Annotated in this window: 49 protein-coding genes (1 of these 49 running past the window's edge); 13 read left to right on the top strand and 36 right to left on the bottom strand. The window is 63.9% G+C overall.

Annotation, left to right across the window (positions count from 1 at the left end):
- The 3 genes in view from HZB53_08945 to HZB53_08935 are tightly spaced (at most 57 nt apart) and all read right to left on the bottom strand, a layout consistent with a single transcriptional unit that may run on beyond the window.
- On the bottom strand, positions 1-225 hold the 5' portion of the coding sequence (locus HZB53_08945) for an aminopeptidase P family protein (GenBank protein MBI5877764.1). Its footprint begins 879 nt before the window's first position; only the first 225 of its 1,104 coding nucleotides appear in the window; the start codon lies at positions 223-225; its stop codon lies off the left edge, out of view.
- Positions 226-228: 3 nt separating this feature from the next.
- Positions 229-741 carry a DUF1684 domain-containing protein gene (locus HZB53_08940; GenBank protein ID MBI5877763.1) on the bottom strand — a complete coding sequence of 171 codons (513 nt, stop codon included), beginning with the start codon at positions 739-741 and terminating at the stop codon, positions 229-231.
- A gap of 57 nt (positions 742-798) precedes the next feature.
- On the bottom strand, positions 799-984 hold the full coding sequence (locus tag HZB53_08935; GenBank protein ID MBI5877762.1) for a hypothetical protein: 186 nt from the start codon (positions 982-984) through the stop codon (positions 799-801).
- A gap of 409 nt (positions 985-1,393) precedes the next feature.
- Here HZB53_08935 and HZB53_08930 point away from each other — a divergent pair, with 409 nt between their 5' ends.
- The 4 genes from HZB53_08930 to HZB53_08915 all read left to right on the top strand — a co-directional run bounded on the left by HZB53_08930 (position 1,394) and on the right by HZB53_08915 (position 7,049).
- Complete coding sequence (locus HZB53_08930) at positions 1,394-3,091, top strand: long-chain fatty acid--CoA ligase (protein ID MBI5877761.1); 1,698 nt, start codon at positions 1,394-1,396, stop codon at positions 3,089-3,091.
- Between the two features lie 223 nt (positions 3,092-3,314).
- Positions 3,315-4,154 carry an FTR1 family protein gene (locus HZB53_08925; protein ID MBI5877760.1) on the top strand — a complete coding sequence of 280 codons (840 nt, stop codon included), beginning with the start codon at positions 3,315-3,317 and terminating at the stop codon, positions 4,152-4,154.
- A 140-nt stretch (positions 4,155-4,294) separates the two neighbouring features.
- Complete coding sequence (locus HZB53_08920; GenBank protein MBI5877759.1) at positions 4,295-5,065, top strand: enoyl-CoA hydratase/isomerase family protein; 771 nt, start codon at positions 4,295-4,297, stop codon at positions 5,063-5,065.
- Between the two features lie 142 nt (positions 5,066-5,207).
- Positions 5,208-7,049 (top strand): S9 family peptidase, encoded by a 1,842-nt coding sequence (locus HZB53_08915; protein ID MBI5877758.1) that lies wholly within the window; start codon positions 5,208-5,210, stop codon positions 7,047-7,049.
- A 46-nt stretch (positions 7,050-7,095) separates the two neighbouring features.
- On the opposite strand, the gene HZB53_08910 is transcribed toward HZB53_08915, so the two are convergent.
- From HZB53_08910 to HZB53_08850, 13 genes are all read right to left on the bottom strand, one after another.
- On the bottom strand, positions 7,096-8,295 hold the full coding sequence (locus tag HZB53_08910) for an ATPase (GenBank protein MBI5877757.1): 1,200 nt from the start codon (positions 8,293-8,295) through the stop codon (positions 7,096-7,098).
- A 201-nt stretch (positions 8,296-8,496) separates the two neighbouring features.
- Entirely contained in the window at positions 8,497-8,868 is a 372-nt protein-coding gene (locus tag HZB53_08905; protein MBI5877756.1) for a VOC family protein, read from the bottom strand.
- Between the two features lie 517 nt (positions 8,869-9,385).
- On the bottom strand, positions 9,386-10,639 hold the full coding sequence (gene glgD / locus HZB53_08900; protein MBI5877755.1) for a glucose-1-phosphate adenylyltransferase subunit GlgD: 1,254 nt from the start codon (positions 10,637-10,639) through the stop codon (positions 9,386-9,388).
- A gap of 9 nt (positions 10,640-10,648) precedes the next feature.
- Positions 10,649-11,911, bottom strand: a complete 1,263-nt coding sequence (locus HZB53_08895; protein MBI5877754.1) for a glucose-1-phosphate adenylyltransferase — start codon at positions 11,909-11,911, stop codon at positions 10,649-10,651.
- A 71-nt stretch (positions 11,912-11,982) separates the two neighbouring features.
- Entirely contained in the window at positions 11,983-12,360 is a 378-nt protein-coding gene (locus HZB53_08890; GenBank protein ID MBI5877753.1) for a GxxExxY protein, read from the bottom strand.
- 51 nt (positions 12,361-12,411) lie between these two features.
- Positions 12,412-14,208 (bottom strand): hypothetical protein, encoded by a 1,797-nt coding sequence (locus HZB53_08885; GenBank protein ID MBI5877752.1) that lies wholly within the window; start codon positions 14,206-14,208, stop codon positions 12,412-12,414.
- Between the two features lie 3 nt (positions 14,209-14,211).
- Positions 14,212-15,327: a carboxylate-amine ligase gene (locus tag HZB53_08880; protein MBI5877751.1), complete on the bottom strand. Its 1,116-nt coding sequence runs from the start codon at positions 15,325-15,327 to the stop codon at positions 14,212-14,214.
- 164 nt (positions 15,328-15,491) lie between these two features.
- Positions 15,492-16,847, bottom strand: a complete 1,356-nt coding sequence (locus HZB53_08875; protein MBI5877750.1) for a hypothetical protein — start codon at positions 16,845-16,847, stop codon at positions 15,492-15,494.
- A 42-nt stretch (positions 16,848-16,889) separates the two neighbouring features.
- Positions 16,890-17,738 carry a hypothetical protein gene (locus HZB53_08870; protein MBI5877749.1) on the bottom strand — a complete coding sequence of 283 codons (849 nt, stop codon included), beginning with the start codon at positions 17,736-17,738 and terminating at the stop codon, positions 16,890-16,892.
- Positions 17,739-17,798: 60 nt separating this feature from the next.
- Complete coding sequence (locus HZB53_08865; protein MBI5877748.1) at positions 17,799-18,830, bottom strand: hypothetical protein; 1,032 nt, start codon at positions 18,828-18,830, stop codon at positions 17,799-17,801.
- 44 nt (positions 18,831-18,874) lie between these two features.
- On the bottom strand, positions 18,875-19,606 hold the full coding sequence (locus tag HZB53_08860) for an esterase (GenBank protein ID MBI5877747.1): 732 nt from the start codon (positions 19,604-19,606) through the stop codon (positions 18,875-18,877).
- 20 nt (positions 19,607-19,626) lie between these two features.
- A complete protein-coding gene (locus tag HZB53_08855) occupies positions 19,627-21,381 on the bottom strand; it encodes a S8 family serine peptidase (GenBank protein ID MBI5877746.1) in 1,755 nt (584 codons plus the stop codon).
- A gap of 51 nt (positions 21,382-21,432) precedes the next feature.
- Entirely contained in the window at positions 21,433-21,912 is a 480-nt protein-coding gene (locus HZB53_08850; protein ID MBI5877745.1) for an NUDIX domain-containing protein, read from the bottom strand.
- A gap of 110 nt (positions 21,913-22,022) precedes the next feature.
- Between HZB53_08850 and ybaK the strand changes: the two genes are divergently transcribed.
- Positions 22,023-22,511, top strand: a complete 489-nt coding sequence (ybaK, locus tag HZB53_08845) for a Cys-tRNA(Pro) deacylase (GenBank protein ID MBI5877744.1) — start codon at positions 22,023-22,025, stop codon at positions 22,509-22,511.
- On the opposite strand, the gene HZB53_08840 is transcribed toward ybaK, so the two are convergent.
- The 19 genes from HZB53_08840 to udk all read right to left on the bottom strand — a co-directional run bounded on the left by HZB53_08840 (position 22,508) and on the right by udk (position 46,910).
- Positions 22,508-23,632, bottom strand: a complete 1,125-nt coding sequence (locus tag HZB53_08840) for a glycosyltransferase family 4 protein (protein MBI5877743.1) — start codon at positions 23,630-23,632, stop codon at positions 22,508-22,510. The two genes, ybaK and HZB53_08840, sit on opposite strands and share 4 nt — an antisense overlap.
- Entirely contained in the window at positions 23,629-25,203 is a 1,575-nt protein-coding gene (locus HZB53_08835) for a hypothetical protein (protein MBI5877742.1), read from the bottom strand. The genes HZB53_08840 and HZB53_08835 overlap by 4 nt, the downstream gene beginning before the upstream one ends.
- A complete protein-coding gene (locus HZB53_08830) occupies positions 25,200-26,720 on the bottom strand; it encodes a DUF2723 domain-containing protein (protein MBI5877741.1) in 1,521 nt (506 codons plus the stop codon). Before HZB53_08830 ends, HZB53_08835 begins: the two co-directional genes overlap by 4 nt.
- Positions 26,717-27,931: a DUF2029 domain-containing protein gene (locus HZB53_08825; GenBank protein ID MBI5877740.1), complete on the bottom strand. Its 1,215-nt coding sequence runs from the start codon at positions 27,929-27,931 to the stop codon at positions 26,717-26,719. Before HZB53_08825 ends, HZB53_08830 begins: the two co-directional genes overlap by 4 nt.
- Positions 27,924-29,036, bottom strand: a complete 1,113-nt coding sequence (locus HZB53_08820) for a DUF2029 domain-containing protein (protein MBI5877739.1) — start codon at positions 29,034-29,036, stop codon at positions 27,924-27,926. The genes HZB53_08825 and HZB53_08820 overlap by 8 nt, the downstream gene beginning before the upstream one ends.
- A complete protein-coding gene (locus tag HZB53_08815) occupies positions 29,033-30,202 on the bottom strand; it encodes a glycosyltransferase family 4 protein (GenBank protein MBI5877738.1) in 1,170 nt (389 codons plus the stop codon). The genes HZB53_08820 and HZB53_08815 overlap by 4 nt, the downstream gene beginning before the upstream one ends.
- Positions 30,169-32,010 (bottom strand): asparagine synthase (glutamine-hydrolyzing), encoded by a 1,842-nt coding sequence (asnB, locus tag HZB53_08810; GenBank protein MBI5877737.1) that lies wholly within the window; start codon positions 32,008-32,010, stop codon positions 30,169-30,171. The genes HZB53_08815 and asnB overlap by 34 nt, the downstream gene beginning before the upstream one ends.
- A 4-nt stretch (positions 32,011-32,014) precedes the next feature.
- Entirely contained in the window at positions 32,015-34,468 is a 2,454-nt protein-coding gene (locus HZB53_08805) for a YfhO family protein (GenBank protein MBI5877736.1), read from the bottom strand.
- Positions 34,465-35,289, bottom strand: coding sequence for an FkbM family methyltransferase (locus HZB53_08800; protein ID MBI5877735.1), 825 nt, complete (start codon positions 35,287-35,289; stop codon positions 34,465-34,467). The genes HZB53_08805 and HZB53_08800 overlap by 4 nt, the downstream gene beginning before the upstream one ends.
- A complete protein-coding gene (locus HZB53_08795) occupies positions 35,286-36,386 on the bottom strand; it encodes a glycosyltransferase family 4 protein (GenBank protein MBI5877734.1) in 1,101 nt (366 codons plus the stop codon). The genes HZB53_08800 and HZB53_08795 overlap by 4 nt, the downstream gene beginning before the upstream one ends.
- Positions 36,383-37,270 carry a glycosyltransferase gene (locus HZB53_08790; protein MBI5877733.1) on the bottom strand — a complete coding sequence of 296 codons (888 nt, stop codon included), beginning with the start codon at positions 37,268-37,270 and terminating at the stop codon, positions 36,383-36,385. The genes HZB53_08795 and HZB53_08790 overlap by 4 nt, the downstream gene beginning before the upstream one ends.
- Entirely contained in the window at positions 37,267-38,364 is a 1,098-nt protein-coding gene (locus tag HZB53_08785; protein ID MBI5877732.1) for a glycosyltransferase, read from the bottom strand. Before HZB53_08785 ends, HZB53_08790 begins: the two co-directional genes overlap by 4 nt.
- On the bottom strand, positions 38,361-39,479 hold the full coding sequence (gene wecB, locus HZB53_08780; protein MBI5877731.1) for a UDP-N-acetylglucosamine 2-epimerase (non-hydrolyzing): 1,119 nt from the start codon (positions 39,477-39,479) through the stop codon (positions 38,361-38,363). The genes HZB53_08785 and wecB overlap by 4 nt, the downstream gene beginning before the upstream one ends.
- A 4-nt stretch (positions 39,480-39,483) precedes the next feature.
- A complete protein-coding gene (locus HZB53_08775) occupies positions 39,484-40,917 on the bottom strand; it encodes an oligosaccharide flippase family protein (GenBank protein ID MBI5877730.1) in 1,434 nt (477 codons plus the stop codon).
- 72 nt (positions 40,918-40,989) lie between these two features.
- Positions 40,990-42,570: a hypothetical protein gene (locus HZB53_08770; GenBank protein MBI5877729.1), complete on the bottom strand. Its 1,581-nt coding sequence runs from the start codon at positions 42,568-42,570 to the stop codon at positions 40,990-40,992.
- A gap of 393 nt (positions 42,571-42,963) precedes the next feature.
- Positions 42,964-44,673, bottom strand: coding sequence for a PD40 domain-containing protein (locus tag HZB53_08765; GenBank protein ID MBI5877728.1), 1,710 nt, complete (start codon positions 44,671-44,673; stop codon positions 42,964-42,966).
- Positions 44,674-44,765: 92 nt separating this feature from the next.
- Complete coding sequence (locus HZB53_08760; protein ID MBI5877727.1) at positions 44,766-44,984, bottom strand: methyltransferase domain-containing protein; 219 nt, start codon at positions 44,982-44,984, stop codon at positions 44,766-44,768.
- A 120-nt stretch (positions 44,985-45,104) separates the two neighbouring features.
- The gene (locus tag HZB53_08755) at positions 45,105-46,277 is read right to left on the bottom strand and encodes a glycosyltransferase family 4 protein (GenBank protein MBI5877726.1); all 1,173 of its coding nucleotides are present in this window, start codon (positions 46,275-46,277) and stop codon (positions 45,105-45,107) included.
- Positions 46,278-46,280: 3 nt separating this feature from the next.
- Positions 46,281-46,910 carry a uridine kinase gene (udk, locus tag HZB53_08750; GenBank protein ID MBI5877725.1) on the bottom strand — a complete coding sequence of 210 codons (630 nt, stop codon included), beginning with the start codon at positions 46,908-46,910 and terminating at the stop codon, positions 46,281-46,283.
- A gap of 98 nt (positions 46,911-47,008) precedes the next feature.
- On the opposite strand from udk, the gene HZB53_08745 reads away from it, so the two are divergent.
- From HZB53_08745 to HZB53_08710, 8 genes are all read left to right on the top strand, one after another.
- Positions 47,009-48,229, top strand: coding sequence for an MFS transporter (locus tag HZB53_08745; protein ID MBI5877724.1), 1,221 nt, complete (start codon positions 47,009-47,011; stop codon positions 48,227-48,229).
- A gap of 29 nt (positions 48,230-48,258) precedes the next feature.
- Positions 48,259-49,953, top strand: coding sequence for an acyl--CoA ligase (locus tag HZB53_08740; GenBank protein MBI5877723.1), 1,695 nt, complete (start codon positions 48,259-48,261; stop codon positions 49,951-49,953).
- A complete protein-coding gene (locus tag HZB53_08735; protein MBI5877722.1) occupies positions 49,950-51,335 on the top strand; it encodes an aminopeptidase P family N-terminal domain-containing protein in 1,386 nt (461 codons plus the stop codon). Before HZB53_08740 ends, HZB53_08735 begins: the two co-directional genes overlap by 4 nt.
- A gap of 16 nt (positions 51,336-51,351) precedes the next feature.
- On the top strand, positions 51,352-52,491 hold the full coding sequence (locus HZB53_08730; GenBank protein MBI5877721.1) for a glycosyltransferase family 4 protein: 1,140 nt from the start codon (positions 51,352-51,354) through the stop codon (positions 52,489-52,491).
- 16 nt (positions 52,492-52,507) lie between these two features.
- On the top strand, positions 52,508-53,227 hold the full coding sequence (locus HZB53_08725; GenBank protein ID MBI5877720.1) for a rhomboid family intramembrane serine protease: 720 nt from the start codon (positions 52,508-52,510) through the stop codon (positions 53,225-53,227).
- A 20-nt stretch (positions 53,228-53,247) separates the two neighbouring features.
- Entirely contained in the window at positions 53,248-53,919 is a 672-nt protein-coding gene (locus HZB53_08720; GenBank protein MBI5877719.1) for a hypothetical protein, read from the top strand.
- On the top strand, positions 53,912-54,322 hold the full coding sequence (locus HZB53_08715) for a ribonuclease HI family protein (protein MBI5877718.1): 411 nt from the start codon (positions 53,912-53,914) through the stop codon (positions 54,320-54,322). The genes HZB53_08720 and HZB53_08715 overlap by 8 nt, the downstream gene beginning before the upstream one ends.
- Positions 54,323-54,589: 267 nt before the next feature.
- Positions 54,590-55,828: an LCP family protein gene (locus tag HZB53_08710; protein ID MBI5877717.1), complete on the top strand. Its 1,239-nt coding sequence runs from the start codon at positions 54,590-54,592 to the stop codon at positions 55,826-55,828.
- 5 nt (positions 55,829-55,833) lie between these two features.
- Here the strand turns inward: HZB53_08710 and HZB53_08705 are convergent, their stop codons facing one another.
- Positions 55,834-57,201: an FAD-binding oxidoreductase gene (locus HZB53_08705; GenBank protein MBI5877716.1), complete on the bottom strand. Its 1,368-nt coding sequence runs from the start codon at positions 57,199-57,201 to the stop codon at positions 55,834-55,836.
- Positions 57,202-57,671 lie beyond the last annotated feature (470 nt).

Raw genomic sequence — 57,671 nt, 5'->3', positions numbered from 1 at the left:
GAAGCTCTTCTGCGCGGCATCCAGTCGCGACGCCTCGAACTGCGGCATGACGATGGACGGCTGGCCCTCCGGCGGGATGAACAGCATCGTCATCCGTTCAGAGGGATGGAAATGATAGCCGATCAGGTAGAGCAGGTCGGATGGCGCTGAGATCATGAGCGCATCGATCTGCTGCGCGCGCATGGTCTGCTGGGCTTGCTGCAGGCGGCGAATGGTGTCGGGCATGGGTTACTCCTCGCGATATTTCATCTCACCCGCGTCGATCCGAACTTTCAAGCGGTTCTCGGCCGGGGGGATCGGGCACGTCCACTGGTCGTTGTAGGCACAGTAGGGACTGTAGGCCAGGTTGAAGTCGAGCACGATGGCGCCATCCGGCTCCGGCGCCGGATCAAGGTAGCGGCCGGCGCCGTAACTCTCGACGCCGCTGGTGGCGTCGGCAAACGGCAGAAACAGCGCGTCGTGGTCTTCCGATTTGTAGATCGTCAGTGTCTGCGGCTCGCCGTTCACGTCGAACTCCACATGGCCATAGCGCAGGTAGCTCGCCAGGTGGCCGGTGCTGGTCTGCATCTGAACGGTCTGCACCTTTAACAGCCGGTTGATGCGCACGCGGAAGCGCAGGGCCGAGTTCTCTGCGAAGTAGCGCAGTCCGGCGAACGTTTTGTGCTGTTCCGGCGTCAGCGGTGAGCGTGGCGTGCGAAAGTATGCATCCTTGCGCTCGCGGAACTCGGCTAGTGAGGTCATGGGTTTTTTGTGAAACGCCGTAGACCCTTGGGGTCTTCAAAGACCCGAACGGTCTGCTTAGATCATGAAACGCAATCGGGCCAACGAATCGCCGATTTTCGTTAGATGCTGCGCGGCGTCAACTTTGCCATCCTTCCGCAGCTTCGCTACCACGTCGTTGACGACCATGAAGAATGTCGCATCAACTTTGTCGACCGCCTCACCGAACTTGATCTGTAGATCGTCCTTTGATTTGGCGGCCATAAGTTCCTTTATCAGTACCACGGATTCCTGATGGGTCATGCGCCCATGATAACGTTAATGCGGCGCATTGGCAAAGCCTGCGCGGTGAAGGGGCAGACTGACGTGCTCGGGCGCAGCCAACACGGCGTTAGGATGTGGCAATTCGTCATGCCCGCGAAAGCGGGCATCCAGCGGTGTTGCCCCTGGACTCCCGCTTCCGCGGGAGTGACGGCTTGTTCTCTCACAGATTCCGCTTCGTCCCCATGTCCAATTGCGCCCCGGTGAACTACTCTGCATGCGCAACAGGGCGTTACCAAAGAAACCCAACATTGTGCGATGGTCGGATTTGACCGGCGGGCCGATGAGCCTAGAATCAAGTGAAGCGCAGTTTCGCCATCGGTGCCCGTCGTCTAGCCGAAAGGAGCTCCCCATGGACAAGCCGTGGTTGAACGCGTACGAGCCGGGTGTGCCCACGACCATCGCCTACCCGGAGCAGCCGCTGTACGCTTTCCTCGATCGTGCGGCTGATCTGTTTCCCGATCATGTCGCGATTCATTTCTATGGCGCGCGCATGCGCTACCGCTTCCTGGGCGACGCCGTCAACCGCTTTGCCAATGCCCTGATCGCGCTCGGCGTGCAGAAGGGCGACCGCGTCGCGCTGCACCTGCCGAATACGCCGCAGTTCGTGATCGCCTACTACGGCGCGCTGAAAGCCGGCGCGGTGGTGGTGACCCATTCACCGCTGTACACCGAGCCGGAGCTGGCGCAGCAGTTGAACGACTGCGGCGCGGAGACGATCGTCACGCTGACGATGACCTATGCGCGCGTGCAGGCGGTGCGATCCAAGACCCCGCTGCGGAATGTGATCGTCGCCAATATCAAAGACTACTTCCCGCCGCATCTCAATCTGCTCTTCACGCTCGCCAAAGAGAAGAAGGAAGGGCACCGCGCACAGATTGCGCCCGGCGACCATTCGTTCGTTGGGTTGCTGCGGGCCGCGCCGTCGCGGGCGCCGGGCGTGGACGTGCGGCCCGACGATCTGGCGTTGCTGCAGTACACCGGCGGCACGACCGGTACGCCCAAAGCGGCGATGCTGACGCACCGCATCATGGTGACCAATGTGCTGCAGGGCGTGGCGTGGAACACGATCGCGCACCCGGGGCAGGAGACGTTCCTGTGTGTGCTGCCGTTCTTCCACATCTACGGCCAGCAGGTCGGCATGAACCAGGCGGTGCATCTGGCGTCGGCGATGATCCTGTTCCCGCGCTTCGAGCGCGGCCCGACACTGGCGGCGATCGACCATTACCATCCCAGCGTGTTTCCCGGTGTCGCGACATTGTATATCAACCTGCTGCAGGACCCCGAGCTGGCGAAGCACGATCTGCGTTCGATCAAGGTTTGCGTCAGCGGGGCGATGGCGCTGCCGGCGGAGGTGCAGGAGCGCTTCGAGCGCGTGACCGGCGGACGACTTGTCGAGGGCTACGGCATGACCGAGACGGCGCCGCTGACGCACTGCAACCCGATTCACGGGCGGCGCACGACCGGCAGCATCGGCCTGCCGGTGCCGGATACCGAGGCCGCGATCATCAGCCTGGATGACGGCGATACGCTGCTGCCGACCGGCGAGATCGGGGAGATCTGCGTGCGCGGCCCGCAGATTATGCGCGGCTACTGGAACCGGCCGGATGAGACGCAGCGCATGATCCGCAACGGCTGGCTGCACACGGGCGACATCGGCCGCATGGACGAGGCCGGCTTCTTCTATGTCGTGGATCGCATCAAGGACATGATCATTGCGGGCGGGTTCAAGATCTTCCCGCGCGACGTCGAAGAGGTGCTGTACCGCCATCCGAAGATCAAAGAGGCGGCGCTCGTTGCCGTGAAGGATCCGTATCACGGCGAACTGCCCAAGGCGCATATCGTGCTGAAAGACGGCGAGACGGCGACGCCGGAGGAGATCATCGCGTACTGCCGCGAGCACCTGTCGCCGTACAAAGTGCCGAAGCAGGTGGAGTTTCATAGCGATCTACCGAAGACACTGGTCGGAAAGATACTCAAACGCAAATTGTCGGAGGCGGACAAGGCGTCTGCGGTAGCCGCGCCAACCGAAGAGATCGCAACGCCGTAGGCTCGCTTCTACGCATCGCTATGCTCAGGACTTCCGGGGTCTTTGCCCCGGAAGTCCTTTGTTTATGGGTCGAAAGCGATCCATCCCTGTTTTTATTAATTCTCTCATACATATTGACAAAACAGATGCGTTAGCGTATACTAACGCCATTGGTTCGTATGGGCTTACGCCATAGCGAGGCCAAATTGAAGCGTTTCAACACTTACTGTCAGGGAGAGTCGTCATGTTTTCAGCGGTTCTGCTCGCGTTTCGCGAAGGGCTTGAGGCGGCGCTTGTGGTCGGGCTCCTGTTGGGTGCATTGGCCCAGATGGGCGACAGCCGGGGGCGTCGTTCGCTGGTTTGGGGCGGCGTGGCCGCTGCCGTCGCGGCCTCGATCGCCGTTGCCGTTGCGCTGACCGCCATCGGAATCGAGTTGGAAGGCGCGGCTGAGCAGATCTTCGAGGGCACGACATTTATGCTTGCGGCCATTGTGCTGACGTGGATGATCTTCTGGATGCGTTTCCAGGGCGCGCAGATGAAGGGCAAGTTTGAGCGCGAGGTGCGCCAGGCGATTACCGGCACTGGCGCCGGGTGGGGCCTGTTCAGCCTGGCGTTTCTGGCGGTCTTCCGTGAAGGCGTCGAAACGGCGCTGCTGCTGAGCGCCAATGCCTTCAGTTCGTCGGCGCAGGAAACGCTGACCGGCACGGCGATCGGGCTGGCCTGCGCTGTGGCGGTCGGCTATCTCATCTTCGCCACGACGGTGAAGCTCAGCACGCGCGAGTTCTTCCGCGTGACGAGCGTCATCCTGATTCTGTTCGCCGCCGGCCTGGTCGGACGGGGTGTGCATGAGTTCAACGAGGCCGCGATCGTGCCCGAGGTAATCGAACATGCCTGGGATACCAGCGCCATTCTGCCAACCGATACCCTGCTTGGCGCGCTGGTTCGCACGCTGTTTGGCTACAACCCGCGGCCGTCGCTGACCGAACTCATCGCCTATGCGGGCTACTACCTGATCGTGCTGGTCGGTAGCTGGCGCTTTGACCGGATAATCGCCCGTCGACCGGTCCCGGCACGCATCACCTGAGCGCGACTCGACGTACAGGCTGATGCAGCCATCCGCGCCCGATCGGGCGCGGATGGCTGTTTTTGTGCGCCGCAATGCGTGTATAATGTGAGCACCCACAGAGTGGTCGCGCCCGGTTTGGCGTTCGACCACCCACGACTATGACCTACACAAACCTGACGTATGCCAAGGCCGACGGTGTGGCGACGATCACGCTGGTGCACCCGCCGACTAACGCGATCAGCCGCGCCATGCTGATCGAACTCGATCAGGTGCTGGCCGCTATCGAGCAGGATGCGGCCACGCGCGCGGTGCTCGTCACCGGCAGCGGCGAACGCGCCTTCAGCGCCGGCGCCGATTTCCGCGAGTATGCCAGCGAAGAGGTCGAGGATTTCATGCGGCGCGGCGGGGAACTGTTCACGCGCATTGAGCACTTTCCGAAACCGGTGCTGGCGGCGATTAACGGGCACGCCTTTGGCGGCGGCCTCGAACTGGCGCTGGCGTGCCACCTGCGCTTCATGGTGGATTCGGCCGAACTGGCGTTCACCGAAGTGACGCTGGGTATCATGCCGGGCTGGGGCGGCACGCAGCGCCTGCCGCTGCTGGTGGGCCGCGCCCGCGCGCTGGAATACCTGTTGACCGGGGACCGCTGGAACGCGCAGGACGCGCTGATTGCCGGGCTGGTGAACCGTGTATACCGCGGTCCGGAGCTGATGGAGTCTTCACGCGCGTTCGCGCAGCGGCTGGCGGCCGGCGCGCCGCTGGCGCTGAGCGCGATCCTGGATGCCGTCGTACGCGGCGGCGAGCTCGGCATCGCCGATGGCTTGCACCTGGAAGCGGCGCATGCGCTGGAACTCGGCGAGAGCGAGGACGCCGTGATTGGCGTGTCGGCGATTGTCGAGGGCCGCTTGCCCCGTTTCATCGGGCGCTGAGCGCAGCCGAGAACGAGCAGGAAACGACTCAAGCGTGCGTGCGTTTGGCACGCTGCCGGACGAGTTGACCGCACGAAGTTAGCTGCCGGGCATTTGCCCGTGACGTTGCACCAATTTAGCCCGTAATTCTCGTGGAGTGACTATGCCGATTCTGTTCGAGAACTACCTCAATATCCGCCAGTCGTACGATCCCAAATTCACAGCCGACGGCAGCGCGCTGCTCTTCCTCAGCAATATCACCGGCTACCCGCAGTTGTGGCGCATGGAGGTCAACGGCGGCTGGCCGCACCAGTTGACGTTCGGGCGCGACCGCGTGACCGGTGCATGGCCGTCGCCCGCCGACGGTCGTATCATCTTCGCGCGCGATTCGGACGGTGACGAGAACGCGCAGTTGTTCATGATCAATGGCGACGGTAGCGAGGAGCGCCGGCTGACGAACGATGGCGGCACCATGCACGTGTTCGGCAGTTGGTCGGACGACGGCACGCAGATCGTCTTTGCCGCCAATCGCCGGCGGCCCGATCGCTACGATCTCTACGTGCAGGCGTTGAGCGCCGACGAGGCGACGTTGGTCTGGCAGAACGATGAGCCGGGCTTCCTGCGGCCGCTGGCGCTGGCGCCGGGCGGCGCGCGCGTGCTGGTGCAACTGGCGCGCAGCTCGATGAACCACGACCTGTACGAGTTCTCACTGCTTGACAAATCGGTGCACCTGCTGACGGCGCACGAAGGCGAAGTGCGCTACCATCATGCCGTCTACTCCGGCGACGGCCGCTCGCTCTTTTGCCTGTCGGACAGCGAGCGCGAGTTTTCAGGCGTCGTGCGTATCCGCCTGTCGGACCTGAAGAATCATTGGGTGGCGACGCCCGATGCCGAAGTGGAGATGCTGTCGGCTTCGCACGACGGGCGCATGCTGGCCTGGGGTGTCAACGCCGACGGTAAGATCGAACTGATGGTGCATGACCTGCTGACCGGCTCGACGCGGCTGGCGCCGGGCGTGCCGACCGGCGTGGTCAGCCCGGTGCAAGCCGACGCGCCGGAGTTCTCGCCGGACGACCGGTTGCTGGCTTTTGCGTTCTCGACGCCGACGCGCACCGCCGATCTGTGGGTCTGGGACGTGCAGAACGACCAGGCGCGTCAGGTCACGCACAGCGGCCATGCGGGCATCCCGCGGGCGTCGTTTGTGGAGCCCGAACTAGTGCACTACCCGACGTTTGACGGTCGACGCGTTCCGGCCTGGTACTATCGCGCCCAGCGCGAAGGGCGCAAGCCGGTAATCGTGCATGTGCACGGCGGCCCGGAGGGCCAGACACAGCCGATGCTGTTCCCGATCTTGCAATACTTCGTACAGTGCGGCTATTCGGTGCTGTCGCCCAATGTGCGCGGTTCGACCGGCTATGGCAAATCGTATGTGCACCTGGACGATGTGGATAAGCGCATGGACGCCGTGGCCGATCTGGCGCACGCGGCGCTCTGGCTGAAGCAGCAACCCGACGTGGACCCGGGCCGAATCGCCGTGTACGGCGGCAGTTACGGCGGCTTCATGGTGCTGGCGGCGCTGACGAACTTCCCGGATTTGTGGGCGGCCGGCGTCGATATCGTCGGCATCAGCAACCTGCTGACATTCCTGCAGAATACCAGTTCGTACCGCCGGGAGCACCGCGAGGCCGAATACGGCTCGCTGGAGCGCGACCGCGCATTCCTGGAGCGCATCTCGCCGATCCGCTACGTGGACCGCATCCGCGCGCCGCTGTTTATCGTGCACGGCGCTAACGACCCGCGCGTGCCGCTCTCCGAGGCGCAGCAGATTGCGGACGCGCTGCGCGCGCGCAACGTGCCGGTGGAGATGCTCGTCTATTCCGACGAAGGGCACGGGTTGGTCAGGCTGGCGAACAAGCTCGACGCCTACCCGCGCATCGCACGGTTCCTCGCCGCGGCGTTCGCGGAAGAGCCGAGCAAGATCCCACCGCCGACGCTGGCGCGATAAGGACATCCAGACCTAACAGGTCTTCAACCCGCGAGGTCTGTGTATGTTACAGCGGCTTGTCGATCGGCGGCAGGACGGCCAGGAACTCCTGCGTGAAGCGCTCCGCGTATGACCCCAGCAGGCGCTCGATGCGCTCGGCGTCCGGGCCGGCGACGATCAGCCCGGCGAAGTAAGGGCGCGTCGTGCGCCATGCGACCTCGGGGTCGCTGAACTGCATCAGGTCCGGATGCTCCTGCCGCGCGAGGCAGTTCAGGATGCCGGCGTAGCCTTCCCTGATGGCCGGAAGCTCGTAGCGCTCGCCGCGGGCATGCGCCAACTCGACGCGCGGCCACTCGCGCCAGAGGTTGACGCCGGTTGCATAGGTCACCATGTCGGCGAGGTTCGCGCCGCCAACGCGCGCCGCCGCTTCAAGGAAGTACAGCTTCCCATCGGCGTCGGCCTGGATGAACTCGATGTGGTTGACGCCGCGCACCATGCCGAGTGTCTTGATCACGTTCCGGTTGAGGCCGCTCAGCGCCCGCGCCAGCGGATCGTCGCGGCGCATGATACGCGAGGTGAAGACGCCACCGCCGTGCGACACGGTCAGTGGCGGCCGCCCGTAGGCCGATACCACGCTGAACTGTACTTCGCCATCCCACACGATCGCGTCGGCATGAAAGACGTTGCCCGGCACGAACTGCTCCAGCAGGTAGTGCGACTGCTCGTCGCCGAGCCGGTTGAGCCAGTCCCAGAGTTCATCCGATGAGCCAATTTTCTTGATGCCCATCGCGCCGGCCGAGCCGCGCGGCTTGAGCATCCACGGTGCGGGCACGCGCGCCATGAAGTCGCGGATGCGGTCGTAGTTGATGACGCCGACAAACTCCGGCACCGCGATGCCGCCCTCGCGTGCGCGCTCGCGCATGGAGAGCTTGTCGCGGAAGAAGCGAATTGCCGTTTCGCCCAGGCCGGGGATGCGCAGGTGCTCGCGCAGCGCAGCGGCGATCTCGCCGTCGAAGTCGTCGAGCGGGAAGATGCGGTCGATGCGGCGCGTGCGTGCCAGATAGGAGACGGCGTTGAGCATATGCTCGCGGTCCTTCAGTTCTGGCATGAAGAACAGTTCATCGATTGCCTGGCGCGGCCATTCCTCGTCTTTCCACTTCTCGCGCGTGATCAGGATGACGTGCGCGCCGAGGTCGTGGCACGCCTCAATCAGTTGCTGGCCCTTGAACTCGGTGGACAGGCACAGGAAGATCGGCTTTGCGGTCATGGAGTCCTCGGGTGGAGCATGGTTTGCCGTACCGCTATCGTCACGATTGTACCATAGCCACGCCAAAGGCCGGACTGGGCGGCTGATCGGGGGCCCACCAATGGCAAGACCCGAAGGGTTTCTGGCGCTCCACGCGCATTGGAGCGTGTTCGGCGAAACCCTTCGGGTCTGTGAAATTGTGCAGCGGCGTTCGCTCGCCGGCTAGCTGACTGCGCCCATTTCTATCGGGGTAAAGAGCGCCATGCGGTTGCCGGTCGGGTCGCTGAAATGCGCGAACCACCCGATGTTGGGAATCTCGTGCCGGGGCATCAGCGTCTTGCCGCCCGCCTGCTCGACCTGCTTGAGCGATGCTTCGATGTCGGCGGTGTAGAGGTAAATGAGCGGCTGGCTCACCGGCATCTCGTCGCTGACCGGGTTGAAGCCGCCGCCCGGCCCGCCTTCGGCGGCAAAGGTGGTGTAGTTGAACTGCGGCATGTGCTCGGTCTTCCAGCCAAACGCTTCTTTGTAGAACCTGGCGGCGACCGCCAGATCACTGGCTGGAATCTCGATGTGGATGATCGGATGTGACGGCATGTGACTCCCTCCTGGGGATTAGAATATACGTTCGATTTCAAGCTTACAACGAACAACCGTTCGTGTCAAGTGGATGTCGCAAAAAGCAGCAATTCTCATTTTGGCCTTGGGCGGGTACTTTCCAATGCCGACTTGCTATGAACTGGCCCCCCTGGTGCTTGTCACGCAAGCTGGCTCGACAAGAAAGCGGCGTTGCCCTCCCCGTTAGCTTTTCCCCTGCTCCCCCGCGCGCGCGGGGGAGCAGGGGCCAGGGGATGAGGAGGCAACCTGGCGGCCGACTCCAAAATGAGAATTGCTGCGCGAAAAGGGTATACCGCCAAACTGTCGGAGCTGCGCCCCCTCGTCATGCCGGCATGGTGTTAGCCGGCACCCACTGTCTCCAAAGCCAGCGCCGCCTTTTTGAGTGGATTCCGGCGGACATCGAAACATGCCGGAATGACGGTCTGGCTTTCCGTGCGATCCCTACACTTTTGCGGTATGCCTTCGCAAAAAGCCGCCCCTGAGGGCGGCGAGTGAGTTATGGAACGCTGGCGCCGCTCGGGACGCGGCCGCCCGGCGGGAACGCGCGCTCCGGCTGGTCCGGCGCGATCTCGACATTGCGACCAATGACGATCCTGGCCGGCAGGCGTGTTCGCTTGCCGATCAGCGTCACGCCTGTGTTGAGCCGGTGCGGTGCGCGCGCGTTGGGCGTGTTGTCGGTGCCGCCGCCGATTTGCGCACCGGCGCCGATGACCACCTGCTTGTCGCAGATGACCCGGTCGAGCACCGCGTTTTCGCCGATGACGGCGTCGTTCATGATGATCGAGTCGCGCACGATCGCACCGGGCGCGACGTACACGCCGGGCGAGATGACCGAGTGCGAGACGTTGCCGTCCACCATGCAGCCGTCGCACAGCAAGTTGCCGTCCACCCGCGCCTCGGCGCCGATGAGGGCGGCGGGCCGTTCCTCGCTGCGCGTGTGGATGATCCACTCCGGGTCGTGCAGATTGAGCGCCGGCGACTCGGCCAGCAACGCCATGTTCGCTTCCCAGTACGACTGAATATTGCCGACGTCGTCCCAGAAACCGTGGAATGCATAGGCGTGAACGTGCCGCTCCTTGACAAGGGTAGGGAACACATCGCGCCCGAAGTCGTGCTGGCCCTTTCCGGGGCCGGTCAGCCATTCGATCAGTACGTCGCGCCGGAAAACATAGATACCCATGGACGCCAGCGTGGCGCGCGTACGCTCCGGCTTTTCCTCGAACTGTGTGACGCGGCCACTGCCATCGGTCGCGATCATGCCGAAGCGATACACGTCGAGCGGGTTCACGGGGCGCACGGCCAGCGTGACGTCAGCGTCGCTGGCGGCGTGCGCGGCGAGCAGTTCGCCATAGTTCATCTTGTAGATGTGGTCGCCGGCCAGAATCAGCACCGGGTCGACGTCGTGCTCGAGCACGTAGTCGAGGTTGAAGCGTACGGCGTCGGCGGTGCCTTCCTGCCAGGTGCCGGCCTCGCCGCGCCGCCGCTGGTACGGCTGCAGCAAGCGCACGCCGCCGCGCGCGCGATCGAGGTCCCACGGCTTGCCGATGCCGATATGCTCGTTGAGCGAGCGCGGCTGGTACTGCGTCAGCACGGCCACGTGGAAGATGCCGGAGTTCACGCAGTTGGACAACACGAAGTCGATGATGCGGTACTTGCCGGCAAACGGCAGGGCCGCTTCGGAGCGCTGCGCGGTCAGGACGCCGAGGCCGGCGCCCTCGCCGCCGGCCAGGATCATCGCCAGTGGTTCCATGTCACACTCTCATTTCACGGTGGCGCCGCTGGGCACCCGCCCGGCAAATGCGCTGAACGCCTCTTCGGGCACGCCGGTTTGTACGACGACATTGCGCCCGATCCAGTGGTCGGCCGGGATACGTGCGCCCTTACCGACCACGGTGATGCCGCCGTACAATTTGTCGGGTTGCGCAACGTTCGGCGTGTTGTCGTCGCCCGCACCCAACTGCGTGCGGTGCCCGATGACGGCGTCTTTGTCCACGATGACGCGCTCCAGTCGCGCGTCCGGGCCGATCCAGGCGTCATTCATCACGATCGAGTCGCGCACCACCGCGCCGGGCATAACCTGCACGCCGGGCGAGAGCACCGAATTCTCCACGCTGCCGCGCACGACGCAACCGTTGCAGACCATACTGCGCACCACGCGCCCCTGCAGCCCGATCTTGACGGGCGGACGCTCCTGGCTCAGCGTGTGGATCGTCCACTCGCTGTCATACAGGTTCAGCGGCGGCGCCGGCGCGAGCAGCGCGAGGTTCGTTTCCCAGTACGACTGAATGGTGCCGACATCGACCCAGTAGCCGTCGAAGGCATACGCGAAACAACGCGCATTGTCGATCATGTCCGGAATGATGTGCTTGCCGAAATCGAGGTCGGGGTGCGCGGTGGCCCCGCGCGACAGGCGGTCGGCCAGCACATCCGGCTTGAAGATGTAGATGCCCATCGACGCCAGCGTGCCTTTGTCGCGTGCTTTGGGCTTCTCGTAGAAAGCGGTGATGTGCAGGTCGTCATCGACTTGCATGATCCCGAAGCGGTCGGTCTCCTTCAGCGGTACGTGCATCACGCCGACGGTCAGATCCGCATTGTGCAGCGTATGAAACGCCAGCATCGGGCGGTAGTCCATCTTGTAGATATGATCGCCCGATAGGAGGATGACCCGATCCGGGTTCTCGTTGCGGATGTGGTCGAGGTTCTGCAGAACGGCATCGGCCGTGCCGCCGTACCACGACTGGCCGCTGCGACCCTGATACGGCTGCAGCAGGCGCACGCCGCCGCGCGCGCGGTCGAGGTCCCACGGTTTGCCGATGCCGATATGCCGGTTCAGCGAGTGCGGGTGGTATTGCGTGAGGACGGCGATATTGAAGATATCCGAGTTCACACAGTTAGACAGCGTGAAGTCGATGATGCGGTAGCGTCCGGCGAATGGCACCGCCGGCTTCGACCGTTCATCGGACAGCACCGACAGCCGCGTGCCGGCGCCGCCGGCCATGATGATCGCGAGGACGTCAGACATAACGCCAATTCCTTATCCACGAAGGGACACGAAAGAACACCAATGATTCAAAACCGAATTCGGCTGTGCCGTTACCAGACGAAACGCTTCCAGTCGAGTTTGCCGGGACGCCCAAAGTTGATCAACAGTCCGACTTTCATGCCACTGGCACGGAGATGGTTGAGAAGCTGACCTTCTTCAATCCCGCTCATCTGTTCAAGTGCCTTGATCTCAACGATGATCTGCCCGTAACACAGGTAGTCAGCGACGTATGATTTGGCAAGCCTGTGGCCTTTGTAGCTGATCGCAAGCGGTTTCTGCGATTCGAACGGAATCCCTTTCGCCACAAGCTCAATTTCCAGCGCTTCCTGATACACTCCCTCAAGGAATCCGTGACCGAGTGTGCGATGAACCTCAATCGCAGCGCCGATAATCGCGAACACTGCGTCTTTGAGCAATAGATCTGTCATACGCTACTGAAGCTTTGTTTCTCTTGGTGTTCCTTCGTGTCCCTTCGTGGATCAGAACAGCCGCTGCAGTTCCGGCAGCAGATACTGCTCGACGACGACAGACCACGACATGCGCTGTGCGAGGGCGGCGCCGTCTTCCAGCAACTGGCGCGCGGCTGCGTCGTCGCGTGGCAGCCGCTCGGCGATCACGCCCGCGACGCGACGCGCCTCGTTGCCTTCGACAAAGTCGCGCTCCCACTGGCCGATGCCGAGCAACTGCCCCAGGCCAAGCCCCTGGTAACGCGCCGGGAGGCTGACGTAATCGGCCAGCACGATGTTGGGCAATTCGATGCCACCGGCGCGGCTGATGAAGCCGACGCAGCCGCACGTGTTGCTGAGGCAGCAGAGCGCGCCGGATGCCAGCGGTTCGACCTGGCCGATGCCAAACGGCTCGTAGATCGACTGCCCGAACTCCAGATCCGTGCCGTTGCGCAGATCGGCGAAGCCGATGTCGGCCGGCATGCGCGCGCCGCACCGTTCCCGGCTGAACCCAAACTGGTTGATGAACACGATCCGAGTGGTGTGTGCGATGCGGTTGAACTGCTGCACCGCATCGAAGTACGCGAATTCGAGATCCGCCAGGTCGCCGTTGTCGCTCCGGTGGTTGACCGGCCAGCCGTACTCGCGCTCCCAACGGTGAACATCGTCGCTGTGCCGTCCGGCCGGCAGTGACGACGTCAAAGCGAACAGCACTGCGCTCTCGCCGCGCTCCACGAGTTGGCGGTCGAGGTGCTCCATGACGCGTAGATCGCGCCAGAGCGCCTTGCTGGAGACCAATCGCGTCACATGCGAGAAGATCCACGACGGGCGAATGCCGAGCAGGTTCTGCACGTACTGCTGGAGCTTTTGCTTGCTGGCCCGGCGGGCGTCGAGGGTGACGTTCGGAGACGGCACCCCGTTGTAGACGAGGGCGATGGGGCGATGCGCGAATGCCGGGGAGAGGAAGCGCAACTCGTCCACAACGAGGTCGCCGACAGCGAGGATGCTATCACACCGGCTGGCCGCGAGCAGCAGCGCATGTTTGAAGAAACCGCGCCAGTCGCCGAAAACCTGTTCCAGCGACAACCCCCGGTCGCGCGCCGCGAACATGGCATTGTAGAAGCGCGTGTCGTGTCCGTTGTGGTTCTCGACGAGCGCGCGGGCTGTAGCCGCCTCGTGGGCGTAGAACACGGTGCGCCAGACGTCGGGCTGGTGGCGTTTGGCGCAGAATGCGACCGGCAGTCCCAGCCACTCATGCGCCATGATCGCGGCGCGTCCCGGTTGGCTGTCGGCCAGTGCGCGCACCGCAGCGAACGACGGCTCGGCGGCCTGGATATACGACTCGTACTCGGGATAGGCCTGGTAGCGGTACGAGTCAATCCCGTAGCGTTCCCAGAGGTGGAACTTGAAGTCGTTGGTCGCCTGCGCGGCGGCGCTGCGCGACTCGACCAGCAAGACCTCGTGTTCAGCTTCGCCAAACGCGCGCGTACCGTACAGGATGCGCACCCGGTAGCCGATTTCCACTTGTTCGAGCGCCCGCGCCACTTCCGGCGGCACGTCGTAGAGCCCGTCATTGGAAGAGTACCGGGCGCGGAAGCCGTTACCGGGCGCGTAGAGCCGCTCCATCGCGCGCCCGTTCCACGGATCGAACGGTCCCACGAGAATGGTACGCCGCACCGCGCGGTTGTACGCCGGCTGCCGCAGCAAGCCGTCGAGCACCGCGCCGATGCCGCCCACTTTGTAACCGGCTTCGTGCGTAGCGTGTACCAGCAGGTCGAGGCTGACGTCGTCGCTAATCGTGCTTGAGGCCGCAGGCACCTGGTTAGACACGGGTTATCGGACGCCTTCCTCGGTTTCGGCGATGATGCGGTCCACCACGGCGCGCAGGCTGTTGGTCTGCTTGAACGTCTCCAGTTGGCGGTCGGCGCTGGAGCCTTCTTCGAGGATGCGGTAGGCGTAGGCGACTTCCTTGCGGCTGCCCAATTCATCGACCACGTCGCCGATAAACCAGTCCAGCAGTTCGTGGATCAGTTCGCGCGCCGGCATCTCGGTCTCCTTGCCGAAGTCGATCAGCTTGCCGTGCAGGCCGTAGCGCACCGCGCGCCACTTGTTCTCCTCGATCAGCGCGTTCGGGTACTTGCGGAAGGTGATGTTGTCGCGGCGCATCTTCCAGAGCTTGTAGATGATCGCCTGGAAGATTGCGGCGATGGCAATTGCCTCGTCCACACGCGTGCAGACGTCGCAGACGCGGAACTCGAGCGTCGGATACTTAGCGTTGGGGCGCGCGTCCCACCAGATCTTGCTGCCGTCTGGAATGCTGTTCGTCCGCACCAGGAAATCCACGAAGCCCTTGAATTCCGCGTACGAGCCGAATTCGCGCGGGATACCGGTGCGCGGAAAGTTGCGGAAGATGATGCTGCGGTACGACTGCAAGCCGGTGTCGCGGCCGTTCCAGAACGGTGACGAGTTGGACAGGCACATGACGTGCGGCATGAAGTAGCGCGACACGTTCATCGCGTCGATCAGGAACTCGGGGTCTTCGATGCCGATGTGGATGTGCGTGCCGAAGATCAGTAGGCGCTGCGCCAGGTCGGCCATGTCCTGCCGCACGCCGAGGTAGCGCTCATACGGCGTGATCTCGGAGTCGATCCATTTCGAGAATGGGTGCGAGCCGGCGGCCGCGATGCGCAGGCCGTTCTTGTACGCCAGGTCCATGACGCCCCGGCGCAGCCGCACCAGTTCGGCGCGCGCTTCGGCCGGCGTCCGGCACACGTTGGTGCCGATCTCGATCGTGGACGCGTGCAGTTCGGGCTTGATATACTGCTCCATCATCGTCATCTTGCCCTCTTCCAGCAACTCCGTGATGTACGACTTGAGCTCGCGCGTTTCCGGATCGATGATCTGGTACTCTTCCTCGATGCCGATGCTGAACGACGGGGTCTGGGCCATGAACTCGCTCCCTCCGGGCAGGTTGGCGATGCTACGGCGTTTCCCGCATTGATCTGATATGCTCGGTGTCAGGTCGCGTAGGGGCGGTCTCTGACCCGCCCACCGGACAGGTCAAAGACCTGTCCCTACGCCAGCCGTCATGCCGGTTCTTTCGGGAAACAGCTTTAGTCGCGTTGTTCGATGACGAAGGTCGGCACGGTCGAACCGCCGCCGGCCGTGACGTTCAAGAGCGCCGCCGTGCTGATGCGCGTGAGACAGCCCGACATGTAATTGCCGTACCAGATGTACGGATTGGTGTCGAGCATGCGGTCGTAGATATCCACCTGGCCGTCGACGAACGAGGGGAACGGCTCGCTCGGCAAGGTCACGCGCTTCTGCACGATCGTGGGCGACGAGAGGTATTCCTTGAGTTTAGCCTCCCACTCCGTCTGGTCAACCGTCCAGCCGAGGACGATCCCTTTGCCGCCGTACTCGTCGGACGGCTTCAGCACGAAATCGTTGCGGCGCGCGGACAGGTAGGGCAGCAGGTCGACTTTCGCGCCGTCGATCACGGCGCGGCGCTCAGCCAGCAGGCGGGTCCACGGTATCGTCGCATCGATCGCCTGGCGCTGTGCCGGGGTAAACAGGTGAGCATTGCGCTCGTCGCTCAGGACGGCCAGGCTGGTCTTGCGGTGCAGAATCTTGCAGCGGAACGAATTGACCATGCACACGGCGCCGTCGCGGACCGCCTGCACGACCGGCCCGTCGATCCCGCAGCGTTCGATCAACTCGGTGATGAGCACGCGCTTGTAAATAAGCGTGATGTGATACGTGCCCGCCATCAATTTGCCGTTGCGGTACTCCACCTCGCGCGGGTCTACGATGCGGCTCTCGTACCCCTGCGACGCGAAGTAGTCGTTGAAGAGCACGAACTCGCTGTAGGTCGGCACTTCGCGCCAATCGAGGATCGCGATGTTCGGCCGCTCGCGCCCGCCCCACTGGCGATACGAGTCGAGCAGGGCGTGCATCGTGTGGTGGCGGGCGGGCAGCTTGACTACTTCATACTGCTTCTCAAACTCGCGCATGATGCGCATGCCGTAGAAGATCTCGGTGAGCGACTCGTTGTAGGCGGCCGCGGCGGGAACTTCGGCGTTGTACTCGGTGAACGCGATCGTGCCGTCGTCGGTCAGGTAAAACGAATCCATGCGCGCGGTCGGGCTCGGCGCGGCGTAGCGCGGCTCAATGCGAATAAGCTCCTCTTCCCAGTCGGCCAGCCCGAACTGCGCCCGCACGTTCGGGTCGGCCAGCGCGGCGCGATAGGCGCGGTCGAAGGCCGGCATGACGGCGCTGATCGCATTCTGCAGGCGGCGATACTGCGCGGTAGTGAGAAAGCGCGGGCGCAGCACGGTGCACATCTTGCGCGAGCCGAAGAAGAGCCCACGCCGCCGGTGCTGGTCGTCGAGTTGCCAGTCGCTCTCGGCGGCGACGTCATCGGTCAGCAGTCCGTGATAGGTTTCAATCGCGTCGTGCAGGTTTGTCATGGAAGGCGCTCCGGTGTGCGCGCCGCCGGCGGAGTCAGGCGGCTATGAGTTGGATCGGAAAGCCTGCGTGACCAGATTGCGGTCGAAGAACCCGCTCGCCTCGCCTTCGGCCGCGTAGCGGTACACGGCGGCCGTGTAGATGCTCGACAGCGCCGAGCTCACAAGCGCGAGCGCCACCAGGATCACGGCGAAGACGGCCCCGGTGCCAATGATCAGCGCGGTCGATTCGGCCATCACGGCCAGCATGATGAGCAGGATCATGAGCATGATCACGAAGAAAAATACCAGCCCGGTCACGGCGCCAATACCGAGGTTGCCGGCCACTTGCTCGCCCCATGTTTTCTTGAGATAGGTGACGCTGCGCTTGATGGCGTCAATTGGGCCGACTTCCTCATTTACAAGAATCGGTACGGCCAGAAATGTGGCCAAGCCCCAGGCCATGCCGATGAGTGAGGCGACGATGCGCCCTAAGCTGTTGTTGCGGCCTGACAACGCCCGCAGAATCATGCCGACGGTTGCAGAGATGACGGCATAACCGAGGATCGCGCTAAGGTGCTTATTGGCGATGCGCAGTCCGTCGCCGACCGTCGGGTCGCCGCCGCGCAGGCGGATCAGCGCGGCGCCGACCAGCGCCGAGTTGCAGTAGATGACGACAAAGTACTGGACAACGTAATACAGAAAGCCGATCACATAGCCGACGATGGGCACGCCGCCGCCGGTCGTCGCGGCATCAAAGATGCCGGCCAGGAAGGTCGGCACGCTGAACGTGGCCATAACCAGCACCGATGCAATCGCCGACAGGATCGGGAAGACCAGCAACTCCTTGTCGGCCGCCAGCACGCGGGCGCTGGCTTTTACCAATTCCCATGAGTTCGACAGTCGCGAGAACATGATCTCTCCTTGGCGGCGTGCCGGGCAACTCCCCGGTGCGCCATGTCATTGTTGAGGCGGCTAGCCTGCGCCGTCCTTCTTCTTTCGCGTCGTCGTGCGCGGCTTCTTCGGCTTCGCCTCCGGCGCGGCGGCTTCCGCAACAACCGGAGCGGCGGTCTGGGCCGCCGGTGCGCCACCGCCAAAGAAGCGGCTCCAGCGCATTTCCAGGCTCTGCGGCTGCGGCTCTTTGGCCAGCCGGATGCACAGGTCGGCCATGTGGCTCACGCACCAGAGGTGGCGCGGCTCGCCGAGCGAGTGGGTGTCCATGTCGGGCGCCGGGTTCATGAAATCGATCGCGTACGGCACGCCGTCCTTGATCGCCAGTTCCACCGTGTTCATGTCGTAACCGAGTGCGGACACGAGCGCCTTGCAATCTTTCACGACGCGCTCATACAGTTCGGGCGACAGCGTGTGATCCTCATACTTGCGATGGTTCGGATCGTAGTTCATGACGAGCACGTCGTCCTGCCCGAGGCACATCACGCGCACGTAGCTGTCCCACTCGATGTACTCTTGCAGCACCATCGTCAGGAGGCCGCTCGCATTGTAGGCGTGCCACAACTCATCCCAGTTGCTGATCTTGTTGACATTCTTCCAGCCACCGCCGTGGGCGTCCTTGAGAATCACGGGGAAGCCGCCGAGATACTCGACGTGCTCGGTCCACGGCACGGGGTACTTCAGGTTGCGCAGGCTTTCGCTGTGGACAATGCCTGGCACATACTCCTTGTTGGGCAGCACCACGGTCTTCGGACTCGCCACGCCGAGCCGGGTGGCGAGCGACGCCTCGAAAAACTTGTCGTCCGCCGTCCACATGAACGGGTTGTTGATGACGTGCGCGCCCTGGAGGATGGCGTTCTTCAGATATGAGCGGTAGTACGGCACCTCGTGCGAGATGCGATCGACCAGCACGGCGTACTCGCACGGCTCGTTCATGCGCGTTCCGCCCAGCTTGGCGTATTCGGCCGTCACTCCCGCAGCGCGCTTGTTCACCTCTTCAATGAACGCGGGCGGCCAGGACCACTCGCGGCCCACGATCACTCCGATTTTATGCATGCGCTTTGTCTCCTTGATCACTGACGCCGCATGGGCGACGCCCGCTAGAACTTGGACTCGATGGTGTACCGGATCATTGCCCGCCAGGTCGGCCAGTCGTGCGGCATGTCATAGCCCCAGATGTCAAGCTCGTGGGGAATGCCTTTGGCCGAGAGAATGCCCGACAACTCGCGCGAATACTCCGGTCGCTCGTACGCACCCTGCCCCGTCAGTATATGTATATGCTGCTTTTGACGCAAAAGCGGCAGGTAGTAATCATCATTAAGATTTGGCAGGTACGACAGCGGATCGTTGTAGTACACATTCTCGTCGTCGTAGCCGTCCGCGAAGTTGCGGATGTGGTAGTTGCCGCTCATGGCGAGCATGCCGTCGAACAGATCGGGACGGCGAAACAGCTGGTTCGCGCAGTGATAGGCGCCCAGGCTGGCGCCCGCCGTGATGATACCGACGCGGCCCTGGCAGGCGTTCCAGATATAGGGCGCCACCTCCTCGCAGACGTAGCCGTTGTATTGCGTCTGCCGCAGCGCGCGGTACCACGGCGCCGCGCGACGGTTCATCCACGACTCGCTGTTGATGCTGTTGATCGAGAACACCTTCACTTTGCCGGCTTCGATGAAGTCGGCGATGGAGCCGATCAGGTGAAAGCGCTCGTATTCCAGGTAGTCGGCGGCCGCCGTCGGGAAGAGCAGCAGCGGAAATCCATAGTGACCGTACGTCACGATTTCCATGTGGCGGTCGAGCCGCGGGCTGTGCCAGCCGTCAACGAATCGTTGCATATCCTTTTGCCTTGCGGTTGCTATTCGCTGCGGAAGACCGAGTGATAGTCTCCGCAGCCATCGTCGACGACGTCTCCGTTTTCCGGGTCGCGCAGCCAGCGCGTGCTATCCACAAAGAACTTGTACGCGTGCGCGCCTGGTGCCGGAGTTTCGATCGTGATCTGCCAGACGCCGCCGCCCGTGTTGCGCAGCGGGTGCGTGCGTGTGTCCCAGCCGTTGAACGTTCCGACGAGCGCGACGCGCGTGGCGTCGGGATTGTAACACGTGAACGTAATGCCCCATGGCTCCGTGGCGGGCGAGAGCGGGAAGCCGGCCAGCGGCCCGCCGGGTGCGCGCAGGGCGGCGGCCACGGAGCGCGCGGCGTTGATCACACCGCAACCCTGGGGCTCGGCGGGCGTGCCGTTCAGTCGCTCGGCCGTGCCGCCGACGATTCGCTTTATCAGTCCCGGAGTGAGCAATGGATTAGCCTCGAGCATCTGCGCCGCGATTGCAGATACAATCGGGGCCGAGAATGATGTCCCGTCCACGTGCTGGTAATGCGCGTGGACGAACTTCTGCTCGAGCATGCGGCCGCGAATCTTCTGCCGGATTTCGGCGATCGGCAGGCGCATGGTGCTCGTCTTGAAGTATTCGCGCGCGAGTGATGTCTGCATGGCCTGCGCAAACTGGCGGTCGCCGGATTGCATCAATTGCCAGAGCAGCATACCCTCGTTGTGCGTTTCCGATGTCAGCAGCATTGGCGCGGGCAGCCAGGCGGCCGGGGCGATCACGTCGGGCTTGAGCGAGCCATCGGCGGCTGCGCCCCAGTCGGAGTGATATGGCCGCCAGTGGCGCTCCTCGAGCGTGTTCTGGTCGTCGACGCCGCCGACCACAATGGCTGAGGGCGCTGTGGCCGGCGAGTCGATATGCGGCTGACCGCCGTTGCCGGCGGCGCATACGACGATCATGCCCAGCGCAACCGCCTCCTCGATCAGCCGGTCCAGTTCCGACGGCCGCCCGGTCGCGCCACGGTCGCCGCCGAGCGAGATGTTGACAATCCGGATATCGTCACGCTCATGGTTGTCAACCACCCATTGCAGTGCGCGCAGGATGTCGCGGTCGTGAATGCGGCGGGTGCGGCGGTTGCCGGCCTTGACCAGCACGACGCGGGCATGCGGCGCGAGCCCGGCATACATGCCCTGCGCCAGGAAGCCGTTTCCCGCACCCACACAGGACGTCATGGTGCCGTGCCACTGCTCGACGCTCGGCTCTTTCGGGAGCGGGGCTTCAAACGGCTCGTCGACCGTCGCATCCACATAGCGCCGGATCCGTTCGCGCGGACGCATCAGGTCCGGGTGAGGGTAGAAGCCGGAGTCGAGAAATGCGATGGTGATGCGCCGGCCGGCGTACACCGGATGGGCGCGCAGGCGGGCCGCCAGCGGCAGCAAGCGCGCATCGCCGGCATCGTACGCGGGGTACGGCAGTTGCAGTTCACCCTGCAGCGAGTACCCGCTGCGCTCGCGCCGGGCGGATTCCGCCGCGTCGAATGCGCAGGCCGGGCAGACGCCCTCCGACTCGATCCAGTCCGGATGCGCTGCCCGGATCCGCCGGGCAAAACGCGGTTCTACACGGCTCGACAGAACGAAAAGCGCTCGGTCAACCGGGCGGCGGCAGACCGGGCAGATGGCGTCCGGCGGGGAATCCTGATCGTGCGTTGTGAGGCGCTGGCGATGCGCCGAATTGGGTATCACAGTGAAGGTCGTCGGGTCCGCGCCTCGTTCAACGTGTGCCACCATGCGGCGCGGTCGCCGCTCATATTAGCATCGAACGCCATGTCTCCCTGGCCTTCAGGTTGTGCGCGATCGTTCGCGCAGAAACTGGTGGGCCGCCTCCAGTAGCTGTTTGCTGCTCTCGTGGCGCAGCCGCGCCCGTGCTTCTTCGTAGGGCAGCCACGCCTTGTGCTGATGCTCAGACGATAGCAACACATCGCGGGTTGTTGCTTCGCCGAGGAAATAGACGACCTGTTTGCGCACCAGTTCCCCGTCGCGGTGGTGGCGGTAGACGTAGCTGGTTTCGCGCCGGAAGCCGTCTTGCAGGCGCACAGCCAGTCCGGTCTCCTCGCGCACTTCGCGCAGCGCGGCGGCGACCTCGCTTTCATCCGCGTCGATGCGTCCCTTCGGGAACTCCCAGTAGCCGGCCGCGATCAGCAGAAATTCGAGCGGCCGGCCGCGGTAATATACGACGGCGCCGGCCGACTTCTCGCGCGCATAGCGTCGGACCGGGGTAGTACGCGGCTGGTGAGGGCGCCGGGGATTGACGGTTTCCATGGCTGCTTATGATTATACTCGCGGCTGCAAATCGGGTGAGCGAGATTGCGGTTGACGCACGCTGCGACTGCCATTACACTTGGGATGGATCTTGCCAAGCGAGGTACATGATGCCTTCGGAAGACTTTCCCGTCACCCCGGCCGTGCGCTTTCTGCGCGAGCACAACGTAGCGTTTGAGCCGCACCTGTATAACTACGAGGAGCACGGCGGCACGCGCGTCTCGGCGGCCGCGCTGGGCGTACCCGAGCATATGATGGTCAAGACGTTGGTCATGGAAACGGACCGCAAACAGCCGTTGATCGTGTTGATGCACGGCGACCGCGAAGTATCCACCAAGACGCTCGCCCGGCTGATCGGCGCGAAACAGGTCTCCCCGTGCGCGCCCGACATGGCACAGAAGCACAGCGGCTACATGGTCGGCGGCACCAGCCCGTTTGGCACGCGCAAGACCATGCCGATCTACGCCGAGCAGACGATCTTCGATCTGCCGCGTATCTACATTAACGGCGGCAAACGCGGCTTCCTCGTGGTGATCGACCCGGCCGAGCTGAAGCGCACGCTCGCGGTAACGCCTGTCGCGGTGGCAGTCGCCGGCTAGGTAACGCCGCGCCGGTAGACTGCCAGTGTCTGGCGGGCCGTCTCGCTCCAGGCGAAGCGCGCGGCGCGCCGCAGGCCGGCTTCCCGCATTTGGGCGCGCTGTTCGGCGTTGGCCAGCAGTCGCTCGATGGCATGGGACCAGCCTTCGATATGGCGCGGGTCAATCAGCGTGGCCGCGACGCCGGCCACCTCCGGGAGCGAGCTGCTGTCCGCGCACAGCACCGGCGCGCCGCACGCCATCGCCTCCAGCACCGGCAGGCCAAACCCCTCATACTCCGACGGAAACACAAAGAGCGTCGCCCCGCTATACAACGCCGGCAGATCGTCAGCCGGTATCGCGCCGAGCCAGCGCACGGATTGGCCCAGACCAAGTTGCTCCGCGCGTTCCCGCGCCTCTGGGTGTTCCGCATCCCAGTGCCCCGCCACGACCAGCGGCGTCTGTTCGCGCTCGGCGATCCGCGCGTACGCTTCGACCAGGCGCAGCAAGTTTTTGTGCGGCTTGTTGCTGCCCACGTAGAGAACGTATGGCTCGGGCAACCCATAGTGCGCGCGCAGCGCCTCAATGTTCTCCGCAGGCGCAGGCTGCATGACCGGATCCACGCCCAAGTGGATCACCACCACACGATCGGTGCGCGCGTGCAGCCGCGCGCGCAGGTCGCGCGCCGTCGATTCGGAGTCGGCGATGATCCACCGCGCCCGGCCAACGGCCAGCCGCATCGCCATGCCGAAGATAAGTCGCTGCATCGCCGTAAAGTATTGCGGGTAGAGCAGAGGAATCAGGTCGTGGACGGTGACGATGGACGGGCATGGCGTCCAGTACGGCATCAGGTAATAGGGCGAATGATAGAGTCGAGGCTTCACCCGGGCGATCCATTGCCGTGCGCGCCACTGGCCGGCCAGCGAGAATAGCGATGCCGGGATGGTCGTGACGCGCGCGTTGGCTTTAGATTGCCAGGGCGAGAGGTCGAAGCGCGTGTTGAGCTCGGGCGGAGGACCGAGTAGCTCGAATTGTTGCCCTGTGTCCAGGTCCAGCATGGCCGAGACCAGATTGAAACCATAACGCGCGATGCCCGGAAAGTGATCCTGCACGGTGCGCGCATCAAATGCGAATAGGCGATTCATGGCAAACGCTCGTACAGCCGGATGATGAGTTTGTAGTCGTAGGCCGCGCGCGGGATCAGCCGCTGCTTGACGTCCCGGTACAGCGGGTCGGTTGGCGCATACCGGAGTTCGTCAATGGCGCGATAGCGGCCGTCGAGTTGCTGCAGCAGCGCCGGCACCCGGTCTCCCGCGCTGCTGCGGTCGCGGCCGAACACGAACAGCCAGATGCGCGGCGGCGTGCGCGCGGCGATCTGTACGTTGAGCGATGGCAGGTTAGCGTCTTCGGTCAGGATCAGTTGCGTACCCGCAATCGGGGCGCGGTCGTAGTAGTACTGGTAGACGATGTCGAGATCGCTGATTAGCAGATCGCCTGACCGTGTGTGACTCTGCAAGTACTGGTGAATTTCCCGCAGCGGCACGGCGTAGATCGGGTTCAGGTACTCAATGCCGAGCCCAAGATTGGTCAGCGCGGCGACGTTTGCCGCCGCGACGGCTACCCACGACAGCCGGCGCCAGACAGGCCGGAGCGTGCCGGCACCGAAGGCAATCACCATGAGCAGCGGCGGCATGGCGTAGAGCGTCCGGCTCGGCATCGCCAGAAACGTCAGATCGGTCGCGATGGTCGTGAGGATGAACGTATTGAAGGCCAGCGGCGCGGCAAAGACCAGCAGGCAAAACAGTGCCAGCCCGCGTGTTTCGCGCACCCAGATCGCGCGAATCGCCGCCCAGGCGACGAACGGGGCGGCGATCAACACCAGCGGATGCCACGGCAGGATCGTTTCACCGAACGGGAAGGCGAAGAGCGGCGTGGCCAGCCGCAGCACGAAGCCAATCAGATCGCGCGACAGGTCGGCGTCGAGTTTGCCGCGCTCGACCTGCTCCAGCAGGCCCGGTACGAGCGCCAGAAACGCCAGTGCAAGCACGACGAGACCAACAAGCAGCGGCCGCCACACCTGCGCGCGCAAGCGTGGATGCAGCAGCACCCACAGCACATGTGCGCCGATCAATGCGAGCGCGCCATACTCGCTGAACACCAAGGCGAGTCCGGCGACGAGCCATGCCAGCATGGCGTTTCGCTCGGCGCGCGGTTGAGCCGGCCCCTCCGCTGTGTTCAACGCCATCCAACGTGCAAACGCCAGATTGAACAGCATCGCCAGCGCGAGGACCAGCGCGAAGTTGCGGATCATCACGCCAAACAACGCGGTCGCCGGGGACAAGGCCAGCAGCAGCGGTATGGCTGCCGTCCAGCGCGTCGCCGGCAGTCTGAACCAACGTTGCACAATCCGCGCCAGTGCATAAAAGGCCGGCACGGCCAGCGTTGCCCACCAGAGTGACAGATAGCGCAGCGAAAACTCGCCATGCCCGGCGATCGACTGCCAGCCCCACAGGGTAATATAGTAGAGCGGCGGGCGGCGCTCCGAAAGCGGCGTGTACGCCAGCATCGACCAGAAATCCGGCTGCTCCATGATCCGGTTGGTCGCGAACTCGTCCGCCCAGAGCGAGCGCGTCGAAAGCGCCGCCAACCAGACGCCATACGCCGCGAGGGTGGCGGCCAGCGCCACAATGCGGTGTTCCGTATACAAGCGCTTCATGGCACGAGCGGCACGAGCCGGTACATGACGCCGGTTGGCTCGATGCGGTACTGCGTCTGAAGTAGCGCCAGGTCGTAGTAGCGACTATTGTCGGCGAGGAAGATCGAGCGACCGGAGCCTCGGTAGCGGTTCACCGCGTCGAGCAGTGTCCCCTGATCGGGCAGGTCGCTGACGGTCACATCGGGGCGAACGCCCTCGACTCGCTGCAGGTACCAGAGCGCCGCGTACGGTGTCCAATCAGCGAAGATCACAGCCCGCGCGGGCAACCCCTGAAAGACCGCTTCGCCGAATCGGCGCGCGCCGTAATCCCCGGCCTTCGATGGCGTGAAGAGAAACGCTACCGTGTCCCGGCCGGGCAGGTCACGCACGCCGAGTCGCTCCGTGATTCCCGTTAGCCGTGCCACACCGGGCGCCAGCACGAAGTAGACCGCCAGCACCGGCAATACAGTAACCGCGATCCATCCCGCGCGAGCACGCCAGGTGTCGCCACGTGCGGCAAGTAGGTCGGCGATGCCCCACATCAGCGGATAGGCGAACGCCAGATACGCGGGGTGGTACAGGTGCCAGTGCATCATAACTGGCGGCTCGGTAGGAATGAGCACGAACGCAACGTCACCGAGGAAGATGAGCATCACGAGCGCCGCCAACTGCGGGTCGCGCCGCGCCATGTGCCACCAGCCCCACGCGCCGACAAACGTGAGGAAGAAGAACTGGTAGCCTAGGTTGCCTACAGTCAGGCCGATTCCAACCAGCAGCTCGGTAGGACTTGTCAGAAGCTCCGCGAATTTGACGAGGTTGGACGTGACGAAGCCGCCGGTTGTCGCGCCGGTGCTGGGCGCAGCGCTGAGCAGCAGCAGATACGGCGTAAAGCCGATGGTCACGGTGAGCACGTATACCGCAAGGTCGCGAATTACGGCAAGCGCGACGCGGGTGGGTGCGGCGCGGGTACTGCCGACGCGCCTGCGCCGGAAGCCGTCCCAGGCGATGAACACCATCACGGCCGGCATGGCCGTCACGACGATCAGGTGGTTCATGACGCCGAGACCCATGGTTACACCGATCGCCGGCAGGTGCCACGCTTTCGGTGCCGTGCGCCAGGCGACCAGCCAGTGAATGCACAGCGCCAGCATCAGTAGCGTGAGCGAATACGCCTTCGGCACGACCGCGTAGGTCCAGAACGTATGCGATACCGCCAGTCCGAGCACGGCCAGCGCGGCCGCGGTGCGCGAGCGTGACAGGCGCACCAACGTCAGGTAGAGGACGGAGAGCGCGAGCGCGGCGAAGAACGCCGAGGTGAAGTTCACGCGCCAGGCCGCATCGCCGAACGGCAGTTTCGTGAATGGTCGCGCGATCAGGTTCCAGAGCGGGTGGCCCTGTGGGGCGAGTTCAAGCTCGCCGATCGTGATGCGGGTCTGGTAGCCGCCGAAGTCGCCCCACTGTACGGTCGGCGCCAGCGTGGCGGTGTAAAACGCCAGCGAAAGCACGAACACAGCCAGCATGCCGCGCCGTTCGTTCATACGCTATCCGCAGTCGGGCGGCGCAGCGTCGCCACGAGCATAATCAGGATCGCGACCTGCGCCCAGGTTGCGCCGTCAAGCAGCAGTGTATGGCCGATCAGATTCTTCCAGATTAGCCCGTGCAGATCAATCAGCACGTATGCAATGCCCAACACAACGATCTGCGGCGTCGGCCGGCGCCAGTCGGGCCACTCGGCGACGAGCGCCGCAAAGGCAATGAATAGCATGGCCAAGTGATGATACCATGTCTGGGTGAACAACAGGTGCGTGGCGCTGATGAGCAATGCCGCTTCCAGCATCATGCGCGCCCCGCTGTTTCGCTTCGCGCCCGGCTGCGTCGGCGGCCAGAGCGCCCACGCGACGACGGCCAGGATGAGTGCTGTCAACGCATAGCGTGCCGGTGCCAGCCAGCCTGGCGCGTCGATCAGCGGCGTACCGAAATCGTTGCGTGTGAGCCAGCGCGAGAGCAGTCCCGTCAGGTTCTGGTTAGTCGGTATCGGCAATGCGGCGATACCCTGGTAACCCGCGAACACCTCGAATTGCGCGATACTCAAATTGACGCCGAATACGGGCAGTCCGACGAGCACGATGACGGCGCTCGCGATGGCGATGCCGATCACGGTCTGCCAGCGCGTCCGCCAGAGCGCAAGCGCCGGCAGCGCAAAGGCGAACGGCTTGAACCAGAGACCGAGCGCCAACCACGCGCCGGCCCGCGCGTCACGCGCCTCGCGCCACGCATGCAGCGCGGCCGCGGTGCACAGCAGCGGAAACGCATTGACCTGCCCGGCGTTCATGGTCGTCAGCAGCGGCACATACCCGATCATGGCCAGCAGAATCAGCCGCCGCTGCCACGCCTGTGGCGCGTGCAGACCGAGCCGCCACGCAGCGGCCAGTCCCGCCAGCCCGCTGGCAAACACCCAGAGCGCGGCGCCGATTCGCAGCGGAAGATAGGTCAGTGGCAGCACGGCCAGCGCGGTCAGCAGCGGATAGCGGTACGGCGGCGCGTAGTTGGTGATGCCGAGCCGCCGGGCGACCGGTGTGTAATCGGCCTCGGCCATCGTGAACACGTTCTCGCCGCGCGATAGCACATCGGCCGCGATGACGTATGTGTAGTAGTCGAGCGGCCGATCCGTCGAAACGACGAACGCTGTCCAGCCCGCCATGACCACAACGCCTACCGCGGCAATGGCGACGAGCCAGCGGTCACGCATGCGGCACCGGCTTCTGCCAGAGAGTCCACGCGCAGGCCGTCCAGAGCAGCAGTCCGCCGGCCAACGCGAACGACTGGAACGCCCAGTGGTCGGGCATCAACGGCCAGTAGCGTTCCAGCGTGATCAGGCCATAGACCGCGACAGTCACCACCTTGAGCCGGTCGCTGAAATACAGCAACAGGAGTGGTGCGAGTACAAGCAGATAGTTGAGGTCCCAACTGCGCGCGGGCATGATGACGGTCAGCACCGTGGTCATGGCCAGCACCAGCCACGGCTCGGTCGATCCGGAGCGCCAAGCCAGCCACAACGTTGCGGCCAGCATCAGCGCCGCGATGATGCCTGGTAGCAGGTGCGCCTCAAGCCCGAGGCGCGCAAAGAACGCGGCCAGCGACTGGTTAGGCGGCGTCGTGTGCACGAATGCGCTCACCTGTGGCAGCAACTCGAACACGAACGATTGATGCAGCGCCAGTCCGCCAGCCCAGAGACTGGCGGCCGTCAGCGCCAACCCGGCGCCGACGCCCGCGAGAAACAACGTGCGCTTGCCGCGGGCCAACTCGGTCAGCAGAAATAGCGCTGGGTACAGCTTGATGGCGGCCCCGGCGGCATAAGCGATGCCGGCCCATGCATCGCGCCGGCGCGAGGCGGTCCAAATGCCTAATGCGACGAGTAGAAGCAGGATGCAAACCACTTGGCCGGTTCGGACGGTGCGGAAGAACGGGGGAAAGAGTGCAAGCGTAACGAACGCGAGTGACCACTCGCGGGTGGAAAGCGGGCGGGGCATGCTGCGCCCGACGAGCACGATTGCGATGAGCGCGCACCCAATGCTCGCCAGTTGCCAGATGTCCTGCGCCGTGGCCGGTAGCATCCATGTCAGCGGTTGCAGCAGCGCGGCGAACAGCGGGGGATATAGGTAGTCCGGCACATCGGTGGGCGGCGCTGAATAGAGTGTCGGGTCATGCGCCGCGAAGCGTTCGGCGGCACGATAATATGCGAGGAAATCGCCGGCCGGCGGGCGCGAAACCAGCTCGCCCCAGCGCGTGATGCCGGGCACGGCCAGCGCGGCCACCACCACCCAAGCGGCGGCAACCACGTGCGCACGGGTCATGCGCGCGCCGCCAGCAGTGACGCGTACACCTGCTCGACCTGGCGGGCGGTCGTTTCGGCGTCGAACAGCGCCGATACGCGCGCATGCGCGGCGGCGCCCATCGCGTGACGTCTCTGCGGATCGGCGATCAACGCGCTGACCAGTTCGGCCACGCCGCGCACGTCATGCGGGTCGGCCAGCGAGCCGGTCTCCGAGTCGGCGACAATCTCCTCGACGCCGCCGCCGCGGAACGCGACCACCGGAATCCGCATCGCCATCGCCTCGATGATGACGCGGCCGAACGGCTCGTTCTCGGAGCAGTGCAGCACAAGATCCAGCGCAGCCAGCGCCGCCTGGATCGGCTGGCGATTGCCGGCCCAGACCAGCTGGTCGCCAAGCAGTTCGCGGCCGAGCGCGCGCATCGTGCGCTCGTACTCAGCATAGCGCGGGTCCGACACCGCGCCGATGATGACGAAACGTGCCTGCGGGCACGTCTTCACGACCAACGAGGCCGCTTCGATGAACTCACGCTGACCTTTCCATGGCGCGAGCCAGCCCACATTGCCGATCACACAGGCATCGGGCGCGAAGCCCAACTCCTCGCGGAACGCGCTGCCCGACCAGGCACTGGGATCAAAGGCGCGCAGCGGCACGCCGTTGTGGATCACCTGCGTCTTGTGCTGGGCGCGTGTAGGAATAGTGCGAGCGACGGCGTGGGCGTTCACGATGATGGCGTCGGCGAGCCGGCTCATGATTTCCAGATACGCCCGCTCACGGTGGAGATCTCGCACGTGCCAGACCAGCCGCGCGCCCGTGCTGCGCGCCGCCGGGGCGGCGTAAAGTGCGGCGCGCATGGTGTTGCTGTGCACGATGACAGCGTGCTCGCTCAGGATGAGCCGCCGCAGGTTGCGCACGCCGCGCGCCAGCCGGAATGGCGCGCTCAGCGCATTGCGCCGGCCGCGCATCTGACCCAGGCCGAGCGGCGCGGTGTGGATATTGTTGCGCATCGCCTCAGTCATCAGCGCGCCGGGCGGGCACGCGAAGATCATCTCGTACTGCGCGGGGTCCACGTACCGCGCGAGTTCGATCAGGCTGCGTTCCGCGCCGCCCAGGAAATCCGCGTGATCAACCAGCAGCACGCGCGCCGGAGTCCTTAGCGGCTGTCCCACCACAGGCACCATGTCCATAACGCCCACAGTTGCGCGGCGTGATCACGCCCGCCGAGGTGTGCGGACGCCACGCGCTGAACAAACGCAGGGTCGAAATAGCCGCTCTGTGCAATCGCCGGGTGTTCGGCCAGCGCGCTCATCGCCTGGCGGAGCCCGCCGCGCAGCCAAACGCCGATCGGCACATCAAAGGCGTGCTTTGGACGATTCAGTATTTCGGGCGGCAGCAGGTCGGCGAATGTCTCGCGCAGGATCGCTTTCGACACGCCGTTTCGCAGCTTCACCCCCGGCGGCATGCGCGCCGCGAGTTCCACCATCCGGTAATCGAGGAAAGGCACCCGCGCTTCGATTGAAGTTGCCATGCTCATGCGGTCAACTTTCGTCAGCGGACCGCCCTCCAGCCAGATCCGCGCATCCAGATCCTGCATGCGGGTTTGCGGGTCGGCCTGCCGCGACTTGGACAGCGCACCGGCGAATTCACGTAACGGCCGCCAGTTGTTGAGTGTGGCGCGAAAGTCACGCGAGAACAGCGCGTCGCGCTCGTCCGACTGGAAAACCGAACAGAGCGCGCTCTCGAAATACATCGTCTCGAAATCCGGGGCGAACCGCGCCATCGCACTGCGCTTGCCGCGCCGCCCGTCGAGTGCCCATGCGGCCAGGCGCGCGGCGAACGGCAGGGGGATGCGACGCTGCGCCCAGGCGTACCAGCCATATCCGGCGAACAACTCGTCGGCGCCTTCGCCGGTCAGCACGACGCGCACCGATTTGCGGGCGAACTGGGAGATCAGAAAGGTGGGTATCGAAGCTGGGTCGGCAAATGGCTCGTCGAAATGCGCCGCCAGGCGCGGCCACAGATCGAGCGCGTCGGCCTTCAGCACGACCTCGTGGTGATCGGTTCCGTACCGTTTGGCCACGGCGCGTGCATAGGGCGTTTCGTCATAATACGCGCCCTCGTTCCACTCGAAGCCGACCGAGTACGTCTTGACCGGTTGTGATGAGACCTGGGCCATCAGGCCGACGACGATGGTCGAGTCGATGCCGCCCGAGAGGAACGCGCCCAGTGGCACATCGGCCAGCATCTGCCGGCGTACGACATCCTCGAACAGCGGTCGGAGTGCCTCGGAATAGTGCGTATTGCCCGTCGCCGGCCCGGACGGTGCCTGCCAATCCCAATAGCGCTCGATGCGCACGTCAGCGCCATGAGCGACAAGCCGGTGCGCCGGCGGCAGTTTACGTACGCCACTGTAGATCGTTCGCGGCGATGGAATGTAGCGCAGTGCAAAGTACTCGGCAACCGCCACCGGGTCGATTGACTTTGGCATCGCCGGGTGCTGGATCAACGCCTTGAGTTCGGATCCGAAGACGATGCCGCCATCCGGCAGTCCCATGTAGTGCATCGGCTTGATGCCGAGGTGGTCACGCGCCAGCAGGAGCAGTTGACGGCGCACATCCCACAATGCGAAGGCGAAGATGCCATTCAGGTGCGTGACACATTCGACGCCGTGCTCCTCGTACAGGTGCACGATCGTTTCGCCGTCGCCCTGCGTCCGCAACGCGTGGCCGCTCGCGAGCAGGTTGGCGCGCAGTTCGCGGTAGTTGTAGATCTCGCCATTAAATACCAGCACGATCGAGCGGTCTTCGTTATAGATGGGTTGGTCGCTGCCGGCCACGTCGATGATAGCGAGCCGCCGCATGGCGAGGCCGATGTTGCCCGATGCGTGCAGGCCGTCGCCGTCCGGGCCGCGGTGCGTGAGCGTACCGTTCATCGCGCGCACGAGCGATTCGTCGACTGTTTGGTCTGGCTGCCAGATACCGCAAATGCCGCACATAGGGTTAATTGGGAGCGGGGCGACGGGCGCGCCCGATCATGTCGTACACGCCAAGAAGTGCAATACTCACTGCCGTCAGGCCGGTGATGGTCATGCCAAGCCGGACCGATTCCGGCTCATACGTGAATTCGACTGTATGAGCGCCGGCGGTCAGCGCCACGGCGCGCAGGTAGTAGTTGGCGCGCAGGATAGTCGCGTCGCGGCCGTCCACCCGTGCGCGCCAGCCGGGATAGTAGCGGTCACTCAACACCAGATAGCCGGCGCCATCTAGTTCGGCATGTATCGTCACGCGCTCGGCCGTGGCGCTTTCGATACGCGCCGTCCCGCTCTGCATCGCGACCCCGGCAAGCGCGGCCGGTTGCTCAAGGATCACCTCTCGTCGCGGGCTGAACGCCGGGCTTTGCATCGCTTCAATGATGGTTGTTGGATCGGCCATGACGCGGGCGGTTGGCACCAGATACGCTCGCGGTAGATAGTCCGGATTCTGGTAGATATCGCTACGCCCATTATACCGTGAGCTCCAGCCGGGCACTGCAATGCCAGGCGGGACCAGCAGGTACTTGACGTTGACAGCGCCGAGCACACGAGATTGAGCGGCGAGGCGGGCAACTCGCTCACTGTCAGATTGTCCGGTCGGACCTAGCAGTGATTCAATATCGCGCGCCAGCACGATGCCATAGTAGCCCTGCACGCTGGTTTGCCCGAACGCCGCGCCGATATTGGGCATGAGCAGGTCAACATTCAGTTGCTGCAGCGTCGCGCGCGAACGCCAGTACAGCGTATTGCGCTCCTCCGGCGAATACGCCGAGATGACGCGAAAGGGTGAGGCGTCGGATTGGAGAGAGGCCAGTGAATCGGGAGCCGCCGTGAAGGCGCTAACGGGCAGCGATCGTTGCGCGTCCAGAAAATACGAGAAGTGAAAGCCATCGAGGATGACTAATCCGGCGGCCGCCAGCGCAAAAGCGTTCGCTGCCAGATCGCCGCGCACGCGGGCACGCACCAGCGCCGCGCCGGCGAGCATGAGCGCTGCGGGAAGGCCGTAATATGGCGTGGCAACGCCGACGCGATCCACCAGCCGGTCGTAGATTAGGCTGAGGCGTTCTGTGTAGTGCGCCGCGGACAGTTCATCGCGGCCGCCGCCCTCGATGTACCGCCGCCCGTATGCGAGCGCGGCATCGCGGACCTGTGGCGTGGACAGCGCGAGTTGCCCAATGCCGGCGGCTAGCCAGCAGAGCACCCCGGCGACAGCAAATAGCCGTGCCAGCTTCAGAGCCGCACGAGCGGTCACACTTGACGGTGTCGCGGCTAGCAGTTCGTCCATGCCGAAGGCGGCCAGGACCGCTGCGGCCAACCCGGCGATGTGCATGAAATAGCCCGGATTGCGGAAGCTGCTCAGCGCGGGCAGGCCGTGGAGCAGCCACCATACCGGTGAGAGTTGTCCCAGCGCGTAGAGCAGGCCGAACAGATAGACCACGGCTAGCGACAGCGTATGCCGGTCGCGGCGGCGCCACACAGCCAGGATTGCCAGTATTAGTGGCACAATGCCAATGTACGTTTTTACGTCGGCACCGCGCGTCAGGGTGGGGACAAGGTAGAGGCTGAACGGCTCCAGATAGGTGATCAGCTCGGGCAGAGAGAACGAGATGGCAGCCGCGCCGCTGGTGGGGCCGCCGGTGCCACGGTCTGTTTCGCGGGAAAACTCCAGTGCGGGCAGCAACTGAATCGCCGATAGTAGCGCCCCGATCACCAGTGCAACGCCGAGGCGGCTTATGTGGCGCATGGCCGGCGCGAGTCCCGCATCGTTGCGCCACTCGAAAGCGGCGCGTACAGAGAAGTACAGGCAGCCGCCAATGATGGAAAACACCGCGATCTGTGGCGAACCGGCCAGCACGAGCATCGCCATGATAAAGCCCGAGAAGATAGCGGCGCGCATTGATTTGCGCGCGGCCGTCCGCTCCAGACCGAGAAACAAAAGGGGTAACCACGGAAACGCGCCGGCCATGAACAGCGTCTCCGAGCGACCAACCACCGGACCGCCGAAGGCGAACGCAACGGCTGCGATAAACGCAGCGACTGGTGAGCGGTCCAGCGACCGCGCAAAAGCATACGTGCCGAGACCCGAGCCGAGCACGACCAGGATGTGCTCAATGTTCATGATCATGGCCGGGGGCAGCAACGCAGAAAGCAGTATCGCTACGATTGAGAACGATGCCGACTCGGGATCGGCTGCCAGCGGGAAGCCGGTACCGAGCAGTGCCGTCCAGAGTGGCAGGTGCCCGCTGCGAATGGCGTCGGAGAGGATCGCTCGGTACGGGTAGTAGATCAGCGGGTTGTCGAAGCCGCCGAAGAAGAAGATCGCCTGCCCCGAAAGCTCGGGCCAGTAGAATACAACGACCGTCACAATGAAGGCGGCCAGCGCGAGGAAATCAGCGCGGCGACGGTGGCGTTCGGTGTTCATGCGGGCAGGCAGATCAGATTGTCGTAGTCGTCGGCTATTGTGTCGCCATTCATCGGGACGAGTCGGTCGCGCGCCAGCGTATGCAGCTTGTAGCCGCGATCCACCAGGTAGTTGATCAACTCGGCGCAACTGTGCCCGAACTGCGCCAGTGCCTCGCCGGACGCTTCGAGCACGAGCGCGGGGCGCGCTCGGAGTATCTGCTCGCCGCTACGCAAGGCGTCCAACTCACCGCCTTCAATGTCCATTTTGATAAAGTCAGGTTGGATGCCGTGTTCGGCGCAGTAGGCATCGATGGTGGTCGCGTTCACGGCTACGGTCTGTGTGCCGGGGCGTTCTGCCAGCGAACCGGAACCAGTGTTGTCGGCATCGGGCAGCGAAAACTGGAGCATCCCACTTGTGCGGGCGACCGCCATGCGGTTCAAGGTCACGCCTTGCAGGGCGTTCAGTTCGACGTTGCGTTGCAGGCGGACGAAATTGCTCGGGTTTGGTTCGAAGGTATGCACGCTGGCGCCAGCGCCGGCGGCAATCAGCGTGTACTGGCCGACGTGGGCGCCGATGTCCATGAATGCCGAGCCGGGTCGCAGCAGTTGCCGAACGTACCGCGCCAGGTACAACTCGTACGCGCCGATGTAGTAGATCTGGCTCTGCACGAACTCGTTGGGGTCGATCTCCATGCGCAGGCCGTTGAACAGCGACACGGTCTGCGGCGCTGGCAGCGGGCGCAAGTGGCGGTACGCCCACAGCGCCAGGCGGTACTTGCCGCGATCGATCGGCCCGTGCCCGGCGACCCGGAGCAGCGGCGGCAGGAGTGAGCGCATCATGCCAGCTCGTCAGCCAGCCCTTGATAGACGGCCAGCGTCTGTTCGGCGCACTGCTGCCAGGTGAACTGCCGGGCGCGCGCCAGACCGCGCTCGCGCAGCACGGCGGCGACCTCGGTCTGGTTCAGCGCGCGTGCCATCGCCGTGGCCAGTGCGCGCGGGTCGGTGCAATCCGCGTAGCCCGCCGCGTCGCCGCACACCTCGTGAAAGAGCTCGTAGTCGTTGCAGACGACTGGCGCGCCGCAGGCCATCGCCTCGATCAGCGGAATGCCGAAACCCTCGTACAGTGAAGGGAAGACGAACAGGTCGGCGGCGTTATAGAACGCCGGTAGGTCGCGGTTGGGTGCCTGAGCGATCTGTGTCACGCGCGCGCCAATGCCCAGTTCCGCGATCAGCGCACTCTGCGCGGGCGACCACTCGCCGCCGATCTGCAGGAAACGGTACGGCGCGGATGACTGGCGCAGTAGCTCAGCGAACGCTCGCAGCGCCGCTTCGACGTTCTTGCGCGCCGCGCAGTGGCCGACGTGCAGGATCAGCCCGCGCTCATCGGGGGCCGTGTGCCGGGCGCGCGTCTGCACGCGAACCGCCTCAGCGACCGGCGCAAAGCGCTCGTCGATGCCGTGGTGCACGACGCGGATGCGCGCCGGATCGTAGTCGTAATCCTGCAGCAGTTCGCGGCGCGAGTAGTCGCTGACGATCACGATGCGTGCCGCCCGCAGGGTGCCCTTGAACGTCCAGTCGAAGAACTGCATGGCTGGCCCTTCGCGATTCCAGCGCCGCCATGAGCGCGGCGTGCCGCCGTGCGACGTGACGATCGTGTGTTGCGCATCGAGCGCATACAGCAGATGCCCGTACGAGTTGTCGAGCACATGGTTCAGCGCGGAAGCGTGCGTGAACGCGTACGGCATGTAGACGGCCACGCGATTCAGATAGAGCGAGGGCGTTGGCCAGCGAGCCGAGACCCAGCCGCGCGGCGCCAGCGATCGATAATCCCAGCCCGGCGCGCTCAGTTTGCGCAGACCATCGGCAAGACGATCGCCGTAGACGTCGATGCTGGCCCAGCGCTCCTGTGCGAGATCGCGGAACAGGGTGACGTTCACCGGCGCGCCACCCTGGGCCATTCGAGCCACTGGCCGTATGCGTCCAGCAGTTCACCGGCCGTGTGGACGGTCGCCAGTGAGAGCGACCGAAAGCGCGCGATCTGTACGGGGTACATGGCCTTCCGCTTGAGCAGCCGCAGCAGGATGCGCGTGCGCGGCGTGCGGACGTCGTTAGTCTTGGTCTCCCAGCGCATCACCCCGCGCCCGTGTGCGATGCTCTGGCGTCGGAACGATGCCCAGGAATACGTCCGCATGTGTTCCACACGCAGCGGCAGGTAGAGCAGTCGGTGGCTGAGTGCATGGACGCGCACGCGCAAATCATGGTCCTCAGCCGCGGCGTAGGGGAACCACTCGTCAAAGCCGCCGACCACGTCGAGCACCGCCTTGCGGTACGACATATTGCTGGTGCCGTCGCCGGGATAATTGTCCAACCCGCCGACCATTTCCTGCTGCGCGCTCTGCCGATACAGCCGGGTCGATACGAATCGCTCGTAGCGGGCGAAGATGCTCTTCTGGACGACCGCGTCGGGCGGGTCGAGATAGCCGCCGACGCCCGCCACCTCGGGGTGCCGCTCGTACCCATCCACGATACGCGCCAGCCACTCGTGCGGCACGCGACAGTCGTCATCGGTGAACACCACGAACTCACCCCGAGCGCGATGGATGCCCCGATTGCGGGCCGCGGCCGGGCCGGCATTGGGTCCCGCGATGTACTGCACGCGGGGATAGCGGTTGGCGACCATGCGCGTGTCATCGGTTGAGCCGTCGTCGGACAGGATGACCTCGTAGTCGCGGAAGTCCTGCTCCATTAATGAATCGAGGCAGGCGGATAGCCCGTAGGCACGATTGTACGTCGGCACTACCACGGAGACGACGGGATTCATGATAGTACCCCAGTCAGCACGCTATCTAATCGTTTAGCGAGCATGTCGTAATCGAAGTGCTGACGCGCCAGCGCGACCCCACGGCCGTTCATCTTCACGGCATCGGGCAGGCCGATCAGGGCGCGCAGCCGGTCGGCCAGCGTGACCGGATAGCGGTCGTCGCGCCCGATTCCTTCGTACGGCAAGAGCATATCTGTGCCGTCGAGCACGCGCGCGGCGGTGCCCACAGCGGTGGAGATGATATAGCGGTCACACGCCAGATAGAGCGGCAGCTTGCCCGTCGTCCGCACCCACGAGATCTCGCTGTCCGGCGCGGAAACGAGCGCCACGTCCAGCGCGTTCACGGCATCGTTCAGATCGGCGGGCAATACGCGCCCTGCAAAGGCGATCTGGCGATCCACGCCGAGCTCAGCCGCGCGCGCTTTCAGGATGCCGAGTCCGTCGCCGTCGCCGAACAGGATCCCCTTGACAGGCGCACCGCGCAGAAACGCCAGCGCCTCGACGAGATCCCAGCCGTAGCCGGTGCGTCGTCGGAAGTTCCAACTGAGGCTGCCGACACCGCCGACCGCCAGGTCGTCTTCGCTGATGCCGAAGCGCGCGCGCCACGGTCGCGCCGCAGTCGGATGATACTGTGCGAGATCGACGCCATCCGGGATGAAGGTCACGTTCGCGCGGCCGTGCCGGGCCAGCCAGTCGCGGTGATAGTCGCCGCGCACGACAATGGTGTGCGCCATGCTGAGTGCAGTCTGCTCGGCCCAGCGCACCACCGTCAGCGCCTGCGCGCCCAGGCGGCCAACTTCTTTGGCCAACTCGTAGACCATGTCGCCCGTGTCGAGCACCATAGGCGTGCGGTGAAGCCAGGTGTAGCTGCGCGCGGCCACCACCGCCGCATAGATCGGGTCGACGATGTAGATCAGATCCGGGCGGGCGCGCTGCAGCGTGTTGAAGAAGTGCGCGATACGCCGCCGCGCGCCGCCTTCATGGCAGACAATGCGGACGTCGTAGCGGTCGGCGAGGCGGCCGAAGAGCGCCCGCGCGCGCTCATGCAGCGCTCCGTCGGGCAAGTCGCTGACGAGAACGGTGATGCGCTTCAACCTGCGGACCTCGCGGCCCACTCGCGGATGGCGGCGACGATGCGCGCTGCCGCGTGCCCGTCGCCATACGGGTTGCCGATGCGCGTCATGCGCGCCCGCGCGTCAGCGTCGATCAGCAGGGTACTGGCCTCGCGCACGATCGTCTCCGTGTCGGTACCGACGATCTTGAGCGTGCCGGCATGCACGCCCTCCGGCCGCTCGGTTACGTTGCGCAGCACCAGCACGGGCTTGCCCAGCGACGGCGCCTCTTCCTGGATGCCCCCGGAGTCGGTCAGGATCAGATACGAGCGTTTGAGCATCTGCACCCACGGCGCATAGTCTACGGCATCGCACAGATGCAGGCGCGGCACGTCCGCCAGTTCGGTGCGGGCGATGTTCTGTACCACCGGGTTGAGGTGCAGGGCATAGATTACCTCGATGTCCCGGTACGTCTCGATCAGTTGCCGCACGGCCCGGCAGATGCCGCGCAGCGGCTCGCCCCAGTTTTCGCGCCGGTGCGTTGTCACCAGGATCAGCCGCCGGGCGGGATCGAGCGCGTCTAGAAGGGGATGTGTGGCGGGCGGCTGCAGCGCGGCGACGTGCAGCAGAGCATCGACGGCCGTGTTGCCCGTGACCCAGATTCGTTCCGGTGTGACGCCCTCGGCTTCCAGATTGCGCCGCGCCAGGTCGGTCGGTGCGAAATGCAGGTCGGTGAGCGTCGAGGTGATGCGGCGGTTGATCTCCTCCGGGAACGGCTGGTACTTGTCGAATGAGCGCAAGCCGGCCTCGACGTGGCCGACCGGGATACGCATGTAGAACGCGGCGAGGGCGCCGGTCATCACGGTCGTCGTGTCGCCCTGCACCAGCACCAGATCGGGGCGCGCCTGGTCGAGCACGTCGCGCAGACCGAGCAGGGTGCGGCTCGTGATGTCGAAGATCGTTTGTCCGGCCTGCATGATGTTCAGATCGTAGTCGGGCCGGATGCCGAACAGATTCAGCGCCTGGTCGAGCATCTGGCGGTGCTGGGCGGTCACGGCGACTTGTGTCTCAAATTCGGGCGCCGCACGCAGGGCCAGCACGACTGGCGCCATTTTTAGGGCTTCCGGGCGCGTGCCGCAGATGGCCAGTATTTTCATTGCTCTATGGGTTGCCCTCTGAGTTAGGAGTTGCGCGCAAGAAAGAGACAATGTAGCGTGTCCGATCAATGAGTGTGCGCCGGTCGAGTAGCAGGGCGACGCTGACGTACGTAATGCTGGCCAGTCCCGCTTTCAAGACAAAGCGTGCCGGAACCGGGAGCACGTTGAAATCGCCGCCCAGTCGCACGAGGGCATACACGGCTAGCGCCGCTGCGGCAGCCAGCGCCGGGCGCAGGAAGGTGTCGCCGAAGGCGAGATCGACCTGCCGCGCGACGTTGCGATAAGCAACAATCACGCCGACCACAAACGCGATGCCGACGCCGATCGCCGTGCCGACCGCCCCGTAGATCAGAGTAAGCGGTGTGGCGAACAGAATTAGCGCCACCGCCTGCGCGCCGACTGTGAGGCTCGACAGATGCGGCTTGCCGAGCGCGGTGAACAGCGCGCCAGTGTCGTCCAATAGCGGTCGCAGCAGCGAATAGCCGATCAGCACGCGCAGGAACAGCGCGGAGGGCAGCCACGCGCCGCCAAAAATCAACTCGATGAAATCGGGCGCCGATACAAACAGTGCGATGGCCACCGGCAGCGACAGCGTCGTGATCAGCCACAGCGTCAGATTGAACGCCTTCGACAGGCGCGGGCGATCGTCTTGCAGTTTCGCGTATGTCGGGAAGGCGCTGCGCGAAACGACGTGCGTCACGAGGCCGGTGGGCCACTGCGCCACCTTGTAAGCGCGCTCGTAGAATCCGAGCGTCGCGACGCCGGCGAATGTGCCGACGAGAAAATTGTCATATTGCAGCAATATCAGGGTTGCCACCGAACCGACGGCCATGACGCCGCCAAAGCGCAGCATCCAGACCGCTATGTCGCGATTCACGCGCGGCCGGGCGCGCAGTCCCGCTACACGCCAGTAGCCAACCGCGCCGACGAAGGCGTTCACCCCGACCTGGGCCAGCAGGCTCCAGTATCCGAATCCGGTGAACGCCATGATCACGGCCACCACGTTGGATACCAGCAGCGCGACGCTGACGACCACACTCGTGGCGCGGAAGTTCAGCTCCTTTTCGAGCGCCACGCGCGGCACCGCGCCCGCCGCATCGACCAGCGCCAGTGCCGCCAGAATCAGCAACGCCTCGCGCACCTCAACAGCGTAGCCAAGCCAGCCGAGCGGCAGCCATGCGACGAGGGCCACCAGCACGGTCGCCAGCCCGAACCCGAGTTGAAGCCCCAGATACGTGTCGATCGCTTCCGGTGTAGTCGGCTGCCGCTGCGTAAACGCGTGCTCAAACCCGAACTTGCTGCGCACATCGAGCAGGCCCAGGAAGAACGTGCCGAGCGACACGATGCCGAACGCCTCGGGCGACAATTGCCGGGTCAACAGTATTGTGACGACGAAGCCAACGGCCAGATTCAGGTACGAACTCAAGAGTACGAACACTGTCCCGCGCACGGCTCGCTGGGCCAAACTGATACTAGGAGGGTGCATACCGATTGCTTGTTGAGTATCAGCTCAGGGCGATGTGCTTGCTTCGTTGCGGGCGCTTGTCCCTGTGCCCCACCATGCGTAGTCAAAGCTCCTTATGCGCTGTACCAACTCGCCACGCAGTTTACTGTCGGGTCGTACATAGTAGTAGTGACTTTCGGATGGCACGTTTCCAACGAAAGCAGCTGCAAGGACGTAATTATGGCCTACGGCATACTGGTTGGCTATCATCGTCATGGTGCCCCACTCCGTTGGAGGTTCGATTGGGGGGACCATGGGGGTAAAGTAAGCGTGAAACATGATCAGATCTGGCTTGACGCTGTCTAGATACTGTTCGGTAAGCCCTCCATTATGTGTGATCCATGGGTCATTGAGTCCCCACAAGTCTATCGTCCTCCAGCGCGAATACAACGGCAGCAGGCCCGCTTCGCTGGTCGCCAAGGTCAGGTTTTCGGTTTGGTATTCAGACAACATTAATGCCATATCGTAGCGGCCGTCATGCGGATAGCTGGCAAGCCCCAATCGAAAGCCATACAGTAGAAAGCCAAAGACCAGCATGCTGGTTCCCACCAATGTTGCCGCCTTGGGCAACGGGCGCATTGCGGACCATCGCTCACGGCGAGCAGTGGTGATGAGCCAGGCGATCATGGGCCACCACGTCATAAGCACCATGGGGAGAAGCACGTACTGATAGCGTGAAGCAAAGTTGAGTTCGTCAGACAGAATGACGAATGACCCTGCGAAGCACAGGACGGGCAACATGTAGGCGGCAGCCTGCCGACGGGTTCTCGAATTGACAAAGCCAAGTAGAAACACAGCGAGAATCGGGCCGCACACCTTGATTGTATCGGTGAGCGAGCGCTGGAGGTTGAGAGTGCTGAAGACGCCACCTTTGCGGTAAAACGGATTCGGCAGCGGATAACCAAAGTAATTCCATCGCCAGAGGAAATATAGGCCACCGATGCTAACGAACAGCGCGGTGAAGTACGCGATGGCGCGCCTGGCGCTGCGCGGACCGCGTGCAACGATAATGGCGACCAACATGAAACCCGTCAGGAGGACGCCATCTGGCCTTATCAGCGCCGTGAATAGTGACAGTGCCGCAAACAGTATCGCTCGCCGCTGTGTTTCTCCCGATCGAATCATCAAAACGGCGACATACCAAGTCAAACTGGCCGCAAGCGCGAAAAACGGGGTGCCGAAGTATGCTGAAACATATGCAAGCCCCGGGCCAATGGCCAGAAAGAGCGCGCTGATGGCTGCAACAATGACGGGGGCATTATGGAGCCTGCGTAGTGATGTGTACACAAGGAGGACGGTTAGCGCATGCGAGACAAAGCCAAGTCCGCGTGTAGCCACTTCCAAAGTTGCGCCCAAACGTACAAGTATGGCTGCGACTACCATAAACAGGAAATCAGTCGCGCCATCGATCGGCGCCTCGCCTATATTCCATACAATTCCATAGCCTCTGGCTAAATGATCTGCATAGCGCATCAGAATCGCGGCATCTTCAAATGGTGCTGCACTTGCGTTAAACTTGACTAGGGCAAACAGGAAGATCGCCCCGATCAAGCTAACCAAAACAGGTAAATCTCGTCGGCCGCCCATCGCCTCTCCAATGCCTCATCTCGTCAACACGCCATTGTCTGTTGTCAGCCACATAGGACGACTGGGGACTTCATTAGCTGATTTCATTCCTTGTGCATCGATTGCCCCGCTCGCTTTACGGTTCCCATGTATACCGTTCGACAAGTTTCCGGTCGGCAGCGCCCATCGCTTTGCGTTGCCGGGGATCGTCCGATTGCGTGACAAGCGACTCCGCCAGGCGATCCGTCCGACGAATGGGCACAATCAATCCGTGCTCCATGTCACGCGCGATCGATCCGCCCACGGGATGCGACGCAGGTGCGCGGCGTTGATTATACGCAGGCCGAAGTCGAAGTGAAAAGCGCGCGCAAGCGTAGATAGCTTGCGCGCTTCAAAGCTGCCGACGGGTTTTTGCTATCGCCCAATTCGTTGCGGAATATCTGCGGGTACGGTCGCTGGCGGCGGTGAAGCCCAACCGCCGTACGCATCCGGCGCATGGCTTGGTGCGGCCCCAGCCAACAAGGTTACTCGTCTGGCTTCATATGAAATTCCGCAGCCTCCGTCAGGCGCGCACGCCCAGATTTCCCAAGCGTACAGATGATTGTAGGTGAAAGTAGGTGGCAACGAGTTCAGCGTGAACTGGTTCACATATCCAAGCGGGAACGTCTGGGCGAACGGGCTGCCCGTCGCCGCATCGTAGATAGTGAACACATAGCTATCGGACGGTGACTGCGGACGGGCGATCCATGTGAATAGGAGCGGCAGCGACCATGCGGCTTGATCCGGCGGCGCCGTCAACTTGATATTGGCAACGTCGAAGTCGCCGATGGCGACATCGGTCCCATTGGTGTAGCTGGTCAAGAGTCGCGTACTCCAACTCCAAAGACGTGAGGCATCGGACGAATTTCGGTAACGCACATAGTAGCCCTGATTTGCGCCAAGCGACGGCACGTTGAGGAAAGAGTACTTTCCGTCCGCGCCAGTGGTTGTCGACGCCGCGGTGGACCAGGACGATCCGTTGTAGAACCGCAAGTCGAGCGATACGTTGGCCGCCGGGGTACCCGTGTACGTTACGCGCCCCCGGATACTCGGTGGGGTCGCAGTCGGCGTGGGTGACGGTGTGGCGGTCGGCGTGGCCGTCTGAGCCGGCGCCATCAAGACGGGGACATACACGACTTGTACGCCGTCAAAGGTGATCGCATTGGTCGATGGCATCCATGCGCTTGATGTGCCGATCTTCGCTAGGTTTAGCCCGGTTCGTTCAACCTTCCATGCGGCGCCCTCTTTGCCAAACACAAGCCACTGGCTGTTGAGTGTCCAGAAAATGCTAAGGTAATCTGGCGAGTCAACATTGGTGACAATTGGAACTTCCGATGTGCCATCGGGGTTCATCACTGTTAGTTGTCGAATGGCCGTGTCAAACGACGTACCGGCTATCCAGCGAACTGTGGCGATCCGGCTTCCATCGGGGGCCCATCGCGGAGAATGATGCGAGAAGCCGCTGCTTGACGACAGCACTTCATGATCGTTCGATCCGTCCTGGTTCACGATCCAGAGATCCATGTAATAACCAGGGTTGGCAACTATGTATGCGATTTTTTGTCCATCGGGAGACCAGGCGGGTCGGCTGCTCGGCCAGGTATGAGTTGTGAGCCGCACGGCGCCGGTGCCGTCGGCGTTCATGGTCCAGATTTCCCACCAATCCACGCTGTCATTGCTGACTAGCAGTTTGGTGCCGTCTGGAGACCATTCAATGCAATTAGTGTGCCCCGGCATCGGCAACTGATGAAGGTTGCTGCCGTCACTATTCATTACCCAAAGCGAACTGTCATAGGCCGAAAATGCAATACGCGACCCGTCACGTGATATGGCCGGGAAGAAGTTTATTCCGGGCAAATTGGTCAACTGCGTTGCGTTAGCGCCGTCCGGATCCATGATCCAAATGTTGGTCGTGATGCCGGAGGCAATTGGTCCATCAGAGAATACAATCGAGCCAGCGGGATTTACAGTGCGTGTTTTGGGCGGAGCGGAAGATTGGGAAATGGAGGGGATCAGCACGACAAGCGCGATCCAAAGCATGGATGCGCATGCAATCAACCAGCGGGTCGTCTTTCGAGAGTTCATAGCCACCTCGCGTGAAGTAGATTGTGGGCGTCTGCTTTGGGGCGCCACACTATGCTCCCCCTCACCTCGTGTTGCTAGTCAATTGTAGCATACTATAGGGCGGCATTACCCCCGAGCAGTGCCTCAGCCTGGCGCTGCATGTCCAGTGCATTCTCAAGCATCGTCGGCGACACGTCGAGCGCGGTGACGCGAAAGCCCATCAGCGCCAGGCAAGCGGTGAACCGTGCACTGCCACAGCCGACCTCAATCGCGGACGCGCCAGCCGCCATCTGTGCGTAGCGTACGATATGCTGTACGAATGGCCCGTGCATGAAGCGGGTGAAGTAGGACCGGGAAACATTCGGTTGCGCATAGGGATTGCCACCGCGCTTCTTGTATTGATCGATCCACAGCTGACCAACCGGCGTGTCTGCCTTAGGCTGTGACACGCACTATGCCCCTTTTGCGTAAATTAGCCAATCTGGCCCGTCGGGCGATTCGCCGCGCGCGATGCGTTGATGTGCGCTGGCAAGCCGCGCCCCGTACTGTTCCCAAGTATATTGTTCGACATGCCGGCGCCCGGCTGCGCCCATCGCGGCGCGCTGCTCCGGATTGCGTGCCAGCGCGATCAGGCATTCGGCTAGCCGATCGGGCTCGCGGATCGGCACAACGAAACCGTGCTCGCCGTCGCGCGCGATGGAGCCGCAATTGGGCGTGACGATGACCGGCAACCCGCTCGCCATCGCCTCGTACGTAACGAGTGCGCTGCCTTCTTGGATTGATGGGAAGATGAACACGTCGGCATCGCGGTACGCCTGCGCCGGGTCGATGTGCCCGATGAAGCGAACTCCCGGCAGGTCGCGGAATGGAGCCAGTAGGGGGGGCATCTCCTTGCCAATCAACCCGGCGATATGCAGTTCACCATCCGGAATGGCCGCCCGCTTCCAGGCTTCCAGCAGGTCGGGCACGCCTTTCTGTGCGCTGACAAGTCCGACAAACAGCGCACGAAACGGGCCGCTGCGGCGCTGTGTCGGGGGCCTAAAGCGGTTGATGTCCACACCAAACGGATTCAAAATAATACGTGCGAGTGGTGTACCGTGCACGACGAAGCTATCATAGGCGAAGCGCGACGGCACGATCACATAGTCGGATTCGGCGTTCTCGGCCACACCGCGCCGCACCGCGCTTTGCACCGTGAGCGGCCGCTTGAGTCCCCATCGATCGGCTTCTTCCGCCAGTAGTTCAGCTTGCATCAGCACGTGTGTTGTCGCGCGCTCGACGATTGTGCGCGCGCCGTGTCGGTGCGCTGCGCGCAGTTGTCGCAGGCACATATTGCCCCATCCATGGAACACGTCGCAGGCGGACACCTGTCCCTGCGCCCAGACATCGAACACAACGTCGGTCCAGTCGGTTGCTTGCCCGCTCGGCTCCATGAAGGCCAGTCTCTTCAGCCCCCGGTTAATCAGGCCCAGGGAGCGAACATCGGGTGCGAGGACGCCTTCGTGCGCACCGACAATCAGGCGCGAAAGGATGCTGGCGCGCTGCAAGCCCTCGGCGGCTTTGAGTGCAATCAGCCCGATCGCGCCGCGGCCGAGTCGAACGCCGACCGAGTAAACGGTCTGCATTGCCTAGCCCGCCGCCAGCAGCGTCTCGATGCGCGCGACGATCAGATCGAGCGCGATCGTGTTGTAGCCGCCGCCGGGCACGACCACGTCGGCGTAGCGCTTGCTCGGCTCAACGAACTCCAGGTGCATCGGCCTTACGGTGTGCTCGTACTGCTCGATGACGTTGTCGAGCGTGCGCGCGCGCTCGCCGATGTCGCGTTTCAGGCGGCGCAGCAGGCGCACGTCGGCGTCCGCGTCGACGAAGATCTTGATATCCATCATGTCGCGCAGCGCTTTGTCGACGAAGATGAGGATGCCTTCGACGACAATGACCTTGCGCGGGCCGATTGCGATCGTTTCGCTGCGCCGCACGTAGGCCGCGAAGTCGTAGGTCGGCATCGCGATCGCGTGCCCGCCGCGCAGCGCGCGCAGGTGCTCGACCAGCAGGTCGGTTTCGAGCGCGTCCGGGTGATCGAAGTTCTCCTGGCGGCGCTCGGCCAGCGGCAGGTGGCTCAGATCGCGGTAGTAAGCGTCATGCGGGATAAACGCGATGCGATGCGCGCCCACGCGCTCGATGATGCGGTTGGCCACCGTGGTCTTGCCCGACCCACTGCCGCCCGCCACGCCGATGATCAAAGTGCCCGCGCCGCTCATACGCGCATTATACGCGCACCCCGGTCGGATTGGCAATCAAATCCGCGCCACCGATTTCGCTCCGCACCCGGCATTTATTGGTGTTATAATCGCGAATTGTGTCTACGCTCAAACTCCTGCTGTTTCGCCAGCCCGGTGTCGGGATCCTGCTGTTCAACTACTTCCTGATGAACACCGGCTTCTTCCTCATGATGCCATTTGTGGCGCTGCATGGTACACGCGACCTGGGCTTGTCGGCGGCGATGGCCGGCCTGGTGCTCGGCATCCGCCAGTTCACCCAGCAAGGCCTGGCCGTCTTCGGCGGCGCGCTGGGCGATCGGATCGGCTACAAGCCCACGCTGGCCATTGGTCTGCTGGTGCGCGCCATCGGATTTGCCTCGTTCGCCTACGCGACCGATTTGCCTTCGTTGACGGTGGCCGCGCTGATCGCCGCGTTTGGCGGCGCCTTCTTCGAGTCATCGGGCAATGCCGCGCTCGCGACCTTGACGCCGATCGAGCACCGGCCGGCCTCGTTTTCATTGTACGGCATTTCAAGCCGGCTGGGCAGCGCCGTTGGCCCGGCGCTCGGCATCTGGCTGTTGCAGATAAACTTCGCCACGCTGAGCCTGGTGGCCGCATCATTCTACATTGTCGGCGTTGTGCTGCTCTGGATCGGCATGCCCAATATCCATGCTCCCAAGCGCGCGGACGGCGGTCCGGAGCGGCCGTCGTTCACCCAGACGCTGAAGACCGCCCTGCGCGACCGCCGTTTTGTTACGGTGATTGCGCTCAACACCGGGTACTGGTTCCTGTTCGTGCAATTCACGATTTCGCTGCCGCTGTATGTCTACAATCGCTTCGGCAGCCTTGAAGCGATCAGCCTCTACTACATCATCAACTCAGTCCCGGCGATTCTGGCGCAATACTTTCTGCTGCAATATCTGAATCGCCGCTGGTCGCGCCCGATGATCTTGCTGGTCGCCATGGTCTTCATCTCGCTCGGCATCGGCACAATCGGGGTCTGGACTCTGCCGCTGCTGGTGGTGGTTTCGGCCACTGTTTACGCGCTGGGCGACCTTTTGTACCAGCCGACGCAGTACACCATTACCTCTGAACTGGCGCGCAGCGATGCGCTGGCGGCGTATTTTGGGCTAGCGGCCTATGCACTCGCCGTGGGTGGCGGCGTCGGGAATGTGCTCGGCGGCTGGCTGTTTGACCAGGCGGTGGCGGCCAGCCGGCCCGACCTGGTCTGGTATCTCTATGGAGGCGTCGGAATCGTGATCGCGGCCGGACTGGCGATCTGGGCGCGTGGTCAGCAGCCCACTGCACGCACGACCTAGCTTCGCTGTGCTATAATCCGCTCAACAACATGAGCGCCGAGCACGACTGGCAAACGCTGGTCAATATCGCGCACGCGCAGGCAGTCCGTGGCATCTCGCCGCTCCGGGCGCTGGTGGCGTACCGCAATCTCGGTGCGCTTCTGGCGGAGCGCGCATCCCGGCAGCCCGAGCGGCCTCTGCTGCTAACGCACGAACCGTCCGGCTCGGTGCGCGAGCGTTCCTATCGGGAACTGCATGCTGAGGCCAGGCTCCTGGCGGCGTGCCTGCATCGTGAACACGGACTTCGGCGATCGGACCGCATCGCGATCATGTCCGGCTCGTCCGCTGACGCGGGGCGACTGCTGCTGGCAGCCTGGATGATCGGCGTCAGCATCATCCCGGCGCATCCCGATGACGATGATCGGCGCATCGCATCGAATCTGCAGGAAGCTCGCGCCCGCCTGCTCGTCCCCGATGCGCAGCACGCGGCCCGTGCTCAGCGCATCGCGGCGTCGGTGGATGGCATGGCTGCGCCGGTCTGGCTGGAAGCGCTGACGGCGGCCACTGAAGTGGGTTCCGCGGGTTATGCACTGCCTGCCGAACCGGCGCGCGACGACGAGGCGATCATCGCGTTCGTCCCGCATGCGGATGGCGCAGCGGGTGCCGTACTCAACCACTATAATCTACTCGCGGTGTCCGATGCGGTGGCGCGCTGGAACCGCTGGACAGCGTTTGACCGGATAGCCAGCACGCTTCCGTTGCTCACCGTGGCCGGGATCGTTGGGACACTGCTCGGTCCGTTGAGCGCTGGCGCGAGCACGGCCAGCGTGCGCTTTGACCCGGCGACCTACTGGGCGCAGATATCAGATCTCGGCGCGACCATCGCCATCATGCTTCCCGGCCAGATGCAGGTGTTGCTGGAATTAGATGCCGCCGTCAACCCGTCGGTTCCGCGCTTGCGCTCGGTAATTTGCACCGGTGGTTCGGCGCAGGCGCGCACGGCGCAAGCGTTTGAACAGCGCTTTGGCTGTCCGGTGCAGATCGCGCTGGGCGTGGCGGAAGCGAGCGGTTGGGTGTTCCAGACGCCGCTCGACGCGAGCGCGCCGGATCGCGCGCTATGGTTCGACCGTGACGGCCGCGCGCCGGTTGGGCAAACGCTGGATGTCAACGAGGTCTCGATAGCCGGCGATGACGGCAGTCAATCCGAGCGCACCGGCGTGCTGCTGTTGCGCGGGCACAACGTCATGCAGGGCTATCACCAACGTCCCGACGCCAACCGGAGCGCGTTCACCGGTGGCTGGCTCGCAAGTGGATTGTTGGGGCACGCCCATGCCGATGCTTCCGGCGGGCCGGTATACACCATTGACGACAGCAGCCGGCCGGTCGCAGAACGGGACGGCGTGCCGCTTTCGCTGGCCGACGTGGATCGCGCGCTCCAATCGATACCGGCTGTGCGCACCGGCGTGGCTGTCGCGTTTGATAACATCTATACTGGCGTGGAGATTGGTGCGTACGTTGTGCCGGAGCCGGGCGTGCATGTCGAAGAATTCGCCATTCTCGCCCGTTGCCGGCAGCAACTTGGCCATGCCAAAAGCCCGAAGGTCGTTGTGTTTGGCGCCGAGCCAGCGACCGATGCAAGGGACCTGTTTGACCGACGCGCTCTGCAATCCCGCTTCACCCGGTACCTGCGCACGCGATTTAGCGATTCAGATGCCGGCGCGCCCGTGGAGGATGAGTCGTTATGAACATTGAACTTGCAGAGTTTCAGTTGCCGGACTACGGCCTGCCGACGGTCGAGCCGGATGTCCCTGCGGACGAGTACGAGGTGCGGCTGGCGACGGTGCGCAGCCGCATGAAGCAGGCGCGCCTTGATGCGCTGGTGATCTACGGTGACCGCGAACACTTTGCCAATCTGGCTTACCTCACGGGCTACGATCCGCGCTTTGAAGAAGCGCTCTGCGTGGTGACGCGCAGCGGCAAGCCGTCGCTGCTGGTGGGCAACGAAGGTGTCGGCTATGCGGGACTCGCGCCGCTCGCGGTCAACGTGGTGCTGCACCAGTCGTTCAGCCTGCTCAATCAGCCGCGCGATCGCCTCGTGCCGCTCAAGCGCATCCTGCGCGATGCCGGTATCACGCCCGGCATGCGCGTTGGCGCAGTTGGCTGGAAGTACTTCTCTGGAAGCGAAGCGCCGCACTCCAAGCGCGCCAGCGAACTGCCAGCCTGGGTGCTCGACGCCGTGAAATCGGCGGTACCGGCGGGCAAAGTGCGCAACGCGACGGCGCTTTTCATGGCGTCCGATGGCGTGCGCGCCGCGAACAGCGTGCACCAACTGGCGCGGTTCGAGTTTGCGGGCACTGTGGCCGGGCAGATGGTGCGCGATGCGATCTTCCAACTGCGTCCAGGGCTGAGCGAATACGACGCGGTGCGGCAGATGCGCTGGCCGGGCATGCCGCTCTCGTGCCACCTGATGCTGACAGCCGGCGAGCGGGCGCGCGTCGGGCTGGCCAGCCCGTCGTCCCGCCCGATGCAGACCGGTGAGCCGTTCACGACGGCCGTCGGCCTGTGGGGCGCGCTCACGGCGCGCGCCGGTTTCCTGGTCGAAGATGCGTCTCAACTGCCGCTGCCGATCCGCGACTACTTTGATCGGCTGGTCAAACCGTACTTTGCGGCCGCCGCGACCTGGTATGAAACGATCGGCATCGGCGTCACGGGCGGCGAGTTGCATGCGGCGGTGCATGCCATCATCGGGGACCCGTTCTATGGTGTGGCGCTGAACCCGGGCCACTTGATCCACCTCGATGAGTGGCTCAGTTCGCCAGTGGAACGCGGCTCGACGACGCCGTTTGTTTCGGGTATGGCCGTTCAGTGCGACATCATCCCCGCGACGGGCACCGCCTACTTCACATCGAACATCGAGGACGGGGTGGCGCTGGGCGACAGCACGCTGCGCCGGCAGTTTGCGCGGCAGTATCCGGAGGCGTGGGCGCGCATTTGCGCGCGGCGGGCGTTCATGCAGGAAGCGCTCGGCATCCGGCTCAAACCGGAGGTGCTGCCGCTTTCCAACCTGTCGGGCTACCTGCCGCCGTTCCTGCTGGCGCCCGGCCGCGCGATGCGGCGCGTCGCGTAGCTGGCAAGCCAGGGTCATGAAACTCGCGTACTTCGGTCACAAGCCTCAGCCGGGCGGCAAGGGCGGCGGCCTCGTCAGCTACTCGACCGAGATACTGCGCGGCCTGCGCGCCCGCGGCCTCGATATTGTGTTTATGTACCATGGCCCGCGCACACGGCACCGCCGCGACAGCAAGGAAATCCAGATCGGCGCGCTCAACATCATGAACCGGAGCGTGATCTCCACGCCGAACGCGCGTGAACTGATCGAGGATACGCTGCGCGCCGAACGACCGCAGATCGCCCATGCGTCGCTATCGTTCTCGCAGTTGCTGGACTTTTCGCTGCCGGATATTTGCCACGCTGCCGGAATCCCGATCGTGGCGACGCTGCATTTCCCGTACGATCGGCGCACGACGTTCTGGGGCAGCGCATCGCGGAGCCTGTACCGCGTTTATGCCTCGCCGCTGGCGAAGTACGACGGCATCATCGTGTTTTCTTCCGAGCAGAGTGCGCTGCTGGCGGATTATGGCGTGCCGGCCGAGAATATCCATGTGATACCCAACGGCGTCGACGTGGGCAAGTACGCGCCGGGGCCCGCGACCTACAAGCGCGACGTCAATGCCGACTACCTGATTACCTACATGGGCCGGGTCGATCCGGAAAAGAACGTTGACACGTTGCTCAAGGTGTTCAGCGACATGCGCGTGCCGCCGACGCACCGCCTGGTGGTGGTCGGCGACGGATCGGAGCTCGACCGGTTGCGCGAGCGTTTTGCGGCGTACACACAGATTGAGTTCATGGGCTGGGTGGCGTCCGACGAGCAACGGGTGCGCATCCTGCAGGCGACGGATATGTTCGTGCTCCCGTCGGATGTCGAAGGCCTGTCGCTGGCGATGCTGGAGGCGATGGCCTGCGGCTGCACCGTCATCGCGACGGACGCGGGCGCCGACGGCGAGGCGCTCGGTGACGCAGGTATCCTGATCGACCCGGAGTCGCTGGAGCCGCAACTGCGACTGGCGATGCAGGTGCTGATCGCGTACCCTGAATTTGCGCGGTCACTGGCGGGCCGCGCACGCGCGCGCGCGGTGACATACTACTCGCTGGACGCGAATGTGGGCCGGCTCGTCGAATTGTACGGCCGGATGCTGGGTACCGCCCCGGCGCGGGCCGGTTGAGAACGAAAGGCCAGCCATGATTCCCCTGCGCGACCTCAACCCCACCCGCTCAACGCCGTATGTAACCGTCGCACTGATTCTGGCGAATGTGCTCGTGTTCGCCTATCAGATCCTCATACCGGCACGGCAATTGAACCAATTCGTGCTGGCGTTTGCCCTGCAGCCGTATGAGCTTACCCATAACATCGAGCTGTCGCCCGCCATTGGCATTCCGGTGGCCCTGACGATGTTCACCTCCATGTTCATGCATGGCGGCTGGCTGCATATCATCGGCAACATGCTCTACCTGTGGATCTTTGGCAACAATGTCGAAGATCGCCTGGGGCACCTGTTCTTCCTGATCATCTATCTTGGATGGGGCGCCGTGGCGGCGCTGACACAGGTGGCGGTCGATCCGAATTCGCGCGTGCCGATGCTGGGCGCCAGCGGGGCGATCGCGGGCGTGCTCGGCGCTTACCTGGTCATGTATCCGGCTGCGCGCGTAGAAACGCTGGTCACGCTGGGCTTCTTTCTCACGACCTATCGATTGCCCGCCTGGATTGTCATCGGCGTCTGGATTATTGTCCAGTTCTTCAACGGCCTAGTGGCGTTGGATGGCGGGGCTGGGGATGGCGTTGCCTACTTCGCGCACATCGGCGGCGCGGTGGCCGGCCTGTTCGTCGGGGTGCTCGTGCGGCTGTTGTCCGGCCGCAGCCGGCCGGTTGATCCCTACGGCGGTCGCGGGGGTTTGGCGTGACCGATTCTGTGATCGGTCGCGTGCAGTCGCTGGATGCGGAGAACGATCGCGCGCGCAAGCAGGCGCTCGACCTTGAAGCGAAACTGACAGGCAACACCGAGGTCATGGCTGCGCTGGCCGCCGAGCAGCGCGCAGTCGCAACTTTGCAAGTGAAACGGGCGGCGCTGCGCGAGCGCGAATCGGACATGAAATCGCTCGAAACGCGCATGGCGGACCTGGAACAAAAACTGTACGGCGGGCGCATCCAGAATCCGAAGGAGCTGGGCAGCTACGAACGCGAACTGCACATGTTCAAGCAGAACCACGGACGGATCGAAGAAGCGGTTCTATCGTTGATGGATGAAACCGACCAGGCCGAGCGCGACGCCTCGGCTGCCCGCGAGGCCCGCGAGGCCGCGGAGTCTGTGCGAGCACATGCTGGAGCCACCTGGCGCGAGGAGCTTGATTTATTGCGCGCGCAGATCGTCGAGCGCGATGAAGTGCTGCGGGCGCTGCGCCGGGACGCGAGTGTGGAGACGCTGGATTTCTACGATCGCTTGCGCAAGCGCATGCCCACGTCCGCGGCGCCGGTGCGGCATGGCGGGTGCGCCGCCTGCGGCATCGGGCTGTCTGCTGATGTCGTGGAACGCGCGCATGCCGAGGACGAAGTCGCTGTATGCGACAACTGCGGAAGGATACTGTACGTTGGATGAGCTATGCATCGTGCGCGCCGACGGCGTGGCGCGCGGCAATCCGGGCCCGGCCGCCATTGGCGTCATCGTCGAATGGCCGGCCGGCACGGTCGTCCGGCAGATCGCCGAGCCGGTCGGCATGCGGACAAACAATGAGGCCGAGTACGAAGCCGTCATCGCCGGCCTCAAGGCGGCGCGTGCGCTGCGAGCCAAGCAGGTCATGCTGATGATGGACGGCGAATTGGTCGCCCGCCAGTTGCGCGGCGAGTATCACGTGAAGGACGCCAAGCTCAAGAAGCTGCACCAACGCGCCACGCTGTGGATCGCCAAGTTCGAGCGTGTGCAGATTGCCTTCGTGGCGCGTGAGTATAATCGCGCTGCCGACCAGTTGGCTCTCCACGCACTCAGCGCGCCGCCGGCCTGAGCTGGTTGCGGCCCGTGCATTTGTTCGTGTCCCAACTGCGCCTATAATTAGCTTATGGCACGCCGAAGTGCTTCTCCATTGCAGTCCGGGATCGTGCGCGGTCTCGGGTTGATCGTCCTCTCTGGCTCTCTGTGCGCCGTGCTTTTTGCAGGGTACTTGCTGTACGGTGCGTGGAATGGGTGGTACGACTCGCCCCCCCCGGACGACAATTGGCAGGCCAGCGCAGATGGCTCCACCGAGAGCGGCGGTGCGTCTGATGATCCAAGTATGCCCGCCGGCAGTGACCGTCTCGATCCGCCCGGCCTGCCGCGCGCCTCGGCCGGCAGTTCGCTGCCCCTGCCGCCCAAGCCGCGCCTCGACCGCCAGGAGCGCGTCAACATTCTGCTGACCGGTATCGACCGGCGTCCCGGCGAGACGGGCGGCACGCTGACCGATGCCATAATCGTCGTCACGGTGGACCCGGCGACCAAGTCGGTCGGCATGCTGTCGATCCCGCGCGATCTATGGGTCACGATTCCAGGTTTCAGCGAAAACCGGATCAACACCGCGTACTGGACAGGCACACGCGCGCGCTACCCCGGTGGCGGCTTCGCCCTGCTGAAGCGCACCATCCAGCAAAACCTCGGCATACCGATACACTACTACGTCCGCATCGACTTCGTCGGCTTCAAAAAGGTGGTGGACACGCTGGGCGGCATCACGGTTGACGTGCCGCGCGACCTGTACGATCCGACATTCCCCGATGACCGCTATGGCTACCGGCCGCTGGTTGTGCGTAAAGGCGTCCAGCGCATGAACGGTCAGCAGGCGCTGGATTATGCGCGCACGCGGCACGTGGACAACGATTTTGGGCGCATGAAGCGGCAGCAGCAGGTCATTATGGCCATCAAAGATCAGGCGCTGCGGCTTGATGCTATTCCGAAGATTCCCGCGCTGTGGGCGGCCAAAGCCGACATGGTGGAGACGGACCTCGGCCTGAACGAGGTACTGGCGTTTGCGCAAATGGCGCGCGACATCAAGAGCGACAACATTCGCTCCGGAGTCATCGGCGACGCCGAAACAACGGACTGGACAACGCCAGGCGGCGCGATGGTGCTGCTGCCCAATCGCGAACGCGTGCGCAAAGTCATTGAGACCGTGTTCAAGACGCCAATGGCGGCACTGACCCAGGATGAGCCGGGCGACCAGTTCCGGCGGCTGGCGGCCGAAGGGGCGCGGATTGAAGTCTCGAACGGAACGGCCACCGAAGGTCTGGCGGGGCGCGCGGCGGAATGGCTGAAGGCGCAGGGGTTCTCCGTGGTGCTGGTGGACAACGCGTCGCGCAGCGACATGACGCAGACGCAGATTGTCGAGGCGGCCAGCAAGCCATATACGCGTGGCCTGCTGCTGCGCATCATGCGGTTGAACACCGATCGCGCCCGCAGCGGTGATGTTGGCAGCGGCGTCGATATGCGTATCGTGCTCGGGCAGGACTTCGACACGAGCATGCTGCCGAGCAGCCAGTAGCCGCGCTACAACTGCCCGGACTCTCCCCAGTTGTCCAGCAGTCGGCGATAAGCTGGATCCGCATAGCGGTCGAGCCGGAAGGCTGGCGCGTAATGCGGCAGCGCCCCCCCGCTGATGGTGCTGGCACACAGGTCAGCCGCACCGCACGCCGCCATCAAGCCATAGCCGGAGAGTGCACCGACGATATACGCGCCATCGATGGGTAGTGGGCCGATCAGCGGACGGTTCTCGCGCGTCTTGGCGTAATAGCCTCCGTCCACCTGCGGCTTCGGTGCGCGCCCGAAGTAGGCGGACAAACCGGGTATCATGCGCGCCAGCCCACGCAGTGCAATCTCCGGGTAATGCGGATCGAGCGGCAGCGGCCACGTCGGTTCGACCGGTGCGGCATCGTACGTCCACAGAATCAACAGCATATGGCTGCTGGAACCGCCCTCCGGGCGCGTGTGAACCCCCGACGGAAACTCCTCCAGCAGGTGGCGCAGTTCCGGGTCGGATGCAAACAGTTCGCGCTCTTCGTCGCTCCAGGCCAGCCGAATCGGATCGGTCCAGATCAGGAGCGGCGCGTCACGCGGCACGATGCCCAGGAAATCATCGAACATGATCTTGATATGCCGCTCGCAGAACATCGGCAGGTCGATGCCCAGCATGCGCGCGGCAGCCTGTTGCAGCGGCCCGGCGGCGAGCACCAGCGTGTCCGTGGTGATCCGGGTGCCGTCGCCCAGCCGGACAGCCCGGACGCGGCTGTGCGCGACATCCACGCCGGTCATGCGCCCTGACACAAAGCGCACGCCGTGCTCCCGTGCGCGCTCAAGCATGGTCATGCCGAGTTGCTGCGCGCTGAACCATCCGCACCGGCGCGCGTGCACCACCGCGACAGTGTCCTTCGCCAGGTAGCCGAAATGGCGGCCCAGCAGTTGCGGGTCGGTAATCAGGTCGGCGCCGGTGGGCTGGCCGCGGAACCCGTCGGATGCCAGCGGTTGATAGCCGGAGCCGGGCTGGCCGGCGTGGCGGCGCAGCGCGCCTGCGCCGAGCGCCTCCGCCTCCAGGGCCGCCCGTTCGAAGTCGGCGGTGCGCGCCGGATTGGCCGTCGCATAAAGGTAGCCACGCCGATTGAGCGCGATGCGGTTGCCGCTGTCATCGGCGATCTGCTCGAGAATATCGATGCTGCGATTCATTAGTGCGACCATGGCATCGCCGGGGCCGGGCCACCAGTTGCGATAGCACTCGGTGGATTTGTCGCTGGTCAGTGTAAGCGGCGGGCGTTCATCGATGATGACGATGTTGCGCAGTCCGCGCACGACGGCGAGTTGATAAGCGGTGGCGACGCCGGCAATGCCGGCTCCGCAGATTACGATATCAGCCGAAGTTGTCATCGCGTGACTTCCAGAAGAGAATTGGATACGGCACCAGTATAGCCTAATTTGGCGGTAGCCGCCTCGGGCGACGGCCTCCGGCCGCGGTGGGTGTATTTCAGATTGGGGGCGAGATTTGGCGTATGACCATACAGCCGTCCACATCGTCACTCCCGTGAAAGCGGGAGTCCAGGGGCAACACCGCTGGATGCGGGCGCATGGCCATGCGCCCCTACACAGGCATGACGCGGTAATATCCGTCGCTGGCTTCTCTCCGCCCCAGAACTGGAATGCGCCCGATCGGTGGACTCCCGTCGCGGCGACAACATTGACGCCGGCCGGGAGCGGTATAGAATAGACTCTATTCAAAATAGGCATTGGATCGCTTGTGGCGATAGCGTCGTCTGGTCCGGCGAAAGTTATGCAATGCGGTAGCAATACTCATCACCAGGTCTGACAACCCCGCGGCGACATTGCGAAAGCGCTCCTTG

This window comes from Chloroflexota bacterium, assembly GCA_016235055.1.
Lineage (GTDB): Bacteria > Chloroflexota > Anaerolineae > JACRMK01 > JACRMK01 > JACRMK01.
Note: the sequence above shows the minus strand (reverse complement) of the source record. Positions and strands in the feature narration are given on the sequence as shown.

Bases quoted from the DNA above. Each gene is read 5' to 3' on its own strand.
- HZB53_08730 (MBI5877721.1), top strand. From the start codon at position 51,352: ATGAAACTCGCGTACTTCGGTCACAAGCCTCAGCCGGGCGGCAAGGGC.
- HZB53_08870 (MBI5877749.1), bottom strand. From the start codon at position 17,738: ATGTTCTCGCGACTGTCGAACTCATGGGAATTGGTAAAAGCCAGCGCC.
- HZB53_08935 (MBI5877762.1), bottom strand. From the start codon at position 984: ATGGCCGCCAAATCAAAGGACGATCTACAGATCAAGTTCGGTGAGGCG.
- HZB53_08840 (MBI5877743.1), bottom strand. From the start codon at position 23,632: ATGAATCGCCTATTCGCATTTGATGCGCGCACCGTGCAGGATCACTTT.
- udk (MBI5877725.1), bottom strand. From the start codon at position 46,910: ATGAGCGGCGCGGGCACTTTGATCATCGGCGTGGCGGGCGGCAGTGGG.
- HZB53_08765 (MBI5877728.1), bottom strand. From the start codon at position 44,673: ATGAACTCTCGAAAGACGACCCGCTGGTTGATTGCATGCGCATCCATG.
- HZB53_08800 (MBI5877735.1), bottom strand. From the start codon at position 35,289: ATGATGCGCTCACTCCTGCCGCCGCTGCTCCGGGTCGCCGGGCACGGG.
- HZB53_08740 (MBI5877723.1), top strand. From the start codon at position 48,259: ATGAGCGCCGAGCACGACTGGCAAACGCTGGTCAATATCGCGCACGCG.
- HZB53_08755 (MBI5877726.1), bottom strand. From the start codon at position 46,277: ATGCAGACCGTTTACTCGGTCGGCGTTCGACTCGGCCGCGGCGCGATC.
- HZB53_08770 (MBI5877729.1), bottom strand. From the start codon at position 42,570: ATGGGCGGCCGACGAGATTTACCTGTTTTGGTTAGCTTGATCGGGGCG.
- HZB53_08790 (MBI5877733.1), bottom strand. From the start codon at position 37,270: ATGAATCCCGTCGTCTCCGTGGTAGTGCCGACGTACAATCGTGCCTAC.
- HZB53_08915 (MBI5877758.1), top strand. From the start codon at position 5,208: ATGCCGATTCTGTTCGAGAACTACCTCAATATCCGCCAGTCGTACGAT.
- HZB53_08875 (MBI5877750.1), bottom strand. From the start codon at position 16,847: ATGACAAACCTGCACGACGCGATTGAAACCTATCACGGACTGCTGACC.
- ybaK (MBI5877744.1), top strand. From the start codon at position 22,023: ATGCCTTCGGAAGACTTTCCCGTCACCCCGGCCGTGCGCTTTCTGCGC.
- HZB53_08805 (MBI5877736.1), bottom strand. From the start codon at position 34,468: ATGAACACCGAACGCCACCGTCGCCGCGCTGATTTCCTCGCGCTGGCC.
- HZB53_08850 (MBI5877745.1), bottom strand. From the start codon at position 21,912: ATGGAAACCGTCAATCCCCGGCGCCCTCACCAGCCGCGTACTACCCCG.
- HZB53_08930 (MBI5877761.1), top strand. From the start codon at position 1,394: ATGGACAAGCCGTGGTTGAACGCGTACGAGCCGGGTGTGCCCACGACC.
- asnB (MBI5877737.1), bottom strand. From the start codon at position 32,010: ATGTGCGGCATTTGCGGTATCTGGCAGCCAGACCAAACAGTCGACGAA.
- HZB53_08705 (MBI5877716.1), bottom strand. From the start codon at position 57,201: ATGACAACTTCGGCTGATATCGTAATCTGCGGAGCCGGCATTGCCGGC.
- HZB53_08865 (MBI5877748.1), bottom strand. From the start codon at position 18,830: ATGCATAAAATCGGAGTGATCGTGGGCCGCGAGTGGTCCTGGCCGCCC.
- HZB53_08710 (MBI5877717.1), top strand. From the start codon at position 54,590: ATGCCCGCCGGCAGTGACCGTCTCGATCCGCCCGGCCTGCCGCGCGCC.
- HZB53_08910 (MBI5877757.1), bottom strand. From the start codon at position 8,295: ATGACCGCAAAGCCGATCTTCCTGTGCCTGTCCACCGAGTTCAAGGGC.
- wecB (MBI5877731.1), bottom strand. From the start codon at position 39,479: ATGAAAATACTGGCCATCTGCGGCACGCGCCCGGAAGCCCTAAAAATG.
- HZB53_08855 (MBI5877746.1), bottom strand. From the start codon at position 21,381: ATGGTGGCACACGTTGAACGAGGCGCGGACCCGACGACCTTCACTGTG.
- HZB53_08880 (MBI5877751.1), bottom strand. From the start codon at position 15,327: ATGGCCCAGACCCCGTCGTTCAGCATCGGCATCGAGGAAGAGTACCAG.
- HZB53_08760 (MBI5877727.1), bottom strand. From the start codon at position 44,984: ATGCACGGGCCATTCGTACAGCATATCGTACGCTACGCACAGATGGCG.
- HZB53_08860 (MBI5877747.1), bottom strand. From the start codon at position 19,606: ATGCAACGATTCGTTGACGGCTGGCACAGCCCGCGGCTCGACCGCCAC.
- HZB53_08830 (MBI5877741.1), bottom strand. From the start codon at position 26,720: ATGAACGAACGGCGCGGCATGCTGGCTGTGTTCGTGCTTTCGCTGGCG.
- HZB53_08940 (MBI5877763.1), bottom strand. From the start codon at position 741: ATGACCTCACTAGCCGAGTTCCGCGAGCGCAAGGATGCATACTTTCGC.
- HZB53_08920 (MBI5877759.1), top strand. From the start codon at position 4,295: ATGACCTACACAAACCTGACGTATGCCAAGGCCGACGGTGTGGCGACG.
- glgD (MBI5877755.1), bottom strand. From the start codon at position 10,639: ATGGAACCACTGGCGATGATCCTGGCCGGCGGCGAGGGCGCCGGCCTC.
- HZB53_08820 (MBI5877739.1), bottom strand. From the start codon at position 29,036: ATGACCCGTGCGCACGTGGTTGCCGCCGCTTGGGTGGTGGTGGCCGCG.
- HZB53_08825 (MBI5877740.1), bottom strand. From the start codon at position 27,931: ATGCGTGACCGCTGGCTCGTCGCCATTGCCGCGGTAGGCGTTGTGGTC.
- HZB53_08905 (MBI5877756.1), bottom strand. From the start codon at position 8,868: ATGCCGTCACATCCGATCATCCACATCGAGATTCCAGCCAGTGATCTG.
- HZB53_08735 (MBI5877722.1), top strand. From the start codon at position 49,950: ATGAACATTGAACTTGCAGAGTTTCAGTTGCCGGACTACGGCCTGCCG.
- HZB53_08725 (MBI5877720.1), top strand. From the start codon at position 52,508: ATGATTCCCCTGCGCGACCTCAACCCCACCCGCTCAACGCCGTATGTA.
- HZB53_08895 (MBI5877754.1), bottom strand. From the start codon at position 11,911: ATGTCTGACGTCCTCGCGATCATCATGGCCGGCGGCGCCGGCACGCGG.
- HZB53_08815 (MBI5877738.1), bottom strand. From the start codon at position 30,202: ATGGACATGGTGCCTGTGGTGGGACAGCCGCTAAGGACTCCGGCGCGC.
- HZB53_08835 (MBI5877742.1), bottom strand. From the start codon at position 25,203: ATGAAGCGCTTGTATACGGAACACCGCATTGTGGCGCTGGCCGCCACC.
- HZB53_08890 (MBI5877753.1), bottom strand. From the start codon at position 12,360: ATGACAGATCTATTGCTCAAAGACGCAGTGTTCGCGATTATCGGCGCT.
- HZB53_08925 (MBI5877760.1), top strand. From the start codon at position 3,315: ATGTTTTCAGCGGTTCTGCTCGCGTTTCGCGAAGGGCTTGAGGCGGCG.